The organism is Microcystis sp. LE19-84.1B (assembly GCF_027531875.1).
GTDB lineage: Bacteria > Cyanobacteriota > Cyanobacteriia > Cyanobacteriales > Microcystaceae > Microcystis > Microcystis panniformis.
The window spans coordinates 1-42,087 of sequence record NZ_JAPZSR010000385.1; the positions used below are offsets into that span (position 1 = coordinate 1).

Annotated in this window: 28 protein-coding genes and 2 pseudogenes; 15 read left to right on the top strand and 15 right to left on the bottom strand. The window is 43.0% G+C overall.

The annotated features are described in order from the left end of the window. On the top strand, positions 1–500 hold a 500-nt coding region (locus O9324_RS21570; protein WP_288141271.1), incomplete at its 5' end, for an RNA-guided endonuclease TnpB family protein. A 330-nt stretch (positions 501–830) separates the two neighbouring features. Here O9324_RS21570 and O9324_RS21575 read toward each other — a convergent pair. Further along, positions 831–998: a hypothetical protein gene (locus tag O9324_RS21575; protein ID WP_002801704.1), complete on the bottom strand. Its 168-nt coding sequence runs from the start codon at positions 996–998 to the stop codon at positions 831–833. Between the two features lie 191 nt (positions 999–1,189). On the opposite strand from O9324_RS21575, the gene glmU reads away from it, so the two are divergent. After that, complete coding sequence (gene glmU / locus O9324_RS21580) at positions 1,190–2,542, top strand: bifunctional UDP-N-acetylglucosamine diphosphorylase/glucosamine-1-phosphate N-acetyltransferase GlmU (RefSeq protein WP_287971385.1); 1,353 nt, start codon at positions 1,190–1,192, stop codon at positions 2,540–2,542. A gap of 302 nt (positions 2,543–2,844) precedes the next feature. Here glmU and O9324_RS21585 read toward each other — a convergent pair whose 3' ends face one another. Both O9324_RS21585 and O9324_RS21590 read right to left on the bottom strand, forming a co-directional pair. After that, on the bottom strand, positions 2,845–4,347 hold the full coding sequence (locus O9324_RS21585; RefSeq protein WP_242034656.1) for a DUF3370 domain-containing protein: 1,503 nt from the start codon (positions 4,345–4,347) through the stop codon (positions 2,845–2,847). Between the two features lie 104 nt (positions 4,348–4,451). After that, positions 4,452–4,601, bottom strand: a pseudogene (locus O9324_RS21590) (ISAs1 family transposase); the annotation flags it as partial. A 205-nt stretch (positions 4,602–4,806) separates the two neighbouring features. Between O9324_RS21590 and O9324_RS21595 the strand changes: the two are divergent. Beyond that, a complete protein-coding gene (locus O9324_RS21595; protein WP_002765020.1) occupies positions 4,807–5,388 on the top strand; it encodes a thioredoxin family protein in 582 nt (193 codons plus the stop codon). Positions 5,389–5,408: 20 nt separating this feature from the next. After that, positions 5,409–5,543, top strand: coding sequence for a hypothetical protein (locus O9324_RS21600; protein ID WP_288141272.1), 135 nt, complete (start codon positions 5,409–5,411; stop codon positions 5,541–5,543). A gap of 41 nt (positions 5,544–5,584) precedes the next feature. On the opposite strand, the gene O9324_RS21605 is transcribed toward O9324_RS21600, so the two are convergent. Next, positions 5,585–6,835, bottom strand: coding sequence for an FGGY-family carbohydrate kinase (locus tag O9324_RS21605; RefSeq protein WP_288141285.1), 1,251 nt, complete (start codon positions 6,833–6,835; stop codon positions 5,585–5,587). 2 nt (positions 6,836–6,837) lie between these two features. Between O9324_RS21605 and O9324_RS21610 the strand changes: the two genes are divergently transcribed. Further along, positions 6,838–7,896 carry a tocopherol cyclase family protein gene (locus O9324_RS21610; RefSeq protein WP_288141273.1) on the top strand — a complete coding sequence of 353 codons (1,059 nt, stop codon included), beginning with the start codon at positions 6,838–6,840 and terminating at the stop codon, positions 7,894–7,896. Positions 7,897–7,989: 93 nt separating this feature from the next. After that, positions 7,990–8,394, top strand: coding sequence for a hypothetical protein (locus O9324_RS21615; RefSeq protein ID WP_288141274.1), 405 nt, complete (start codon positions 7,990–7,992; stop codon positions 8,392–8,394). Here O9324_RS21615 and O9324_RS21620 read toward each other — a convergent pair. Further along, complete coding sequence (locus O9324_RS21620) at positions 8,384–8,869, bottom strand: DsrE family protein (RefSeq protein WP_287629682.1); 486 nt, start codon at positions 8,867–8,869, stop codon at positions 8,384–8,386. The genes O9324_RS21615 and O9324_RS21620 overlap by 11 nt on opposite strands. 715 nt (positions 8,870–9,584) lie before the next feature. Here O9324_RS21620 and kdpA point away from each other — a divergent pair. The 5 genes from kdpA to kdpC all read left to right on the top strand — a co-directional run bounded on the left by kdpA (position 9,585) and on the right by kdpC (position 15,795). Continuing rightward, positions 9,585–11,330 (top strand): potassium-transporting ATPase subunit KdpA, encoded by a 1,746-nt coding sequence (gene kdpA, locus O9324_RS21625; RefSeq protein ID WP_288141275.1) that lies wholly within the window; start codon positions 9,585–9,587, stop codon positions 11,328–11,330. 15 nt (positions 11,331–11,345) lie between these two features. Further along, complete coding sequence (gene kdpB / locus O9324_RS21630) at positions 11,346–13,505, top strand: potassium-transporting ATPase subunit KdpB (protein ID WP_002765026.1); 2,160 nt, start codon at positions 11,346–11,348, stop codon at positions 13,503–13,505. Beyond that, the gene (locus O9324_RS21635; RefSeq protein ID WP_288141276.1) at positions 13,505–14,728 is read left to right on the top strand and encodes a DNA cytosine methyltransferase; all 1,224 of its coding nucleotides are present in this window, start codon (positions 13,505–13,507) and stop codon (positions 14,726–14,728) included. Before kdpB ends, O9324_RS21635 begins: the two co-directional genes overlap by 1 nt. 213 nt (positions 14,729–14,941) lie before the next feature. Then, on the top strand, positions 14,942–15,148 hold the full coding sequence (gene kdpF, locus O9324_RS21640) for a K(+)-transporting ATPase subunit F (RefSeq protein ID WP_071591814.1): 207 nt from the start codon (positions 14,942–14,944) through the stop codon (positions 15,146–15,148). A gap of 2 nt (positions 15,149–15,150) precedes the next feature. Further along, positions 15,151–15,795, top strand: a complete 645-nt coding sequence (kdpC, locus tag O9324_RS21645) for a K(+)-transporting ATPase subunit C (protein ID WP_002765028.1) — start codon at positions 15,151–15,153, stop codon at positions 15,793–15,795. Positions 15,796–16,021: 226 nt separating this feature from the next. On the opposite strand, the gene O9324_RS21650 is transcribed toward kdpC, so the two are convergent. Further along, the gene (locus tag O9324_RS21650; protein WP_288141277.1) at positions 16,022–16,705 is read right to left on the bottom strand and encodes a YdcF family protein; all 684 of its coding nucleotides are present in this window, start codon (positions 16,703–16,705) and stop codon (positions 16,022–16,024) included. Positions 16,706–16,708: 3 nt separating this feature from the next. Beyond that, positions 16,709–19,396 (bottom strand): DNA gyrase/topoisomerase IV subunit A, encoded by a 2,688-nt coding sequence (locus O9324_RS21655; RefSeq protein ID WP_288141278.1) that lies wholly within the window; start codon positions 19,394–19,396, stop codon positions 16,709–16,711. An 82-nt stretch (positions 19,397–19,478) separates the two neighbouring features. Between O9324_RS21655 and O9324_RS21660 the strand changes: the two genes are divergently transcribed. Beyond that, on the top strand, positions 19,479–19,883 hold the full coding sequence (locus O9324_RS21660; RefSeq protein WP_002765033.1) for a response regulator: 405 nt from the start codon (positions 19,479–19,481) through the stop codon (positions 19,881–19,883). 78 nt (positions 19,884–19,961) lie between these two features. Here O9324_RS21660 and O9324_RS21665 read toward each other — a convergent pair whose 3' ends face one another. Beyond that, entirely contained in the window at positions 19,962–20,654 is a 693-nt protein-coding gene (locus O9324_RS21665; protein ID WP_288141279.1) for a M15 family metallopeptidase, read from the bottom strand. Between the two features lie 63 nt (positions 20,655–20,717). Next, complete coding sequence (dndC, locus tag O9324_RS21670) at positions 20,718–22,307, bottom strand: DNA phosphorothioation system sulfurtransferase DndC (RefSeq protein WP_288141280.1); 1,590 nt, start codon at positions 22,305–22,307, stop codon at positions 20,718–20,720. A gap of 191 nt (positions 22,308–22,498) precedes the next feature. Here dndC and O9324_RS21675 point away from each other — a divergent pair, with 191 nt between their 5' ends. Further along, entirely contained in the window at positions 22,499–23,743 is a 1,245-nt protein-coding gene (locus tag O9324_RS21675) for a DNA sulfur modification protein DndB (protein WP_272076817.1), read from the top strand. Between the two features lie 157 nt (positions 23,744–23,900). On the opposite strand, the gene O9324_RS21680 is transcribed toward O9324_RS21675, so the two are convergent. Then, positions 23,901–24,635, bottom strand: a complete 735-nt coding sequence (locus tag O9324_RS21680; protein ID WP_002765037.1) for an SDR family oxidoreductase — start codon at positions 24,633–24,635, stop codon at positions 23,901–23,903. Between the two features lie 38 nt (positions 24,636–24,673). Beyond that, positions 24,674–25,462 (bottom strand): class I SAM-dependent methyltransferase, encoded by a 789-nt coding sequence (locus O9324_RS21685; RefSeq protein ID WP_288141281.1) that lies wholly within the window; start codon positions 25,460–25,462, stop codon positions 24,674–24,676. 79 nt (positions 25,463–25,541) lie between these two features. Here O9324_RS21685 and O9324_RS27340 point away from each other — a divergent pair. Next, a pseudogene (locus O9324_RS27340) lies at positions 25,542–25,751 on the top strand (MvdC/MvdD family ATP grasp protein); the annotation flags it as partial. Positions 25,752–25,773: 22 nt separating this feature from the next. Here O9324_RS27340 and O9324_RS21690 read toward each other — a convergent pair. After that, entirely contained in the window at positions 25,774–25,911 is a 138-nt protein-coding gene (locus O9324_RS21690; protein WP_002765041.1) for a hypothetical protein, read from the bottom strand. A gap of 52 nt (positions 25,912–25,963) precedes the next feature. Here O9324_RS21690 and O9324_RS21695 point away from each other — a divergent pair, with 52 nt between their 5' ends. Then, complete coding sequence (locus O9324_RS21695; protein ID WP_002750786.1) at positions 25,964–26,122, top strand: microviridin/marinostatin family tricyclic proteinase inhibitor; 159 nt, start codon at positions 25,964–25,966, stop codon at positions 26,120–26,122. A gap of 154 nt (positions 26,123–26,276) precedes the next feature. Here the strand turns inward: O9324_RS21695 and O9324_RS21700 are convergent, their stop codons facing one another. The 3 genes from O9324_RS21700 to O9324_RS21710 all read right to left on the bottom strand — a co-directional run bounded on the left by O9324_RS21700 (position 26,277) and on the right by O9324_RS21710 (position 42,024). Beyond that, complete coding sequence (locus tag O9324_RS21700; protein WP_288141282.1) at positions 26,277–26,756, bottom strand: hypothetical protein; 480 nt, start codon at positions 26,754–26,756, stop codon at positions 26,277–26,279. Between the two features lie 277 nt (positions 26,757–27,033). After that, entirely contained in the window at positions 27,034–31,290 is a 4,257-nt protein-coding gene (locus O9324_RS21705; RefSeq protein WP_288141283.1) for a non-ribosomal peptide synthetase, read from the bottom strand. A 165-nt stretch (positions 31,291–31,455) separates the two neighbouring features. Continuing rightward, a complete protein-coding gene (locus O9324_RS21710; protein ID WP_502846597.1) occupies positions 31,456–42,024 on the bottom strand; it encodes an amino acid adenylation domain-containing protein in 10,569 nt (3,522 codons plus the stop codon). Positions 42,025–42,087: the final 63 nt, after the last annotated feature.

Consider the following 42,087-nt stretch of genomic DNA (forward strand, 5'->3'; position numbering starts at 1 on the left):
AAAAAGCGAGAATCAAAGTAGCAAGGATTCACGCTCGAATCACCGATAACAGAAAAGACCATTTACATAAGCTAACCACTCAATTAGTTCGTGAAAACCAAACGATTGTAGTTGAGAATTTAGCCATCAAGAATATGGTCAAAAACCCGAAATTATCTCAGGCAATATCTGATGTAAGCTGGGGAGAAATTACCCGACAATTAGCCTATAAATGCCGTTGGTATGGAAGAAATTACATCGAAATAGATAGATGGTTTCCTAGCTCTAAAAGGTGTAGTAATTGTGGGCATATTGCTGAGAAAATGCCGTTAAATGTTCGAGAATGGGACTGTCCAGACTGTGGGACTCACCATGACCGAGATGTTAACGCTAGTAAAAATATTTTGGCCGCAGGGCTTGCGGTGTCAGTCTGTAGAGCGACCATAAGACCAGAACAGAGTGAATCTGTTAAGGCAGGTGCGGAACCCCGCAAGGGAAAGAAGCAGAAACCTAAATCGTGAGGTTTGGGAATCACCGTCCGTTTTACGGCGGCGAGGATGTCAATAATCTACACCTATCTGGAATTCTCAAAAAACATTTTCCCACCTTCTCGCTAGTAAGAGGGTGGGATTTGAGAATTCTTAGGGAAATTGGTTCTTCGGTTTTTGTTATGCAATGGACGGGGGTTATAAGGGATGGAACCCTTATATAGAAAGGCATTTGGCGATTTTTGTCAATTATTTTTGATCTAGAGCGAACTAATCAATTAAGTCTCTTGCCAGATAAGGATTTAGTCGATTTATGCCCCCCTATCGAACCATACCAGGTAACGAAGAACCGGGAAATTTTCTTTAATTTAGGTTTTGATTCTCTTGGTTTTTGCGCTTGAGGTTTTGCAGTTGTTGCAGCAGTACCTCGATTTCCGCTTCTAGATGCAGGTATTTCACCTGTTGGTCAGCTTGGTAGGTGGTGCGAATCTGTTTCATGGCGGAGGATTCCTTAGTTAGTACAGTTGTCATAGCGGTATCTATAGAGTGCTAATTATGTTCAATTGTTTCAATTTGTATATAGTACCTTAACAATGTCTTAAAGAAAACCTTTTTATGGTAGTTTCTCAACTGGCACAGGATGAAAGAGGGAAAAAATTCTTGCAACCAAGGGGATCGGAGTGCGATATACTCAGTCGCGAACGATATTGGCAAGCATGACCATGGTAGCGGTAGCAATTTTAGCGGCGGGTAAGGGAACCCGAATGAAGTCCAGCCTTCCGAAAGTTTTACATCCCCTCGGCAGTCGCTCGCTAGTGGAACGGGTGCTTAATGTCAGCGAATCCTTACATCCCCAGCGAAAACTGGTGATTATCGGTTATCAAGGGCAACAGGTGCGAAATACTCTACAGCATCTCGATGATATCGAATTTGTTGAACAAAAGGAACAGTTAGGCACTGGCCATGCTATTCAGCAGTTAATCCCCCATTTAGAGGACTTTCAGGGGGATTTGTTGGTCTTAAATGGCGATGTTCCCCTATTGCGTCCCGAAACCTTGCAAAATCTTCTCCAGATTCATCAAGACCATGGTAACGCTGCCACCCTCTTAACTGCTAACCTCCCTAACCCGAAAGGTTACGGTCGAGTTTTTTGTGATGGCAATAATCTCGTTAAGCAGATTGTGGAAGAAAGAGACTGTACCGATGCCCAACGACAAAACCACCGGATTAATGGAGGCATATACTGCTTTAATTGGTCAAGATTAGCGGCTATACTGCCTAATTTAACCCCCAATAACGATCAAGGTGAGTATTATCTCACGGATGTGGTCAATTTTCTCGATCCCGTCATGGCCGTGGATGTGGAGGACTTTTTAGAAATTAGCGGCATTAACGATCGCAAACAATTGGCCGCCGCCTATGATATCCTACAAACTAGAGTCAAAGATGATTGGATGGCCGCTGGAGTCACCATAATTGACCCCGATAGTGTCACCATTGAGGATACTGTCACCCTCAGTCCCGATGTGATTATCGAACCCCAAACCCATCTGCGCGGTGAGACGATAATCGCTTCTGGTTGTCGTATAGGTCCGGGGAGTTTAATCGAAAATAGTCGCATAGGCAGCGATGTAACGGTCTTATTTTCGGTTATTTCTGATAGTCAGGTGGATTCTGGTTGTCGTATCGGTCCCTATGCTCATTTGCGCGGAGAAGCGAAAATTGGGGCTAATTGTCGAGTCGGTAATTTTGTTGAAATTAAAAAAAGTGACATCGGCAATAAAACCAATATTGCCCATTTATCCTATCTGGGAGATGCCACTTTAGGGGAAAAAGTTAACGTTGGCGCGGGAACAATTACTGCTAATTACGATGGCGTGAAAAAACATCAAACTATGATCGGCAGTGGCACAAAAACTGGGGCAAATAGTGTTTTAGTGGCTCCTTTAAAATTAGGAAAAAATGTCACCGTGGCTGCCGGTTCAACTATCACTAAAAATGTCCCCGATAACGCTTTAGTTATTGCTCGCGAAAGTCAGCGTGTGATCGAAAATTGGGCAGATCAGTTTCAGTAGGTTAATTCCGGGATTTAAGGCAAGAAAACTGTTGCTAAATTCCGAGATTAGAGTCAAGATAAACGGGGAGGGAAAGAAAGAGGGGTTGAGTACCATTCAACCGGCGTTGCTGATTTGAGATATGAATCTTCTTTTGTGGGATTTTTAAAACCTAGACCCAAACTAACTTTTGGATGGGTGCAAGATTGTCATTCATACCTTGATTCAGCAACGCCCTTTTTTTTGCTTCCTCTCAGATTAACTCCTGTCAGTTCGCCGTAACAGACAAGGCAGTCAGTGATTTTTGTCTGTTGCAATTTATTTTAATTTTCCAAAGTCTTAATTGTAACCACCTGCGGCGGTGTAGAATCAGGTGGATAAATAACATCTAATTGTACTTTTCTTTGAGTTCCTGGTTTTAAATCTAGTTTTAATAAAGGCTCTAAAACCTGCCCTGTTCTATGCCATAAATGTACATAACTGGTTTGTTGTTTACCTTGATCATCGCTATATTTTAAACGCACTGTACCACGGAAAAAGGGAAAGTCTAATGATGGTTTTCTAAATTTAATTCCTTTTTCAGATAGTCTATCTTCTTTTAAGGGAGTTTCTAAAGTGATGCTAACTGTCTGATTTTTATTAGTGTTATTAGTTAAAGGTATGTTGAGTTGATATTCTACCCCATAGTTACCATGTGCTTCGTAAGCAGTATCAGGATACCGCACTAGCATTTTTGCGGTTTGGCTTTGTTCTGTTCCTAACCTTCCACCCCGTAAGGTGGCTATGGGATAAGAAATAGTTTTACCTGGTTCGGGAATAGTCAGGGTTTGGGTTTTGGTGTTGTCTGTGAGGTTTGCTTTCCATGTTGCACCTTCGGATATACCTGCGACTCTGCTGTAAATTAATTGACCTCCTTTTGCATCTGGGGGTGTGGGGGTTTTATCTCTTGGTCCTGCAAAGTTACCGTTATTTAATAAGTCTTGCCATTCTTTTAATGTGGGTGCGCGCTCGCTACCATCAGCATTTTTTTTCGCAAACATGGCTAAACTCGCTGCATAAATTTTACCACTGCTATTTAATCGGAAAAAACTGGATCTCCCATTGACAGGTTTTTCTAAATTTCTGACTGGGATAGGATGGTTTAATAACATTTGACTTCCCCCAGCAGCAATGACTATTCTTGCTGGAAATTCTTTTTGACGTACTCCCCGCAAAACATCCGCTACTGCTCTTGCACCTGGTCCAGAAAATGCTTTACCATCGTTATTTTCTATGTAGGGTTGCCAGGTGACAAACGGTGCTTCTGTCATTAAATAACTCGCACCTTGTAAAATGTTAATAGTGATAGGTTTTTTACTGGGATTATGTAAAATTACTCCTATATATAAGGTTTGTAAATCCTTGGGATTGTGGGTATAATGATGAGCAAATAAATCAAATCTGCCTTGAATGGGAAAGTTTAAATGTGCGGCTGGAACTTTTTTGTTATTAGGGGTAAAAGTAGAAAGTAGAATACCTTCATTTTTGATCCATTCTGGACTGTTGCTATTAAAAACAGGTATTTTATCTAAACTACCGGGTAAAGGGCGCACTTCTCCAGTTTGTATAATTTCTTGGGGTGCTGGTTTTGCAGGTGTTTGGGCGTTTACTTGATTTTTCGGATGATAGCTATTGAAAGTTGTACAGCCGATAGTTTGAGTAATCGCTAATCCTGATATGATGATGAATACAGGTTTGAGGATGTGGTTTTTTGCTTGCAAAGTTCCCATAATTTGATTTTTCCAGTAAGTTTGCCATTTGCCAGTTTGCCAGTTTGCCTGGAGCATCTCATTTATGCAAGTGAGTAATTATACTTGTCCCTAAAACTGGTTTCTAGCAAGGCTTTCAAAATAGCTTGACATAAAACCTGATTTAGGGGTTACAAAGGTGTTTCCGCTCCATACCCCAGACGAATCCCACTGGCATCTTCACTAAATGTAACATCGAGTACCCAATGGAGACTATTTTCAATACTCCAATGTCTGCGAATCACCTCGGCCTGTTTTTGGGCATCCGCTGCTAAACTACTGATGAAGAAGCGAATTTATGTAGTAGTTTTATTCCATAATTGGCGGACACTGCGAACCATGACTACTGCAGCTCTAACCAGTAATTTAGATAGGTCAATGGCTTATCAGTTCACTGTTTACTGTTTACTGATGCTGGTTAAGGCCTTAAATTTGCGCGATGAAGCGTGAAATGCTATAAAAATCTCAGTCTTCCCTATAGAAAAGAGTAGAAACTTTATGGCACGCACCGAGTCCACAATGTTAGATTTGGGGACAAAAGCTCCCAGTTTTGCCTTACCCGATGTGGTTTCGGGTGAAACTATCTCTCTGGACAGCTTTGCGGCTAAAACCGCTCTGTTAGTCATCTTCCTCTGTGAACATTGTCCCTTTGTTAAACACATTCAAGAAGAACTTACCCGTCTAGGTCGCGATTATGCTAACACCAATCTGGGCATCCTCGCCATTAGTTCTAATGATGTGGAGAAATATCCCGATGATTCGCCGGAAAATTTGAAAAAAATGGCGATAACTCTTGACTTTAAATTCAATTTATGCTATGACGAAAGCCAAGAAGTGGCGAAAGCTTACACGGCAGCCTGTACTCCCGATTTTTTCCTCTTTGATAGTCAGCGCATTCTAGTCTATCGCGGTCAATTGGATGATAGTCGTCCTAGTAATGGCGTACCGGTGACAGGCAAAGATCTCCGTGCCGCTATTGACAAGGTTTTAGCCGGTCAACCGGTGCCGACGGAGCAAAAACCCAGTTTAGGCTGTAATATCAAATGGAAACCGGGTAATGAGCCACCCTATTATGGTTAATTAACGAAGGGTGTGGGGAAATGGGGAAGTGGGGAAGTGGGGAAGTGGGGAAGTGGGGAAGTGGGGAAGTGGGGAAGTGGGGTGTGGGGAAATGGGGAAGCTGTCTCATCACCCTATCACCCCAAAACCCTATCACCCTATCTCCTGAATACTGACTCCTGACGACCGACTCCTGACGACCGACTCCGTTATGAGACTATTTCAATAGCGTAACCGATTGCTGGGCTAATAAGGCAGTACCATAGGCTGCTTGATCCTGTTGAGATAAAAGCACGGGAACCCCTAAATGACGCTGACGAATTATTCTCCAAGTCGGATTTTTTGCCCCACCACCCGCGCTATCAACTCGCTCTAATTTATTGGCCCCCAATTCCTGTAAACGCTGATAACCTAAAGCTTCAATGCGGGCAATACTTTCTAGTAAACCATGCAAAAATTCTAGAGGATTATCGGGGCGAGGAGTCAGTTTTGCGGGTAAAAAAGGATCATTAATTGGAAAGCGCTCACCCGCTTTTAGTAGAGGATAATAATCTAAATTACTTTCTTTTTGTCCATCTATTGCTAAACTATAATTTCTCAATTCTTGATCAGAAAAAAACTTCTTTAGCACTGCTCCTCCCGTATTAGATGCCCCACCAGTTAACCACAAATTTCCTAAACGATGACTATAGATGCCATAGTTACTATCATCAACTTTCTGGCTACTTAATAATTTTAAGACTAAAGTTGAACCTAAAGATGTCACTGCATCCCCTAAAGAATTAGCACCACTGGCTAAAAATGCCGCTATGCTGTCGGTGGTTCCCGTATAAATTAAACAATCTTTCGGGATAGCAAAACGAGTCACTAAATCTGGTTTAATAGTATCGATCGCTGTACCCGGGGCAAAAATTTGCGGTAATAAATTAAACATCGGTAAATTCTCTAACCAATCGGGATAACAGAGATTTTCGAGATCATAACCTAACTTTAAGGCATTGTGATAATCACTAATTCCCAGTTTACCGTGCAGCAGAAATGCTAACCAATCCGCTTGCGAGAGAAAATAACGCGCTTGCGAAAAAATTTCTTGTTCACTCCACCAAAGTAATTTAGCTAAACTGGAGGTAGCAATAATCACGGGATGGTGAGGGGGTGCTATAGCTTTAATTGCTTCTAAAAAGGCAATTCCTCGCCCGTCATTGTATAATATTGCCTGAGAAAGAGGATTCCCCCAATTATCACATAATAACACCGTCGAGGAAGTACCATTAATTGCGATCGATTTAAGTTCTGAACGCACCGAATCCCCTAGATTATCCAATAAATAAAATAGGGCCTTTTGCCAATCCTGAAAATTGGCATTAGTGAAGGGATAATGAACCTCAGCGACGATATTTTTGCTAGAATCAATAGCAATCGCTCGCGCTCCCGATGTGCCAAAATCAATACCTAAAGATAAACCCATAGATGTCTTCACAACCCCCTCATTCTGGCTACCATTGGGATGGTATCACTCCTCGATTTTTTGAAGGTTGGTACTTCCGAGTCATGATTCCGCAATTAGCCGACGGATTCGCCTTTATGTATTCTATTCAAGACCCAAGCGGCGGTCAAGTCAATAGCGGTGGAGCGGTACAAATTTTAGCCATAGAATCTAATTATCTTTGTCGCACTTTTCCCGATACGGATAAATTTTGGGCAAGTCGTCAGGAATTAGCCATTATCCATTGGGGAAAAACTAACTTAAAAATCCGTCCCCGTCTGCTTTCTCCGTCAGCTTTTTTTGAGTCTGTTCGAGAAGGTTATCAAGCAACGGCACACCAGCAGCAAGGACGAATTTATGATCCCGTCACTGGAGAAATCTGTCAATGGGATTATCGCATTGAAACTAGGTACACTTGGGGAGATAACAAGCGTCCACCCCAAGCAACAGCAGGAATACTATCTTATTTACCGATTTTTGACCCGGGTTGGCAGATTTTAACTGCTCATGGTTTAGCAACGGGAATGATTACCTATCGGGGAAAAAATTACCAATTTGAGAATGTACCTTTTTATAGCGAAAAAAATTGGGGTTATTCTTTCCCCGAAAAGTGGTTTTGGATTAATTGTAATGCTTTCCCTGAAAATCCCGATTTAACCTTAACCGCAGTGGGTTCTACCCGGAAAGTTCTCCACTGGACGGAATCGGTGGGAATTATCGGTATTCACTGGCAAAATCGCTTTTATAAGTTTGATATCTGGAATTCTCAACTAACTTGGACAGTGCAACCCTGGGGATACTGGGAAATGAGGGCAACTAACGAGGATTATACCATTGTCTTAATCGGGATCAGTGATCATCCTCCCGATCGCGTGCGTGTACCCACAGAAAAAGGTCTCTGTTTTGCTTGTCAAGATACCCTCAAAGGTAAATTGTCGATAAAATTGGCTGATAGTCGTGGTAAAACCCTTATAAATGCCTCTAGTCGTCTAGCTGGCCTCGAAATTGGCGGTATTTGGCTATCAGCATGGATCAAACAGTGAGTTAAATCACCATTACGACGGCATAATATCACCCTATTTTTGGTCGATCGGTATTAAGATGGAGTCAGTTTTTGGTCGCTAAAAAATTGTTTCATGAACCAACCTTCTCTCAATTTTGTTGAGCAATTAGTGATAGCAGAAGTGCAGGAACAGTTAAGGAATTTACCTGCTTCTTTTCGCAAATATCCCTCGGAGATTAAAATCGATCGAGTCATGAATAATGCTATTCAAATTCTGCCCCGCAGTTTCAAAACTTTGGGGGAAAAATATCACGACTATCACACCCGAAGATTAAGAATAAAAATTGCTGTAGAAAGAGCGATCACTGATAGGCTGCATGAGCTAAAATTTTATTATGTAGCGCAGACAGAAGTGGAAGATGAAGAAAATATTCCCACGGAACCAAATTCTGAAAGGTGGGATAGCAGAGGCTGCATCTCAGACAAAATTGAGATGCAGCCTGTAGATTCTCTGGAAAATGCCAGATTTACCAGCTAATTACTTTAACCGTTTCCTTAAATAAATTTGCTTCTAGGGAATCGGGAGAACTTGTCACCACACCGGCAATTAGAGCTTCGGGTTTTATGGCTGCTTGTTTCATACAGGAGGGACAAATTAAGACTTTTCCCCCTTGACTGATGAAATCTACTAACATTGCTTGCAGGGTTTTACCAGTGATACCGTTAGTGTGTTGAGGAATGGTCGTCGCTGCCAGGTGCACCCCTGTAATATTCAAAAAAATAGTGGTTGAGTGACCTTTTTTTAGCATATTGGTAGCGACACCGATTGCCATTGCAGCTCGCCAAGGATCATCGGTGGTTAAATTAACAAATAAATCGGATTTTTGTTGACCGACAGCAATTATTGCTTCGTTAGTTTGTACTGGAGAAAGGGAAGGATTAGCCAAGACTGGGATAGATGTAACTAAGGATAATCCCACAAGCGAACCAAGGGCTAAAGATTTTAACAACATTTTCTTGTCCTCTTGCTGCTGGGTACAATGAAAACATTTTCATTATGATGATTTCTGGAAAATCTTGTCAACAGACAGCCTGTCAAACTTTAATTTTTGTTGCAGATAACAAAAACAATAAGGTGAGATAAGTAGGGTTTGCAGCAAAAAGTTTTTCCTGGGGGCAGGCTTCGGCCGTGAGATCAGCCGAACGGGTGTGGGGAGTGGGGTGTATGATTTTACCGATTTTGAGGGGGTCAATTACCTAATTTTCAGGTAAAAAGTAGCTAAATTTTCCCACCGAACAATCCCATATCTGGTACGTTTTGATTTCAAAAAGACCTAAAGATATTATCCAACAAGGTTTTTAGATTGATTCAGCAATCTCTAATTAAAAATTGCGATGGCGTTTGCATAATTATTCCTGTTTGTTCAGCCACTTGTAACCTAAAAGCCTAAGAGTCACTGATAATTGCTAATTGTTGGTATTGCTGCATAAGTGCGTAAAAGCTGATAGGACAACGAACGGAAAAAATATAGATTGTCAAGACGCGACAAATCGCTATAATCATCCCAGCAGAGGCGATAGTAACCCCTCGATCATCCACTGGTTAATGATCGCTAATGATTAGACAAACTTGGTTTTCTCAAGCGGTTTCGAGACAGCGAACCCGTGATTTTCCCAGTCGATCATTGATCGAGCCTCGACGGGCCTTTTTTTGGAGTTGATCGAACCATGTTGCAAGGATGGATTCAAATCGCGCTCACGATCCTGATAATCGTGGCAATCACCCCCTTTTTCGGGCGCTATATGGCTAGGGTTTTCATGGAACGGAGAACCCTACTCGACCCACTGTGCGATCGAGCCGAGAATCTTCTTTACAGCTTCGTCGGGGTGAAAGGGAAAGAGAATATGACTGGATGGCAGTACGCCCGCGCCGTTCTCTACAGTAACGCGGTAATAGCAGTTCTGGTTTTTTCCCTGATTGCGGGCCAAGGAGTCCTTCCCCTCAACCCGACGGGGATCCCCGCCCCCACTTGGGACACCACGCTACATACGACGATTTCCTTTATCACCAACACCGACCAACAGCATTATTCCGGAGAAACCACCCTCAGCTACGGGAGTCAGATCTGGGGTCTTGGCTACCAGATGTTCACCTCGGCCGGAACCGGTCTAGCGGTGGGGATCGCCTTTATTCGGGGACTGACGGGGCGACCGTTGGGCAATTTCTACGTCGATCTGATCCGAGCGATCACCCGTATCCTCTTACCGATCTCGATCGTGGGGGCAATTGCCCTGATCATCGCCGGAGTTCCAGAAACCCTCGCCGGCCCAGCGATCTTGCCGACGCTAGAAAACCCCAACCTGAGTCAGGCGATCGCCCGCGGTCCAGTGGCCCACTTCGAGATCATTAAGGAATTGGGAGAAAACGGCGGCGGCTTCTTCACCAGCAACTCGGCCCACCCCTTGGAAAACCCGAACGGATTCGTCAATCTGGTGCAGTTGGTAGCGATTCTCTCGATTCCCACCTCCCTGATCTATACCTACGGGATTTTCGCCGATAATCTCAAGCAAGCTCGGTTAATCTATCTAATTCCCCTCAGTATTTTAATCGGCTTTACGATCATCACCGCGATCGGGGAATATAACGGCAACCCGGCGGTTAACTCCCTGCTAGGGGTGGAGCGAGCGGTTAACTTCGAGGGCAAAGAAGTACGCTTCGGTTGGGCGCAATCGGCCCTGTACGCGGTAACTACCACAGCCACCATGTGCGGTGCGGTGATCGCCATGCACGATTCCTTGATGCCGAACGGCGGCTTCGTCACCCTCTCGAATATGTTCCTGCAAATCGTTTTCGGAGGCCAGGGTACTGGTACCGCCTACCTGTTTGCCTATCTAATCCTCGCAGTATTCGTCACCGGGCTAATGGTGGGAAGAACCCCGGAATTCCTCGGGCGCAAAATTGAGAAACGGGAAGTGGTGTTAGCCAGTTTTTTAATTCTGCTGGTTCACCCGATCGCCATCCTCATCCCTGGAGCGATCGCTCTTGCCTTTCCTGACTTTCAGGGCATCAGTAACCCCGGCTTTCACGGATTATCTCAAGTTATCTACGAGTACGCTTCCGCCGCCGCCAATAACGGGTCAGGATTCGAGGGACTAGGAGATTCCCAACCCTCGCCGATTGCGATCGCAGATGGAGCAAAACCGACGCTCACAGCCCTTTGGTGGAATCTCAGCACCTCCTTCAGTTTACTGGCTGGACGGTATATCCCGATCGCCGCCCTGCTCTTGTTAGCCGATGGGATGTCCCGCAAACAACCGGTTCCCGCCACCACTGGAACCCTCCGCACCGATACCGGACTCTTTACCGGCGTGACGGCGGGGGTGATTTTAATTCTCGGCGCGCTCACTTTCTTGCCGATATTGGCCCTCGGGCCGATCGCAGAAGCCTTTCAAATCCCGCGGATGATCGGCTAGGAGTTTAGACAATTTATGAGAACGAACAAAGGAAATTCTAAGTCCCCCCGACCGTTGCGAGTGCCGAGAGGTCGCCGGGACGACCGCCGCCATACCCCCAAGGTAAACCGGACAGGTCTCTATCAACGTGCGATCCGGCAGTCCTTCCTCAAACTCGACCCGCGCATCGCCGTGCGTAACCCAGTCATGTTCGTGGTCTGGTTGGGAACGATCGTCACGGCCTTAGTCACGATCAACCCGAATCTATTCGGCACAATCGCCGCAGACAGCGGACAACAACGGCTACTTAACGGCATCATCACCCTGATCCTCTTCTTCACGGTGCTGTTCGCCAACTTCGCCGAGGCCGTCGCCGAAGGACGGGGGAAAGCCCAGGCCGATGCCCTACGCTCCACCCGCAGCGACACAACCGCCCGAAAAATCCTGGCCGACGGCTCGATCGAGTCGGTCAGTTCCACGGCCTTGGGTCGGGGCGATCGGGTGAAACTGGTGGCCGGGGACGTGATTCCCGCCGACGGGGAAGTGATCGAGGGAATCGGTTCGGTGGATGAATCGGCGATCACCGGAGAATCGGCCCCGGTCCTCAAACAACCCGGCACCGACATCGCCAGTTCCGTCACCGGCGGTACGCGGCTTCTCTCGGACGAGTTGACAGTGCGGATCACCCAAGATCCCGGCCAGGGTTTTATCGATCGCATGATCTCCCTGGTGGAAGGGGCCGAGCGCACGAAAACCCCCAACGAGATCGCGCTGACGGTACTTCTGGCCGTGTTAACCCAAGTCTTTTTAATTGTCGTCGCCACAATTCCGCCGATCGGGAACTATATCGCTGGTTTTCTGGAAACGAGCCTCAGTCCTGCGGTGGCGAATACCTTTCGAGCCGGTTCCAGTATCGCCATCTTGATCTCCCTCCTCGTCGCTCTCATTCCCACGACGATCGGCGGTTTATTGAGCGCGATCGGCATCGCCGGGATGGATCGTGTGGCTCAGTTTAATGTCATCGCCACCTCCGGGCGCGCCGTGGAAGCCTGCGGTGACGTCAATGCCCTCGTTCTCGACAAAACGGGAACGATCACCCTCGGCAACCGGCTGGCTGACGAATTTATCCCCGTCAACGGTCATAACCTCGAGGAATTAGCCCGCGTCTGTCTAGCGGCCAGCCTTTGCGACGAAACCCCGGAAGGACGCTCGATCGTTGCCTTAGCCCGAAATTTGGGCGCAACCCCCCCCATCGATGGCCAACCCGGCGAGGCAATCCCATTCTCGGCTCGTACCCGCATGAGCGGCACCGATAGAGACGGCGAGGAATACCGTAAGGGGGCCGTAGAAGCGATTAAAGGTTTCGTCCGTTCTAGGGGTGGTTCCGTTCCCGATACCCTCGATCAGGCCCAGGAAAGGGTTTCCCGTTTGGGGGGAACTCCCCTCGCCGTCTGTCGGGGTAACGATATCTACGGGGTGATCTATCTCAAAGATATAGTGAAACCAGGATTAAAAGAGCGTTTTGACCAATTACGGCGCATGGGTGTGAAAACGATCATGCTCACCGGCGACAACCAGATCACGGCCTCGGTGATCGCGGCGGAGGCGGGGGTGGATGATTTTATCGCCGAGGCTACCCCGGAAGATAAGATCGAGGTGATCCGTCGCGAGCAATCCCAGGGCAAGTTAGTTGCCATGACGGGGGACGGCACTAACGACGCACCGGCACTGGCCCAGGCTAATGTCGGTGTGGCGATGAACTCTGGAACCCAAGCGGCGAAGGAGGCGGCTAATATGGTGGATCTGGATTCTGACCCGACCAAGCTGATCGATTTAGTGACCATCGGCAAACAGTTATTAATTACCCGCGGCGCCCTGACCACGTTTTCGGTAGCTAACGATATTGCTAAGTATTTCGCCATTATCCCGACAATTTTCGCCGCCGCTGGGATCGGTGCTTTAAATATTATGGGTTTGAAAAGCGCTCAATCGGCGATCGTCTCAGCCCTGATCTACAATGCCCTGATTATCCCCGTTTTGATTCCCCTAGCACTTAAAGGCGTTCAATTTCGCCCGCTCACCGCTGACCAACTATTGCGGCGCAATATCCTCATCTACGGCGTGGGGGGCATGATTGCGCCGTTTATTGCGATTAAGATTATTGATGAGATAATTTCAGCGATCGGGTTGAGGTAATGGCAAAATCTACAATATTTAAGCCTAGTTTATTCGGATTGAGGCACTCGAATCGGGATTTTACCCAAAAAGAAACCTGGGGTAAAAATCAATTTAATTCCTCATTTCCAGCTTCTTTGTGCGCTTACTTAGATGGAAAAGGACTGAAAAATGTAGATCTGAAACTTGATGAAAATTTAAAAATTCAACCTGCGGAGTTAAGTACAAAAGAGTTATACGGTCTAGCTCCCGATTCCGATAATTTATTTTACGCTTTCGAGAGTCAATTTGGAGGAGAAAGCAAAATGATCACAATCGATTTATTCGCTGGTTGTGGTGGTTTATCTTTAGGGTTCCAAAAAGCGGGGTTTACTATTGTGGCCGCATTTGATAATTGGATACCTGCTATAGATGTCTATAGAAATAACTTTAGTCATCCGATATTTAATGTCGATTTATCTAGAGAATCTAATCAAGAAATATTGGCTCAATATAATCCTGAGATTATTGTCGGCAGCCCTCCTTGTCAAGACTTTTCTAGTGCCGGTAAGAGAAACGAGGGTTTAGGACGAGCGAATCTAACGCTCACATTCGCTGAAATTGTCACTAGAGTAAGTCCCCAATGGTTTGTTATGGAAAATGTGGATAGAATTGAGAAAAGTAAAATACTCATTCAAGCAAAACAAATTTTTAAAAGCCATGGTTATGGTTTAACTGGAAAAGTTATTAATTCTTGTTACTGCGGAGTTCCTCAAACTAGAAAAAGATATTTTCTGATCGGTAAAATGAAGGAAGAAGACGATTTTTTAATCGATGAAATCAATGAAAATCTATCAAGTCAACCTCTGACTGTATTTGACTATATGGGCAAAGAATTAGATATAGAATACTATTATAGACATCCTAGAAGCTATCAAAGAAGGGCGATATTCAGTATTTATGAACCTAGCCCTACTATTCGAGGAGTAAATCGACCAGTTCCCAAAACCTATCGACAACATCCCGGTGATGCTTGTCATCTTCAGGAAAAATTAAGACCCCTAACAACGAGCGAGCGAAGCTATATCCAAACTTTTCCTAAAGACTTTATTTTTGCTGGAACAAAATCTAATCTAGAACAAATGATTGGCAATGCGGTTCCTGTTAATTTGGCTAGATATGTGGGCCAATGTATTCTTAACTATGAATTGAAAAAGGGGAAAAAGATAACCGATCGACAACTACAGCTAAGTAAGTGGTTATAATTAAATTGAAAATAGATTTTGTCTTTGATCCCCCCTTAATCCCCCCTTGATAAGGGGGGTGTCGATCCCCCCTTAATCCCCCCTTGATAAGGGGGGTGTCGATCCCCCCTTAATCCCCCCTTGATAAGAGGGGTGCCTGATAATTTTTAACGCCTACTTACTTATTTTCTTGATTTACTGGCAAAAACAAATCTCCCAAAAACTCTAATTCTTATGAAAGCATCCCTTAGAAAACACCGATTTTTCTGGTATATTTTCTTAAATTTCTGTCTAACAATTCTTTTCTCCTCCATCGTTCAAGCTTCTACGGGAAGCACTATCGATAGGGGGCAGGCCTTCGCGTTAACCCTTTTAGGATTAGTCGCCTTTGCTTTATTTATCTACCTATTTTTTGTCATCTTTATACCGGAGAGGTTTTAATTATGAGTTTTGCACGCGAGGCCGGTAGAGCCATCCGTTCTACCCTAGTTCTCTGGGTGATTACTGCCCTGATCTATCCTTTCTCGATGATCGCCATCGGTCAAATTCTTTTTCCCTGGCAAGCGAACGGGAGTTTAATTACCAATAATCAAGGTCAAGTGGTGGGTTCGGCTCTAATTGGGCAACCTTTCACCAGCGATCGCTATTTTAATAGTCGTCCGAGTACCACCGCCTACAGTACGGCCGATCCGAAAAACGATCCTAACAAGATCCTGCAAACCGGAATTTCGGGCGCGAGTAACCTAGCTCCCAGTAACCCTGTATTAATCGATCGCATTAAAGGAAAACCCGATCCTGATCCGGCGAAAGCTATAGAGGGGGAGATTCCTCGATTAGAGAAAGCGGGAATTAAACCCACCGCCGCTCTGGTATATACCTCTGGATCGAGTCTCGATCCCCATATCACCCCAGAGGCCGCCAGAGCGCAGATCGAGCGGGTGGCGCGGGTGCGGGGATTACCGACGAATCAAGTAGAGATACTGATTATCAAAAACACCGACGAGCGCTTTCTCGGCATCTTTGGCGAACCGGGGGTTAACGTGCTGAAACTGAATCTGGCTCTAGATGCGATCGCCAATACCCGATAGGCCTCTGATACTAAATCCTATTTAAGTAGGGCTTGCTGAATAAATCTTAAAACCTTGTTGGATAAGGCTTTTAGACTTTTTTTCCCTTAAAAAGTGCCGACCATTGGAGGGATCGGGGGTAAAATCCCTGGACTTTTTCCCTGAAAATTAGGTAATTGACCCCCTGAAAATGGGTAAAACCCCACACCCTACACCCCACACCCCACACCCTACCCCCACCGATTTTTTACCTGATCTTACCTTGAGATTCACATTTAAAACCTTGATCTCGCCAAGCTTCTAAATCAACGGAATTTAAGGGGATAACTTGCCAACAGGGGGGAGAGATTAATTGTCCGACAAAAGCCCAAATTATACTTCTAGTCACATCTAAACCAGTTTTTAGCTTTGATTCGTGATTACCCGGAATACCAATTTCTCGGACTGCATCGATTTCTACTGCTATACCGTGGGATTGCAAGTGAATTGCTGCTAACCATTGAGCGCGAGGTAAATGAGTCGGAGAGGTGACAACTTTTACTTTATGTACTCCCCATTGTTTTAAAATTGGCACAGCAAAGAAAAAATTGCCGAAGGTAGAATTGGCACACTTTTCTAACCAGACGTTAGTTTTTGGCGCTTTTGCTCGTTCAAATAGTAATAAAATACAGGGGTCTTTCGAGCCTTCGGAAATCAAAATCGGTATATTGGGGTATTGCTGGGCCAGATTAGCTGCATAAATTTCCCGACGAATGCTGCCCCCCAAAACTAAGATGGCATCAACGGGTTTTTGTTGATTAATTGGCCAGCGGATGGCTAGATTAATCGCTAAATTAAGGATAATAAACCCAAAAACCAGAATCAGAGTTAGTTTTAACCATCTTTGCCAATGCCGGTGTTTACGCGCAACATTTTTCGGTTTTTTCGCCATTGTTTAGAGATGGTGTAACAATTGTACTTTGATAATTTTTTCTGCGGGGTTGAGTTTGACTAATTGTGAACCTGTCCCGTCTTTACCCGTAACCATCACAGTTTCCACCTCTAAGGGTAGTTTTCGCTCCTGATTGGTACTTAATAACACTATACTCCCCGCCCGCGCCGCTACCATGGCCGCTAAACTATCCTGTTTGTTAACGAATTGTAAAGCAGGTGAACCAAGATCGCCTAATTGTGATAGACGTAAATTCTCGATCGCCAGTCTTTTTCCGTAACCTAATCCCGAAATCAGCAGCAGATTTTCCCGATGAGGGAGAGAAACACAACCAGCTAGATGTTCCCCGTAGCGCAATCGCAAAATTGCTAAACCCTGGGCAGATTTACCCATCATTGGCAATAATTCCTCGCGCACGGGATAACGCAACACCCGACCGCTACTGGTGGCGATCGCTAAGTCCAGGCCCTCGTGAGTAAAAATAGCACCATATAGGCGATCGTCTTCTTTCAATTTCATCAGGGACAAACCCCGACTACCAACCCCCTCTAATTCATTGATGGGAAGCCGCTTTATTCGCCCCTGTTGACTCAGTAAAAGCAATTCTTGATTTTTTTGAGGTTCTGTGAAGAAAAATTGATTTAACACCGCTTCTGACTCTTTTTGGGCGGTTTTGGTCAGCAGACTGGAGATTAACACCGGTTGATTCGCTTGCGGGGGGACTTCCCGGGTAGCAATCGGGTAAGCTTTGGCATTATCGAGGATAACTAGGAAATTTTCCCGTTTTTCGATCGCCTGTTGATAGATAATTAAACCCCGGTCCGGCGCTCGCTCTTCGGGTGTCGTCCAACTAATTTTATCTTCGGCATCAAGCAATAAAATCGCATTTTCTGGGGGTTCTTGGGGCGTAAATAGGCTTAAACTCGGTGCATTCTCACTCTCAGACTTTTTCTTAACTTTATTCTCCTGTTTTTTAACTTCTGACTTGAAAGGGGGTGTGGGGTGTGGGGTGTGGGGTGTGACCCCCCCTACCCCCCCGACATCGGGGGGGTGTGGGGTGTGGGGTGTGGGGAAGGAAACCTCTTTCATCTGTGGGGGTGAAAATTTTTTCATCGGGACTGTCTCCTGTTTTTTAACCACAGAATCCTGTTTCTTCCCTGCTGTCTCCTGTTTCCTGTCCCCCGACTTGCCGGTGCGAATTTTTGTCCGTCTGCTATCGGCGAATTTTTTCTTTAAAGAGCGCAATTCTTTTTTCAGAGACTTGAGAAACTCCTGACGGTTATGGAGGAGAGTTTCCAACTGTTGAATTTTTGTTTGTAATTCCGTCGCTTCCGTCTCTAACTTTTGTCTTTCCAAACCAGTTAAACGACGCAGAGGCATAGCCAAGATAGAATCAGCTTGTGCGTCACTAATGCCCAATTCTGCCTGAAAACGATACTTAGCCGTCGTCCCATCGGGAGCATTTTTGAGAATATCCACCACTCGATCGATATTCTGCAAAGCTAATAATAAACCCTCGACTAGGTGTAAGCGATCGCTGGCCTGTTGCAACTCATCGCCATACTGACGGGTGAGAGTTGTTTCTCGAAAGCGCAAGAATTCCTGTAAAACTTCTTTTAAAGACAACTGCCGGGGTTGATTATCGACTAAAGCGAGGATAATCGCCCCAAAATTAGTCTGTAGCGCCGTTTGTTGGTATAAAGCGGCCAAAACCTGCTGCGGTTGACTTTCCCGCTTTAATTCAATCACCACCCGAATGCCTTCGCGATTGCTTTCATCGCGGATATCGGCAATTCCCTCCAATTTCCCTAAATTAACTAATTCGGCGATTTTTTCAATCCATGCCGCCTTATTCACCTGAAAAGGCAACTCAGTAACCACAATTGCCGTCCTTTCCCTTCGGCGCTTGCCCTCAATGATAATTGTTTCAGTTTTCGCCACTCCGCGCACGGGAATAATCCCCCTACCGGTGCGATAGGCCTCGCGAATGCCGGTATCATCTAAAATCTCGCCTCCCGTGGGAAAATCGGGACCGGGGATAATTTCTACTAACTTTTCCTCGCTTAAATCGGGATTATCAATCAAAGCGATTAAACCTTCCACCACTTCCCCTAAATTATGGGGGGGAATATTAGTGGCCATCCCTACCGCAATACCCGAACAACCATTAAGAATTAGTATCGGTAACTGAGCGGGTAAAACAACTGGTTCCTGTTGAGAATTATCAAAATTACTGCTAAAATTAACGATCGCTTCGCTAATTCCCCCTAAAACCGCCTGATCACCGATGCCGGCCAAACGGGTTTCTGTGTAACGCATGGCCGCCGGGGGGTCGTTATCGATCGAACCAAAGTTACCATGGCCCGATAAAAGTGGGTAACGACTGGAAAAATCCTGTACCATACGAACCAGTGCTTCGTACACTGACTGATCACCGTGGGGATGATATTTACCCAACACATCCCCCACCACCCGCGCACATTTGCGAAAAGGGCGATCGGGAGTTAAACCCAGTTCGTGCATAGCGTATAATATGCGACGATGGACTGGTTTTAAGCCATCCCGTACATCCGGCAAGGCTCGCCCCACGATCACACTCATGGCATATTCTAGATAGGAGCGTTCCATCTCTTGGTGTAAGGCCGTGGGTATAATTTGACCACTAGCTAAGAAATCCAGTTGTTTGGCCATGAGTCTCTCGTTTTCAATCTGTCTAGCTGTGAATCATAAGGCATTTTGTCCGTTTTAACCTTGTTTATCCCTGAGCATCCCTATGACGACTGTTTTGATTGTAGAAGACGACCCGATTAATTTTCGCGTTTTTGCCAAAATTTTGACCAAACGAGGTGGTCTAGAGGTCAAAGGGACCGAAGATGTGGAAGAAGTGCTTCGTATTGCTCGGGATAAGGAAGCGGATGTGATCTTAATGGATGTCTCCCTCTCCCATAGTGTCTATGAAGGTAAAGCGGTAGATGGTATTAAAATCAGCCAAATTCTCAAAGCTAACCCCGAAACCGCCGATTTACCCGTTATTCTCGTCACCGCTCACGCTATGGAAGGCGATCGAGAGAATTTTCTCAAGCAGAGTCAGGCCGATGGTTATATTTCTAAACCGGTGGTTGATCACCAAGCTTTTGTTGAGCAAATTTTGGCGATTATCCCTCGGGATTCAGTCTAAGCTTTGAGTCTTCTTTTGTTAGTATATCAGTATTGATATAGGGTGGCTGCTTTCAGTTTACCCCTAACAGCTATCTCCCTAATCCTCCACTCTGCCATAGATGGCGTAGGCTCGATCGAGCGACCAGGCCCACATCTGATCCCCTAGGGAAAAATGCCACCATTCCCCCTTATGTCGGCTAAATCCCGCCTCCTCCATCACTTTAGCTAATAAAACTCGTTTTTGATGATAACTCTGTTCTCGTGGGCTTTTTGCGGCGATATAATAATCGGGATGCGATCGCTCTCCGATCTCATCGATTTCTCCTCCCATGTCGATGGTTTGTCCCTTCTCATCCACTAGGGTAATATCGATCGCCGCTCCGGTACTATGGGGTGGCGGGGTGGCGGCATTATCGCTGGGAATTGCCCAAATAGTGTAAACTTCTGTTAAAATCGCTTGACTTTCTGCCTCCGATAGTTTCTCTTTGGCTAATCCTCTTGTGTCTAGGAGAGTCTGAAAAGTATAATCGACCATAAATTGTTGCACTTCGATCGGTCGATAGGCATCAAAAATCAAAATTTGCCAACCGGGTTGATAGACTTGCAGACGGTTTTGAGCATTAATCAGGGGATTTAACACCCCTTGTCGCAAAAAATAGGGAGATTTACCCCGATAATTAGCTCCTAATTTCTCGTAAGCATGGGGAGAAGGGATAACAAACTTATCTGCGGGTATAGGTACTAGGGGTTCCCCACATTCACGAATAGGAATTTTTTGGTAGGGTTTCATCGCGTCGTCGGGAAATGGTAATTTTATTGATGGTCAACTCGATCGCCAGTTTACATAAACCCGTTATTCCTCCTCCTCATCGGTTGTCGGGAATTTCATGCTGGCCCAAGTTAACTGTTTTTGTGGGTCTTTTTCCGGTTCACTAAAACTCTCTTTGAGTTGTTCTTTCACCTGAGCAATATTGCCACTTTGAGCGGCATTCTTTAGATCATAGACATAACGAGCATTTTCGATCGCTTCCTCTTTACTACGAGAACTAGACTCAAAGCATTTTTCTAGGTCTTTGTAAATACCCTTGCGAGAGATTTTGAGAAAATATTGACGTTCTGTATCGATTAGTTTAGCCAATAATTCTAGGTGCATGGAATCCTCGGCACAGATATCCGCGAGTATATCCCATTCTTCACTCCCCAAAAGATTATTATCCGCTCCCGGTCGCGGGTCTTGAAAAGTTTCTCCTGTCACTTGTTTATAAATCTTTGGTAATTGGTCATCAAATTCGTGCTTTTCTTCCCTCCAAATCCGGCGAATTTCGCTGAGTTCCTCCGTGGTAATTAGGGTAATATCTTTCATCTCCTCTGGGGCATTAGTACGCACGCTCTCCTGAGCCTCTAATACCCTTCTCAGCCAATATTCCCGCCATTGTTTAGTATAAGGGCCCGGTATGGGTTCGATCTTGTCTGAACCAAAAAGTTCAACCTTGCCATAAATACGGCGAAAATCTCTCCTTTCTCTATCGTTTTTTAAGTCTAATTCGTTGCGAAGGTCTAAAAGTGGTTGTAACCATTCTTTTTCTTCGTCATTCTGTATCATTGCCTCCATCGATTTATCTTTATTCACCATCGTACACACCCAACAACCAAAGCGCGAATCTCCACAGCTAGGAGTGGAAGTATCTACCACTAGGGGACATTCATTATCCGCAGTCGCTCCTCGATACATTGCTAATAATTCTTTGTTGTCTCCTCCCCAGGGATTTTCCCACTGCATTAAGTACATCCATACTTCATCAGTACGCCAATCTTCTATGGGAGTATAAATCAAAGAGTTGATTAAACGTCCATTGGGGCTTAATCTGTCACGAACTCTACCTATTTCATGTTTTTTCATGGCGATTGCTCGCGCTTGACTTTCAGCCTTCCTAATTCCTAGCACAACAATAGTTTCACAATGAACTCTGACTAAATTGCGAATAAAGTTATTGACAGGCTGAATTTTCATGCGATCAGTACACCAGCGAAAGCCGCGCCTTGGTGCAGGATATCCTTTTCCTATCAGACAAACCCAGAAAGTAGCGTCAACTTCAGGATGCAGTAGATGCGATTTAACAGGCATTTGTTGCTGTTTTGCCGCTTCTGTAAGCTGTCTAATACATCTGCGTACCCAAGTAGAAACAATTGGGTTTTCAACAAAAGTATCGGTAGTGATGACATGAATGGTTTTGTTTCGCTTCTCTAATGGTAAGGCGGCGATCGCATTCCAGATTAACTGCAATATACTTGTACTATCTTTTCCCCATGATACTCCCACAACCCAAGGAATAGTATCTGCACAGTATAATTCCTGTATTTCTTGAGTTAAATAATTTAAATCCTCGACAAACTCCGCAATAGTACGGATAGGCGACTTATCTGATTTGAGGGTATCTGTCATAAAAAGTCCGTATTTCTCTCCATACTGAGTGTCTCAAGGATGACTACAGAGTTTCGCCTAAAGATGAAGTATGACGGGATTCGGCATCACCCCTGGACGATCAGCTGCTGTTCCTTGTTCCCTATTCTGGCGTTTCCTATTCCCCAAAACGAAAACTTCATGCCTCATCATTAAGATAACTGATATAATATATGAGTATTGAGTGTTTTTTGGTGTTTTTTTTTATTATGTCTGATATTGCACCTCATTCTTCAGATTTGACTCAACAACTGAATCAGGTACTGGAATACTATTTTTCTGAGCATTACAGAGAGAAATGCTATCTTGGGCTAGTTTTCCAACAAGGAAAACGAAAAATGGTTCAAATAAACGTTCCCGCTCATGATTTACCAACCTTGCTCCAAGCAAAGCCATCTACAGGGAACGATCCCGATTCAGGAAAAAATCGCCCAGAGGTTCAAGGACATACAGAGGAAGTTAAAGAATATATCCTTAAGCGGATTAAACAAGATAAACCATGGATTTTAGGAACTCTAACAGCTAATGTTGATCCAGAAAAAATTAAGCTGATCGATCTTGCTCGTGGGCTATGCTTGGTTGTAATTGGACGTGGAATCAAATTAGATATTACAGATGGTCAACATCGTAAACGCGCTATTCACGAATTGATTACGAATTCTGAGGGGGAACTAATCGGTGATAATGATTTTCCTATTACTTTGGTATTGGAAGGGGATTTTAGACAATGCCAAACTGATTTTAGAGATATGGCTCAAACAAGGCCTTTAGATAAATCGTTACTTCTCTCCTTTGGGGAATTTGAAGGACGGGTGGGTATTACTAAAAATTTACTCTATCAAGTCTCTATGTTTGATGGTAAAACAGAAGCTATCAAAGATCAAACTTCGTTAAAAAAGAAACTTATTTATACATTTAACTATGTGGCTAAATTAGTAAGTTTAGCCTTTGATAACGACATTAGTTCTGATTTAACAGAGATAAGCGTTGAAGAATCATCTGAGGCTTTATCTAAATGTTTAAATCAGTTTTTTCATGAGTGTTCTAAAACTAGAGAAATAGCGGGGAATAGCACAGATAAATTAACCGTTGATCAGTTAACTCAATTTCAGACAAGTTGTATTTTAGGACGTAGTGTAGGCTTAGAAATATTAGGATACTTGTTGCACGATATTTATGATGAAAATAACAACAGTTTTGATAGTGCTAAAATTTCATTGTTGGCTGGATTAGACTGGGCAACTGGTAGTGATCTTTGGAGTGGAAATGTCGTTACAATAGATCCTAACCCTAAAAAGCCAGCAAATCCTTACAGAATATCTGCGAGCATGAATATGGTAAAACTGGCAGTTTACAACGCAAAAAATCGGCTAGGATGGGTAGAAAAATCTACAAGTTCTATATTAGATTTTCAATGATCGAGTGCGGCTAACGAGCGATCGCATACTACAAAACTTATGTACTATGATCAACCCTTAATCCAACTTTAAAAACCCGCTCCCCACTCCCTCCTATACCTTTTAAAGAGGATTTAGCATCACTTTCCGGGGTTGAGGGTTTAAGTCTGGTTAGAGATTAAAGAATAACTCCACCGTCCACGGGTAAAACCACACCAGTCATATAGGGGTTGATAATCAAACTCAATACTGCTAGGGCGACTTCTTCGGGTTGCCCTAAATGTTCGACAGGTAGAGCAGAAACCGCCCATTTGCTCAGGTCGGAGCGTTCCGAATCACCTTGACTGGTCCAGATGCTTGTATCTTCTATTAATCCGGGGGCAACAACGTTAACGCGAATAGGAGCGAGTTCTAGGGCGAGAGCGCGTCCAAATACGGCTACGGCACTATTAGCGGCGGCTATGACGGAAATTCCGCCCATTTTGGAATATTTGAAGATAGTGACGCTGGATGTCAGGGTAATAGAACCGTCCTTGGCCAAAGTTTTCAGGGAGCCACGCACTGCTAAAAAGGTTGCCCAGAATTTCTCCATACCTCCCTGGGCCGTTTCTGTGGTCATTTCAGTTAATAAGGCTCGCGGCATATTTCTGTCTCCCAGAGAGGTGACTACTAAATGGTCAAAGTTGCCAATTTCTGCAAAAAAGGTATTAACAGAATCTTCTTGTAAAAAATTAACAGTTTTGGCTTCAATCTCCCCGGAAATTAGGGCAACGGCGGCAGCTAATTTCTCTTGAGAAGCATGGGAAAGCACCACTTTTGCCCCCAGGGAGAGCAATTTTTCGGCAATCGCTAGGTCAATCCCGGAGCTTGCACCAATAATAACGACTTTTTTACCCGATAAGGAATCAAACATTTTTTTGTCTCCAAAAATTCAAGAAAAACTGACAACTATTACAGTATATTGACTGGTTTTTGGGCAGCAACTAACCAATAAGTTATGACCGAGGAACTTAGCAAATTATCGAGAGGCTTAATGTTTAAATTATAGGTTTCTTCGTCTAATTTTCCTGATTGCAATTCCTCGGTTAACCAAGACTTAAGATGGCGAAAATGTCTGAACCAGCACTCCTCCGTCACCTCGACAAATTGAACATCTTTAAACCCTGCCTGTTGATAAAGATTTTGATACTCTGCCATATCTTTGACCGTGTTTGCTTGGGGAACTGTCCAATCCCCTAAAAGTTCTGTTGTGGCAAAACTCAGATCTGAGAGAATTAAGGTTCCCCCCGGCTTTAATACTCGCCAAGCTTCTTGGAGGAATTGCCGCCTGGTATTAAAATAAAAAGCCGCTTCTACACAAATAATTTGCTCAAAAGAATGATCGGCAAAATCCATCTCTACTGCGTCCATTAACAGAAATTTACCCTCGGGAAAATTCAAGAGACTTCTGGCAATTTGTGTCGGAGAAATGTTAATGCCTACAATTGCTGTCAATGGGTAATATTTGAGAAGATAATGAGTAGTTGCTCCTAAACCACAGCCAACGTCAAGAATTGTTCCCTGTTTGTTGGGAATAAATTCTAAAAGTTTCTCCATCAGAGTAGAGGATGCTTCCTGTTGATCTTGAGTATGGGAGAGCCAATAACCGACATTAAAAAACTCTCTTTCACCATAAAACTCTCGAATCGAAGGACTACAAATTAAATCATCGAATCTACTAATCCATTCATTTTTATCCATTTTTAAACTCACTTAACTCTTTCGGCAAAAAACTACATTAGTTTAACACGATTTGGCTTAGTAGAGCGGGAAGTGGGAAGTGGGTTATAGCAATGCTTGCCAAACTCCTGTTAAGGCACTAGATATTGACCGCGTGGCTGAGGCGATATAAAAAAAAGGAGCCACACCTTTTCCCTTAGATACCGATAAATTTCCCTTAGAGGTTCAACTAACAGCCCAATTTAATGGTAAAAAAAGTTTTTATCAATTAACCTATAACCATCAATCTATATTATCATATCTGGTGAGGGACAGAAGTTATCGCTTTTGAATTAGGAATGGGGAGCGGAGAACAGGGAAGGAAACTGGCGTACCTGATGACTCTGAATACCGCTATAAGTGTCACCGATGGGAGTGCGGGTAAGGTGAGGATTTGACTTGAGTAAGACGGCAATATATGTTACTATCACAGGGTAATCGCAGCTATCTTGAAAAAGCTGCTACTCAAAACTAGGAATGACCATGAATTATCCTAATAGCGAACAAAGTAAAGCAATCCCCTTCTTTGCTCGTTTTTTATCTGCGGACCAAGACGAGGCTCCGACTCCCGATTCCCCCCCTGATTCTGAACCCGCTCCCGTTTGGACTTGGAAATGGCCTTCTGACTGGGAAGATAGTTAATTAATTTAAAGATTGCTTTCAGTAATTCAGACAGAAATAAACTGCCGCCATAAGTCAAGCAGGAGTAAGATTTATGGCGGTTTTTTGTTGTATTTAGGGTTTGCTAAACAAGTCAATTGGCCGGTGGAGGCAGCAGTGCTTACTTAAGTTACAACTACTCTTCAGCAATTTCGACTTCTTTGGGAGCAACAGGTTCTTCGGCAGTAATTTCTACTTCAATAGCCTTTTTCAGGTTAAGTTTTAGAACTTGAGAAATTGGTAAACCTTCCACCTCATTGATGAGATATTCTTGAGTTTCTGTTTCACGACGCTTGAGATAGACCGTTTTAAGCAGTGCCTCAATGCCATAACCCGTAACAATGTCACCAATAATGGTAGAGATGCCTAAGACCCCAAGTCCACCAATTAGTCCCAGCGGACCGCCTAACCCAAAAAGTGCGTAAATCATCGGATAGGCAGTACCACCGGATGCGGCAACAGCAATAATGAAAATAATGCCGGGGAGTCCCAGAGATGCAAGTTTTTGAACAACTTCATCCAGAGAAATTCCCCAGGAGACAAGTTTTTTGTTGATTTCTGTGGGATTAATTCCGAGAAAATCATTGGGAATGGCCGTTTCAGTAGTTTCCGTCATTGATGAGACTCCTAAAATCACTAAGTTGGATTGGTTGGTCGGGATTTCAGTCATATAAAATCCATGGTAAGGCAAAAGAATACAAATCGGCTGTCTAGCAATCAGATGCCTTGCAGCATTCTACATTAGTCTTACTGTTCACACAACTTGTAGAAAATCGTCAGTTCTTAGATTAAATCCTGTTTAAAAGATAGAGGAGATTGGGTAGAAACAATTGATAACTGGGGTTTTCAAGTTGGATTGGGAGTTAATCATAGTCTTAAAAACGGGTTTGGTATCAAATCTCAAGGCAAACTTTTAACTCTTCGGCTAAAATCTGGACATGGGGTTCCACCATAATCGAGACATGATTTCCTAGTACGAAATGAATCTCAACTGGCTCTGTAGAAAATTCACTCCAGCCTAAAGAAGAATCCTCGCAATCTCCAGCTATTAAATCTTTATTTGGATCATCAGCTAATTCCTCACTGGCCCGTATAATCGTGATTTTACCAGGATAAGTCTGTTTAGGGAGATAATCAATCAGACATAAACAGCTAGTTTTATAGGCTTGGACAATTTTTTCAAGCTGCCTAGTTTCCGCATTAGGAGGAAGCATATTAGCCAGTTTAAAAAAGTTTAAGGCGTATTTTAATTGTTCCTCCACTGTTAAGACTTGAAGAGTTTTATAGGAAATATCGATGGTTTTATCTAAATAAACTTCGATACCTTTGCTGACTTCAGCTAACCACCGCGCATGATCCCAATTAATATAATCAAGCAAAATTTGTTTGTCTTTATAAGTGGGTGCTGAAGAATCAATGATTGCTAGTAATGCCACTTGTTCACCCTGATTAACCAACTGTTGAGCCATTTCAAAAGCCACATTACCACCGTAGGAATGTCCTCCCAAAAAGTAGGGTCCTTGGGGTTGTAAATCCTGCATGGCTTTAAGATAAATACTGGCTATATCCTCAATGCGACTGATTTCTCCAAACTGTTGATAGAGATCATTTTCAAAACTGTAGAAAGGTTGATCTTTTCCTAAATAACGTCCTAAATGGTAAAAATAAAATGGTCGTCCCCCGGCCCCAGGGACACAGAAGAAAGGCGGCTTTGAACCATGAGGTTGAATGGGAACCACACAAGACTGGTTAGAGGAATCTGCATCGGTTTGGATAATGGTCGCTAACTGTTCAATAGTTGGGTTTTGAAATATTGTAGTTACGGCAATTTCCTTGCCTAACTGTTCTTTAATTTGGGTGATTAAATAAGGAGCTAAAAGGGAATGACCACCGAGGTCAAAAAAGTTATCATGCACGCTAATTTTGTCAATCTTTAGCACTTTTGACCAGATTTGCACGAGGTTTAATTCTAACTGATTACGCGCTTCAATAAATCTGTCTGAATCACTGGTATTACTAGGAGCTTTTAACGCACGACGATCAATTTTTCCGTTAGCTGTTAAAGGGAAAAACTCCAGCAGCACAAAAGCACCAGGAACCATATAACCGGGCAATTTATGGCTAAGAAATTGACGCAAATCGCCACTTGTTAGCTTTACTCCTAGCTTAGGTACAATATAGGCAACTAACTGTTTTTCCCCCGGATTGTCTTCACGAACAATCACACAGGAAGACTGTACCGCCTGATTTTGACTAAGTACAGCCTCAATTTCTCCCAATTCAATACGGAAGCCGCGAATTTTTACTTGATTGTCAATCCGTCCTACATATTCAATATTACCATCGGGTAAATAACGGGCCAAGTCTCCCGTTTTATATAATTTTGACGGCTCATTGCCCCCCTTATTAAGGGGGGTTGGGGGGATCACTTCATCCTTCTCAAAAGGATTAGGAATAAATTTTTCTTGGGTTAATTCGGGACGGTTAAGATAACCTTTGGCTAATCCTGCACCAGCAATATGTAATTCTCCTACTACACCAATCGGGACAGGTTGGAGATAGTTATCTAAAATGTAAACCTGTGTGTTGGAGATTGGACAACCAATGGGAATTGACTTTATTGTTGCCTCTAGTTGTTTAGGAATAGGATAGCAACAGGTAAAAGTTGTACTTTCTGTTGGTCCATATCCATTAATAATTTGCGTCAATGGCAAAGTTTCCAGTGCTTTATGAACATGAGCAACTGAAAGTGCTTCTCCACCAATTAGTAGCTGTTTAATTCCTGATAAAGCTTGGGAATTATCGTCAATAATCTTATTGAACAAAGCAGCCGTTAGCCATAAAATAGTAATGCCATGTTTGTCTATTGCATTTCTTAAACTTGTAGCGGTAGGAATATCTTCCGTAAAAATCACACATCTCGCACCATGTAATAAAGCACCCCAAATCTCAAAGGTAGAAGCGTCAAAAGCAATGGGAGCCATTTGTAAAAATCTTTGTGTTGCATCTAGATGTGCATAATTTACGCCAAACAAAAGACGGTTAACGCTACGATGAATAACCTCAACACCTTTAGGTTTACCTGTAGAGCCAGAAGTATAAATAACGTAGGCTAAATTATCCGCAGAAACTGTGCTGTTCAGATTCTCCGGACTTGCCTGATTAATTTGTTGCCAATCTTTGTCTAAACAGACAATAATAGCCTGATGATTTGGCAAGAAATTCTGTAAAGATTCGCAGGTTAACAGTATTTTAACCTGGGTATCTTGGAGCATAAAGCTAATGCGTTCTTGGGGATAATCTGGGTCAATAGGAACATAAGCTCCACCGACTTTAAGAATAGCCAATAATCCCACAATCATGTCTAAAGAACGCTCTAGACAAATCCCCACTAATTCATCTGGTTTTACTCCTAATTTTTGCAGATAATGAGCTAATTGATTAGCACGACAATTTAATTCATTGTAGGTTAATTTTTGCTGGGAACAGACCACCGCTACCGCGTCGGGTGTGCGTTTTACCTGTTCTTCAAATAATTGATGAATACATTTATCAGAGGGATAATCTGTGTGAGTTTCGTTCCACAATGATAACAATTGATAACGTTCTTCATCACTTAACATCGATAACTCAAAAATTCCCATATTGGGATTAGCTGCAATCGCAGTTAAGAGATTTTGAAAATGTTGACCCATTTGGTTAATAGTGGGGGCAGCAAACAAATCCGTACTATAACACCAAACCGCTTCTAAACGATCAGAAACTTCCCAAAAATTTACCTCTAAATCAAATCGCGCTTTAAGCTCAACAGATAAAGGCAAACTCTCCATCTTTAAGCCAGATAAACTGGCCTCAGATTGGGGAGTATTTTGCAGTGAGAACATCACCTGTATCAAAGGATTGTGACTTAAATCTCGGTTTAATTGTAATTTTTCTACTAACATTTCAAAAGGCAAATCTTGATGAGCATAAGCTGATAAAGTTGTTTGCTTTACTCGTTCTAATAACTCCAGAAAACTCGGATTTCCCGACATATCACCCCTTAAAGCCAAAGTATTGGCAAAAAAGCCCATTAATTTCTCAATTGCCGAACTATTACGATTAGCGATGGGAGAACCTACCAAAACATCTAATTGACCACTATAACGAGAAATTAGGACAAAAAAAGCCGCCAGTAAAGTCATAAATAGCGTTCCTCCTGACTCCTGACTTAACCTTTTGAGGCGTTGCGTTAAGTCTTGATTCAGGCGAAAAACCTGCCCATCACCCCGGAAACTAGGAATTGGAGGACGGGGATAATCCGTTGGCAATTCTAAAATAGTAGGTGCATCTTGTAACTGTTTTTGCCAGTAATTAAGTTGACGCTCCAAAACTTCACCGGTGAGCCATTGACGTTGCCATACGGCAAAATCGGCGTATTGAATCGATAATTTAGCGAGAGGGGAAGGCAAACCCTGGACAAAGGCCGCATAAAGTTGAGATAATTCATCAAAGAAGATGCTCAAAGACCAACCATCGTAAATAATATGGTGCATCTTCAACAGCAATACATACTCTTGGGAACTGAGTTTAATTAACTTAAATTGGACTAATGATTCCTTGGCTAGATTAAAGGGTTTTAAGGAGAAAGCAATCGCTATTTCTTGCAGATGTTCTGTTTGTTCATTCTTTGATAAATTTTGTAAATCTTCCAGGGGTAAACTGACGGTTGAAGGGGTAGCAATGCGCTGAATTGGTTGCCCTTCTACCATCGGAAAAGTGGTTCTTAAAATTTCGTGACGGCGAATCAGTTCGCTGAGACTTTGTTCTAAAGCTAATAGATTGAGGTTTCCTTCTAACCGTAAAGCGTCCAACAGATTATAGGAATGACTATCGGGAGAAAGTTGCTGCAGAAACCAGAGTCGTTGTTGAGCAAAAGAGAGGGGTAAATCCTGATCCCGTGACACGGGAATAATCTCTAAATCAACAGTATTAGTTGGGATTTTTGCCGCTCTTAAAAAGTCCAAAATTTCAGGTTTTTTGGCGGCGATTTCTTCTTTAATTTCTGGGGTCATAACCCCTTTGGGAGCCTGAAAACGAAGTTTTTCGCCTTCCAGCCATAGTTTAATCTCTAAACCCTTCAAATACGCTAAAAAATCTCCTACTTTCACTTACCAATTGCCTCCAAAGTTGTTGTTAAATTAGCTCTAAATCACGAAGTTTGCCCTGAGGATGAAAAAGTCCATCAGATTGCTATTGACTAGGATCAATATTTGTCCTTTGCCGTTTTAACTGTCTTGCTAAACTATTGAGAGCAGCTAAAACTTTAACTGTTTTTATAATTCACCATCCTCATAATCTTCTAAGCTTTCAGTCATAGCTATTTCTCCCGGTGCAACGGTAAGAACTTCAATAATTTGGGCTAAATTAGCGATAGTTGGGTATTCTAGCAAATTTTGTAAAGACAATTCCACCGAGAAAAGATCGCGGGAACGGGAAATAACCTGAGTTGCTAACAAAGAATGTCCTCCCAATTCAAAGAAATTATCCTTAATCCCAATACGTTCGACTCCCAAAACTTCACTCCAAATTTGAGACATTTGAGTTTCAATCGGGGTACGAGGTGCGAGAAATCCCGTAGCTAAATTGCGTTTAGCTGTATCGGGAGTAGGCAAAGCCTGTCGATCTACTTTACCATTAGGAGTCAAAGGTAGGGCATTAAGCAAAACAAAAGCCTGGGGAACCATATAACTAGGTAGCTTTTGTTGGACAAATTCCCGCACCTGTGGCACTAACTTCTGGACTAATTTACCATATAGGGGATTATTCGTATAATCAGTCCAGGATTTGGGAATAATCGTCTCATCATCCCAAAAATTGGGGTATGGTTGTTGATCAATTTTATTTATTATCGGTTCTAGGATGGCATTCTGGCGACAGAAAACCACATCGAAAGAACCATCTTGACTACCTTCCCACCAACTGAGATGAACAGTGTAACCTAACTGTTCTCCCAGTTGCCACATTTGCTCAGGATTAATCCCTATCCCGCTATTTTTTCCTAACAATTGCCGCAATTCTCCCACGGTTTTTACCCCTGGAGGATTTTCTAAACAGTCTAAAATTTGTAGTGCCTTTTGTAATCGTTGATTGGGTACATCTCTGATACCTAAATATTCTGGTTGTTCCAGTTTCAGTTTATCTTGTAGTTGCCCTACAGAAAACCGATCCCGCTGCCAATTTAGCCAAGGAATTGTCGTTTTTTGCCCATCAGTATCCAGATGTAAAGTAACATCATAGCGGAATTGGGTTAACTCATTGTCAGCCTGACCCCGTTTCGGTGCAATTTCTACCCAAGAAATTCGCGGAAAGCGTTGTTTAAGCGCGATAAAGAACTGAGGTTCAATTAACAATTCTTCTTCGGTAGCTACACTTTGATTCACCTGTTTTTGCCATTGTTCAAGGGTTTTATTAGCTTCAGCGCGAGCTAACTGTACCGCCGCATGGTAAGGCTCTAGTAAGGACAAACTACGAATATCACCTAAGAAAATCTTACCCCGATCTGCAATCGCCTTCACTGCTCCTGCGATAACTTGTAATAGATAATCCACACTAGGGAAATACTGGACAACGGAGTTAATCACTATTCGATCGAAAGTAGCTTGGGGAATGCCGGTAAAATCATCGGCTGTTCGGTGTAATAATTTTACTTTGCCCTCTAAACCCTCAATTGTGCCACATAAATGTTCGAGGTTATTAATGGTAGCAGCGGAATAATCGGCTCCCCAATATTCCTGACAATGTTTCGCCACACGGAATAGCAATAATCCACTTCCGCAACCAATTTCTAACACTCGTTGCGGTGGTTGATTTCCTAAAATTCGGCTCACTGTCTGATCAACCCATTCCTGCATTTCTGCTGCGGGAATAGCTTGTCCCGTATAACTACTATTCCAACCACTAATATTAAAAGTGGGGTCTTCAATTTGAGGTTGGGGTTTACTGTAGGATTCTTCGTAAATCTTTTGCCAATCACTAACATATTCACTCTGCCATTGAGCAAGCTGTTCGGGCAATACTTGACCCTTGAGAGCCGGAACTAAGTAGGCTACCAAATTAGTATTAAGCTGGTCTTGATCATGATCACTTGCCTGATCAGCGCGAGCCATCACAACCGCTTCTTGTACTAGGGGATGTTGGCTCAAAACTGCTTCAATTTCCCCTAATTCAAGGCGGAAACCCCTTACTTTAACCTGATTGTCAATTCGTCCCAGATATTCAATCTGACCATCGGGTAAATAACGGGCTAAATCTCCCGTTTTGTATAATTTTGACGGCTGCTCTCCCCCCTTATCAAGGGGGGTTAGGGGGGGATCAAGGGAGACAAACGGGTTAGAGATAAATTTCTCTGCTGTCAATTCTAGGCGATTCAGATAACCCCTGGCTACCCCTGCTCCTCCGATATGTAATTCCCCGGGTACACCGATAGGAACCGGTTGTAAATGCGAGTCTAAAATATAAACCTGCACATGAGGAATTGGCCGACCAATAGTTATTTTTTCATCAACCGGCGTACATTTAGCTACCGTTGCACAAACACTTCCTTCTGTGGGCCCATAACCATTAAAGAAATTTCGTCCCTGGGACCATTTTTTCACCAATTCAGGAGAACAAGCTTCCCCAGCGACAATAATAGTTTGCAGAGAGGAAAGATTTTCCCACGGTAGTACCGCTAAAGCTGATGGCGGTAGAGTAATATGAGTAATCTTATTCTCCCGTAATTGCTTGATTAAAGGTAAACCGGGCATTAAATTGTCTTTACTTGCCAGATAAAGTCTCGCTCCCGCTCCCAAAGCCATCAAAACTTCCGAAATACAGGCATCAAAACTAAAAGAAGCAAACTGAAGCACTCGACTCTGAGAAGACACAGCAAAAGTCTGAATTTGCGCCAGAGCAAGGTTACACAACCCTTGATGTTCAACCATCACCCCTTTAGGTTTACCCGTAGAACCAGAAGTATAAATCACATTAGCTAAATTAGAAGCTGTTACCTTCACCGTCAAATTATCCCGGTTCATTGGTTTAATTTCTTGCCAAATTTCAGCTAAAAATACAGTTTTAGCTTGATGATTTGGGAGTTTATCAATCAGTGAACTTTGGGTTAGTAATAAGGGTACTTGACTATCCTCTAACATAAATTGTAAGCGTTCTTGAGGATATTCTGGGTCAAGGGGTAGATAGGCAGCACCGGCTTTAAGGATGCCTATTAATGCCACAATCATGTCTAAAGAGCGCTCTACACATAAACCGACTATTACCTCGGTTTCTACACCTAAAGAGCGTAAATAGTGAGCTAGTTGATTGGCCCGACTATTTAATTCTGCATAAGTCAACTGTTGATTTTCAAAGACTACTGCTACTGCATCAGGGGTACGCGCTGCTTGTTCCTCGATTAATTGATGAATACACTTGTTATAGGAGTAATCAGCTTTTGTCTCATTCCAACCCTCTAATAGTTGATACTCTTCCTCTGGGTTTAATAAGGGTAGTGAAGCTAATGATTGACGGGGATTTTCTACAATTGCCGCTAACAAAGTCTTAAAATGAGTCATCATACGGACAATGGTTTCAGCATCAAATAAATCCCTGTTATAAGAGCAAAAACCGCCCAATCCTTCGGCTGCATCCCAGAGGTAAAGTTCTAGGTCAACCCTAACTGAATCAAGTCCTGATGGTATCTCCTCAATGTTTACTCCGGGTAAATCCCAGGGAGAACTAGGAGCATTCTGAAGGGCAAAAACTATCTGTGTTAAAGGATTACGATCTAAATGACGCTCAATTTGTAATTTTTCGACTAACATCTCGAAGGGTAAATCTTGATGGTCGTAAGCGTCTTGAGTAGTTTGTCTGACCTGCGCGAGAAAATCCTCAAAGGTCGGGTCTTGAGATAAATCAAATCTTAACACTAAAGTATTGACAAAAAAGCCGATTAACCCTTCAATTTCGGTGCGGTTACGGTTGGCAATTGGTGAACCAATTACCACATCTGTTTGTTGACTATAACGAGATAGTAACACAGCAAAACCCGCCAGTAATGTCATAAAAAGAGTGCTACCCGACTCTTGACTAAGTTTTTTCAATTGTTGCGTTAGTTGACTATCTAGTTGCAGTCGCTCCGTCCCACCGCGAAAACTTTGAATTGCTGGCCGGGGACGGTCTGTGGGAAGTTGGTGTAGTAGGGGAATCCGGGTTAATTGTTGCTTCCAGTAGCTTAATTGACGGTCTAATACTTCATTAGTTAACCATTGACGCTGCCACACGGCAAAGTCAGCATACTGTATTGATAAATCAGGTAAATCTGCTTTTGTCCCGGTGCAGAAACTTCGATAATAGACCGATAATTCGTCCACTAAAACACCTATTGACCAACCATCCGCCGCAATATGATGAATGGCTAATAATAGGACATATTCCTCTGTCTGCAATTGCCATAATTTGACTCGTAATACTGACCCTGCTTCGAGATCAAAAGGTTCGGATGCTGCTGCTAATAACAGGTTTTTTACCTGTTGCTCAGAATGACTGAGGTTTTGCAGATTGACAACTGGTAAGGTGAAGGTTACATTAGGATCGATCGCTTGTATTGGTTGGTTATCTTTGAGTTTAAATTGAGTCCGTAGGGGTTCATGGCGTTGAATAATTGCTTGGAAAGCTTTTTCTAAGGCTTTAATATTGAGATTTCCGCGCAAACGCATCGTTAAATCAATAGTATAAGCTCCACTTTCCCCTTCTAATTGATTCACAAACCAGAGACGTTCCTGGGCCCAGGATAGGGGAATATCATCCTCTCGATTAACGGGGACAATTGATGGTAGCTTTAACCCTAAACCTGTTTGCAGTTCTTTTAAAATTACCCCACTTAACTGAGCAATGGTTGGCGATTCAAACAGATAACGCAAGGGTAAAACAATCTCAAAGGTTTCCTGTAATCGAGAAATAACTTGAGTTGCCAACAGAGAATGGCCCCCTAATTCAAAGAAATTATCCTCAATACTGACTCGTTCTAATTTCAGTACCTCAGCCCAAATCTGCGCCATTTTTTCTTCAATGGGATTACGGGGAGCGATATATTCACCTTTGCCCTGTAAATCGGGAACAGGTAAAGCACGGCGGTCGATTTTGCCATTGGGAGTTAAGGGGAAAGCATCAAGAAGAATAAACGCAGTAGGAACCATATAATCGGGTAATTTTGCTCGCAAAAATTGCCGTATTTCGTTAATTGTCAGGTTGATTTCGGGTTGCGGTACGACGTAAGCAACTAAGCGTTTATCCCCCGGATTATCTTCACGAACAATCACACAAGAAGACTGTACCGCCTCATTTTGGTTGAGTAAGGCTTCGATTTCTCCCAATTCAATGCGGAAACCGCGAATTTTTACTTGATTGTCAATCCGTCCTACATATTCAATATTACCATCGGGTAAATAACGCCCTAAGTCTCCCGTTTTATATAATTTTGACGGCTCATTGCCCCCCTTATTAAGGGGGGTTGGGGGGATTACTTCATCCTTCTCAAAAGGATTAGGGATAAATTTTTCTTGGGTTAATTCGGGACGATTGAGATAACCTTTGGCTAATCCTGCACCAGCAATATGTAATTCTCCGACTACACCAATCGGGACAGGTTGCAGATTTTTATCCAGCAAATAGATTTGGGTATTAGCAATCGCTTTACCAATGGGAATAGTTGTCGCTGTAGAAGCTACGTTTTCCACTAAATACCAAGAAGAAAACGTTGTATTTTCCGTTGGACCATAGACATGAAGCAACCGTTGTGGCGCACCTTTTTCTAGTACCTCTTGTACCCATTTTGGTTCAACTGCTTCACCCCCAAATAGTAAGCAGCGTAAGTTACTAAAAGCTTGGGGAACTAAATTAGCTAACTGATTAAAAAGTGCTGTGGTTAAAAATAAGACACTAATCTGATTTTCCTTTAAGCTTAGTGCCAATTCTTGGGGTGAGAGCAGAACTGATTTAGCGATAATAATAATCTTAGCACCGTTAAGTAAAGCCCCCCAAATTTCAAAAGTAGCGGCATCAAAAGCAATATTAGACGCTTGCACAACGCGGTCATCAGGAGTAAACTGGATGTAATTGGTATTTAATACCAGTCGATTAACTGCTTGATGAGTGACGATAACACCCTTAGGTATTCCTGTAGAACCAGAAGTATAAATAACGTAGGCTAAATTATCCGCAGAAACCGCGCTGTTAAGATTCTCCTGACTTGCTTGATTAATTTGTGGCCAATCTTTATCTAAACAGATAACAATAGCCTGATGATTTGGCAGGGAAGTCTGTAAAGATTCGCAGGTTAATATTATTTTAACCTGGGTATCTTGGAGCATAAAGCTAATGCGTTCTTGGGGATAATCTGGGTCAATCGGAACATAAGCACCACCCGCTTTTAAGATTCCTAATAACCCCACAATCATGTCTAAGGAACGCTCAAGGGAAATACCGACTAAAGTATCAGCTTTTACGCCTAATTTTCGCAAATAATGGGCTAATTGATTAGCACGACAATTTAACTCATTGTAGGTTAATTGTTGACCTGAACAGACCACTGCTACTGCGTCGGGTGTGCGTTTTACCTGTTTCTCAAATAATTGATGAATACACTTATACTCAGGATAGTCAACTTGAGTATTATTCCACTCAATTAATAACTGATTAGTCTCGCTTTCTGTCAGTAAGGGTAATTGGGAAATCTGCGCTTGAGGATTGGCCACAATTCCCCCTAATAAGTTGAGAAAATGCCCTGACAATCGCTCAATAGTGCTACTCTCAAACAAATCAGTATTATATTCCCAGACACCTTTTAAGCCATCATCGGTGTTAACCATAGCTAAGGTTAAATCAAACTTAGCTGTGGTATTTTCTGGAGGCAAATCTGTCACCGTTAATCCCGTCATTGCAATCTCAGACTTGGGTGTATTTTGCAGGACAAAAGCGACTTGAAATAGGGGAGTATGGCTCAAATCCCTTTCCGGTTGCAACGCTTCGACTAACATTTCAAAGGGTAAGTCTTGGTGTGCGTAAGCATCCATTGTCACTTCCCGAACCCGGGTTAATAACTGACTAAAACTCGGATTATCTGATACATCCGTCCGCATCACTAAAGTATTAACAAAGAAGCCGATTAACCCCTCAATTTCGATGCGATTACGGTTAGCAATGGGAGTTCCTACCAAAATATCACTTGAGCCTGTATAACGATACAGTAAAGCATCAAAAGCAGCCAACAGCGTCATAAATAATGTCACCCCTTGTTGGCGACTCAATTCAGTCAAAGCTTGGCTAAGTTTGGGGGACAGGGAAAATTCTTGCTGAGTACCGACAAAGCTTTGCACCGCAGGTCGAGGGTGGTCTGTGGGAAGAGATAATAAAGGGGGTGCAGCTGTTAGTTGATTTTGCCAGTAATTTAATTGACTTTGTAGGACATCCCCTTGTAACCATTGTTTTTGCCAGAGTGCAAAATCTCCATATTGAATCGGTAAAGGAGCTAAATTTGCGGGTTGATTCTGCACATAAGCATTATATAAGCTGGTCAATTCGTGAATCAACACTTCGATTGACCAACCATCACTAATAATGTGGTGCATACATACTAACAAGAGATGTTCCGTCTCCGATAGCACCACTAAAGTGATTCTGATTAAAGATTCTTTGGCTAAATCAAAGGGTTGCGTGGCTTGTTTTTGCTTTAATTGCTGTGTTTTTTCTGCTTGCTCTTGGATGGGTAAATCTTGTAAATCAACGACCGATATTGTTTCCCTTGTTGTTTGAATAACCTGAGTCGGTTGTCCATCAATCGTGACAAAATTAGTCCGTAATACCTCATGGCGATCGCAAATTTCTTGCAAACTTTGTTCTAAGGCCTTTTGATTGAGGTTGCCTCGGAAATGCAACACCATCGGTATATTATATAAAGCGCTATTTGGTTGCAATTGATCTAAAAACCATAAACGCTGTTGAGCAAAAGATAGAGGTAGTTCTGTATCCTTAGTTCTCGGTAAAATCGGGGGTACTGTTAGCGTCAGATTTTGCTGCTGTAATTGTCCAATAAGATGCGCTAATTCGGCCACCGTCGCTGCACCAAATAAACTCCGCAAAGGTAGTTCTATTTTAAATAAACTCCGAATCCGGGAGACTAATTGAGTTGCGAGGAGAGAATGACCGCCAATTTCAAAGAAATTATCATAAATTCCCACTTGCTCTACTTTGAGTATTTCTGTCCAAATTTGCACCAACATCTCTTCAATTCCATTGCGTGGTGCTACATATTGATCCCGACGATTACCTATCTTATCTGGTGCGGGTAAAGCGCGACGATCTACTTTACGATTAGTAGTAAGGGGTAAAGATTCCAGAAAAACAAAAGCTTGAGGAACCATATACAAAGGCAATTTACTGGACAGAAACTGACGCAGTTCACTAATCATCGGTATGCGTTCATAATGAGCTACTATGTAGGCGACTAAATATTTATCCCCCGGAGTATCTTCCCGAATAATTACACAGGATGTTTGTACATCAATATTTTGGTTAAGTACCGCTTCAATTTCTCCCAACTCAATACGGAATCCGCGAATTTTAACCTGATTGTCAATCCGGCCAAAACATTCAATATTACCATCGGGTAAATAACGCGCTAAATCTCCCGTTTTATACAACCGATTGAAAGCTGCATTAGCAAAGGGATTGTCAATAAATTTTTCAGCAGTTAATTCGGGACGATTCAGATAACCCCGCGCTAAACGAACACCGCATAAATGCAATTCCCCCTTAACTCCAATGGGTACAGGTTGCAGATTTTGATCCAAGATATATGCTTTTGTGTTAGCAATGGGACGACCAATCAGCACCGAATTGATTTTTTCTGACTGATAATCTAGCAAGTCATGAACTATGGCGGTTACAGACGCTTCTGTGGGGCCATAGACGTTAATACATTCAACCCGTTTCCCGACCATTTGTCGCCAAATATTGACGGTTTCTGGTAACACTGCATCCCCTCCCACGGCCACAACTCGCAGACTGGATGGCACAGTAGCTAATGATTGGGAAACGGCGATTGCCCATTCATGCCAATAGGCGGGGGTAATATTTAAAACAGTGAGGCTTTCTTGTTCGATAAAATCGGCAAAATCAGTCAAAGTTGCGAACATTTGCCCCGGTCTTAAAACCACTGTGCCACCTTTTAACCAGGTGGGAAAAATTTCTTCGGCAGCGACATCAAAGCCAAAGGAAGCAAACTGTAAAACGCGATCAGATTCTGTTAAACCGAATACTTCACTAATGCCCCAACTATGATTAACTAAGGCTGCGTGAGTTAACATCACTCCTTTAGGTTTACCTGTGGAACCAGATGTATATAATAGGCATAGTAGATTTTCTGGTGCTACTTCACTGAGGGTATTTTCTGACCTTTGAACTGTCAAGATATCGGCTAATTTATCTAAGACAATTACCCCCACATCTTCTGCTGGCAAAGAATCGAGTAAACTTTCTTGAGTTAGCAGTAGAGAAATTTGGGCATCTTCTGCCATATAAGTCAACCGTTGCTGAGGATAATCTGGGTCTAAAGGTATATAGGCTCCCCCAGCTTTGAGAACTGCCAATAATCCGACAATAACTAATAGTGAACGCTCTAGATAAATGCCGACTAAAACTTCTGAATTTACCCCCAAAGATTGTAAATAATGGGCTAATTGATTCGCCTGAATATTTAATTCTTGATAGGTTAATTCTTGACCCTCAAAGACCACTGCTACTGCAGCCGGTGTTCGTGCTGCTTGTTCTTCAAATAAATGATGAACGCACTGATGGAAAGGATAGTCTTTCTCGGTAGCATTCCAGTCTTGTAATAATTCTTTTGCTTCGACTCCGGTTAATAATGGTAGTTGAAAAATTGGCTGCTGCGGGTTAACAACCAATGCTTCTAGTAGGGTGATGAAATTTCCTGTTAATCGTTCAATGGTGCTGCGATCAAATAAATCGGTATTATATTCCCATACCCCTTGTAATCCTGCACTGGTATTCTCCATAGCCAGGGTTAGATCAAATTTGGCGGTGTCATTTTCTGTGGTGAGGGGAGTGGCGGTTAAGTCTATTAGTTCTAAGGGAGATGGGGGACTATTTTGCAGCAGAAAATCCACTTGAAATAAAGGCGCGTGACTTAAATCTCGTTCAGGTTGTAGGGCCTCTACCAACATTTCAAAAGGCAAATCCTGATGAGCATAGGCATCCATTGCCATTTCCCGTACTCGACCCAATAACTGATTAAAATTGGGGTTGCCTGACAAGTCAATTCGCAGGACTAAAGTATTGACAAAAAAGCCGATTAACCCTTCAATTTCCCTGCGATTACGGTTAGCAATGGGAGTACCAATTAAGATGTCTTCCTGTTCTGTATAACGGTAAAGTAAGACAGCATAAGCTGTTAACAGGGTCATAAATAAAGTGACACCCTGTTCCTGGGTCAATTGGGTCAGTTTTTCGGTCAATTCTAGGGAAAGGCTAAAGGGTAAATGTCCCCCAGCAAAACTTTGTTGATTGGGTCGAGGTCTATCTGTTGGTAAAGATAGAAGGGCCGGTGCGCCGGCTAACTGTTTTTGCCAGTAGTCTAGTTGCTGTTGCAATACCTCTCCCTGTAGCCATTGTCTTTGCCAAAGGGTAAAATCTCCATACTGGATAGATAGGGGATTGAGAGGCGAAGATAAACCCTGAATATAGGCATTATAGAGGGCGGTTAGTTCCTGAATAAATACCCCCATTGACCAGCCATCACTGACAATGTGGTGCATACAGACTAATAAGAGATGTTCCGTTTCAGATAACACCAATAAAGTGATTCTGATTAAGGGTTCACCAGCTAAGTCAAAGGGTTGAATCGCTTGATTTTT

Coding starts and splice junctions, on each gene's coding strand:
- O9324_RS21575 (WP_002801704.1), bottom strand. CDS start 998: ATGACAACTGTACTAACTAAGGAATCCTCCGCCATGAAACAGATTCGC.
- glmU (WP_287971385.1), top strand. CDS start 1,190: ATGGTAGCGGTAGCAATTTTAGCGGCGGGTAAGGGAACCCGAATGAAG.
- O9324_RS21585 (WP_242034656.1), bottom strand. CDS start 4,347: ATGCTCCAGGCAAACTGGCAAACTGGCAAATGGCAAACTTACTGGAAA.
- O9324_RS21595 (WP_002765020.1), top strand. CDS start 4,807: ATGGCACGCACCGAGTCCACAATGTTAGATTTGGGGACAAAAGCTCCC.
- O9324_RS21600 (WP_288141272.1), top strand. CDS start 5,409: ATGGGGAAGTGGGGAAGTGGGGAAGTGGGGAAGTGGGGAAGTGGGGAA.
- O9324_RS21605 (WP_288141285.1), bottom strand. CDS start 6,835: ATGGGTTTATCTTTAGGTATTGATTTTGGCACATCGGGAGCGCGAGCG.
- O9324_RS21610 (WP_288141273.1), top strand. CDS start 6,838: ATGTCTTCACAACCCCCTCATTCTGGCTACCATTGGGATGGTATCACT.
- O9324_RS21615 (WP_288141274.1), top strand. CDS start 7,990: ATGAACCAACCTTCTCTCAATTTTGTTGAGCAATTAGTGATAGCAGAA.
- O9324_RS21620 (WP_287629682.1), bottom strand. CDS start 8,869: ATGTTGTTAAAATCTTTAGCCCTTGGTTCGCTTGTGGGATTATCCTTA.
- kdpA (WP_288141275.1), top strand. CDS start 9,585: ATGTTGCAAGGATGGATTCAAATCGCGCTCACGATCCTGATAATCGTG.
- kdpB (WP_002765026.1), top strand. CDS start 11,346: ATGAGAACGAACAAAGGAAATTCTAAGTCCCCCCGACCGTTGCGAGTG.
- O9324_RS21635 (WP_288141276.1), top strand. CDS start 13,505: ATGGCAAAATCTACAATATTTAAGCCTAGTTTATTCGGATTGAGGCAC.
- kdpF (WP_071591814.1), top strand. CDS start 14,942: ATGAAAGCATCCCTTAGAAAACACCGATTTTTCTGGTATATTTTCTTA.
- kdpC (WP_002765028.1), top strand. CDS start 15,151: ATGAGTTTTGCACGCGAGGCCGGTAGAGCCATCCGTTCTACCCTAGTT.
- O9324_RS21650 (WP_288141277.1), bottom strand. CDS start 16,705: ATGGCGAAAAAACCGAAAAATGTTGCGCGTAAACACCGGCATTGGCAA.
- O9324_RS21655 (WP_288141278.1), bottom strand. CDS start 19,396: ATGGCCAAACAACTGGATTTCTTAGCTAGTGGTCAAATTATACCCACG.
- O9324_RS21660 (WP_002765033.1), top strand. CDS start 19,479: ATGACGACTGTTTTGATTGTAGAAGACGACCCGATTAATTTTCGCGTT.
- O9324_RS21665 (WP_288141279.1), bottom strand. CDS start 20,654: ATGAAACCCTACCAAAAAATTCCTATTCGTGAATGTGGGGAACCCCTA.
- dndC (WP_288141280.1), bottom strand. CDS start 22,307: ATGACAGATACCCTCAAATCAGATAAGTCGCCTATCCGTACTATTGCG.
- O9324_RS21675 (WP_272076817.1), top strand. CDS start 22,499: ATGAGTATTGAGTGTTTTTTGGTGTTTTTTTTTATTATGTCTGATATT.
- O9324_RS21680 (WP_002765037.1), bottom strand. CDS start 24,635: ATGTTTGATTCCTTATCGGGTAAAAAAGTCGTTATTATTGGTGCAAGC.
- O9324_RS21685 (WP_288141281.1), bottom strand. CDS start 25,462: ATGGATAAAAATGAATGGATTAGTAGATTCGATGATTTAATTTGTAGT.
- O9324_RS21695 (WP_002750786.1), top strand. CDS start 25,964: ATGAATTATCCTAATAGCGAACAAAGTAAAGCAATCCCCTTCTTTGCT.
- O9324_RS21700 (WP_288141282.1), bottom strand. CDS start 26,756: ATGACGGAAACTACTGAAACGGCCATTCCCAATGATTTTCTCGGAATT.